The sequence below is a fragment of the Roseibium sp. TrichSKD4 genome (assembly GCF_000148725.1).
Taxonomy (GTDB): domain Bacteria; phylum Pseudomonadota; class Alphaproteobacteria; order Rhizobiales; family Stappiaceae; genus Roseibium.
In genome coordinates this window covers 156,496-212,060 of sequence record NZ_GL476304.1, presented here as the reverse complement: position 1 = coordinate 212,060, position 55,565 = coordinate 156,496, and the positions used below count along the sequence as shown (strand labels likewise).

Genomic DNA, 55,565 nt, shown 5'->3' with positions numbered 1-55,565 from the left:
TTTTAAGAGCAAAAGGCGTTTCAGAGGCCGTTGCCGAAAACGCCCTGCAAAGTGACGATACGGACGAGGTTTCAGCGGCTCGGCGGTATGCTCAGCGCCGCCGATTAGGAGCATGGCGCTCAGACCCAACGAAAAGGACTGACCGCCGCGACAAGGATGTTGCCGCGCTCTGCAGGGCTGGATTTTCTGTATCTATCGCAGTCAAAACAATCGATGGCGACGCTGATAATGAAGTGGATTGATCACGGACAAAAGCGTCATTTCATTCGCATAGCTTCGGTTTCGATAATGATGTTCACGTCATCACCGACAAGACCATTGTCTACGGCGTAAGTCATTCCAAAGTCGCTTCTTTTAAGTGTTCCGCGCGCACTGATACCCAGGACAAACCGCTTGTGGCCAAATGGATATTCGGCAGCACGGTTTAGCGTAACATCCAATGTCAGCGGGACAGAATTTCCTCTCAACTGCAGCATCCCGGAAACCGTTCCTTCTGTTTCGCTGGTTGGTGTCCCGGTATCAGCGGTAAAAATCATGACCGGATGTTTCTCTGCGTCTAAAAAGTCCTTGTTTCGCACATGGTTGTCACGCGCGGCGTTGAACGTTCCAACACTTGGCGTCTCTACGGTGACGTTAAGATCAGAAAGCTCCTGTGTTTCCATGTCATAGACAAATTCGCCTTGCACGTTGGTGAACAGCCCAAGCGTGTCTGCAAAGCCAATATGCTTCACCGTGAATGCGACGGTCGTATGCTCAGGGTCCAGTTCGTATCGATGCGGTTCCGCGCGCGCTTCAAGAGTTAAAGAGCTAGCTACTAAACCGAATGCCACAAGAGATGCCAGGATACGCATTTGAGTGCCTCCGTTAAATACTGGACAACCTTCAACATAGGGCAACCATCATCATGTTTCGAATGCGAATGCGGTGTCGTTAGCCACGATTTTGTGAGGTGGACGCACACGGACCATGAATTTGCTCGGCTGCTATCCAGCAGCATTCTCGTGTTTTGAATAATCAAATAATATTCCATAATATATATTATACGATTTATGTATGGCGTAATGGCTTGATTGATTGGGCTATGGTCAAACACCCCTTAAAGATGGAATTGCATAGCCGATACGTGGTTTGGGATTGCTTTGTGACACGCAAGAATGAAACGACAATCAGTCTGCATCCGATCAATCAAAATTCGCTGATTTGCCACGTAGTTTTTTGATAGAGCCACGTTTCTTTTTTGTTTCAAGACGTCGCTTCTTGGAAGCCAATGTTGGCCGGGTCGCTTTCCGGGGTTTGGGTTTTTTAGTTGCTTTCTTTAACAGCTCAATCAGACGCCCGAGTGCATCCTCCCGATTGCGTTCTCTGGTGCGAAAACGATCAGCCTGAATGATAATCTCGCCGGAAAGTGTAAGCTTGCTGCCTGCCAGACGCGCTGCCCGTGATTTGACATCGCCCGGCAAAGTTTCGTTTGCTTCCAGAGAAAAACGCAGCTGAACGGCAGTTGATACCTTGTTGACGTTTTGGCCACCTGGGCCCGAGGCCCGGATAAAGTCCTCGCGAAGGTCGTCTTCCAAAATAAAGAGCTTGTTTGTGACGGGAATTTTCCCGGTCATATGATCGTTATCTTTGTCACTACACATCTTGTGGTTTTAACGCTTGGGCGGCGTCAAACCAAGGCCGGCCAATATTACTCCCGAAATTGTTTTCCACGCGTCATTGAACAATTCTGGCTCGGCGAGACCCTTGCCCGTTAACGCTCTAATTTGAGGCGAAAAATCTGCGTAGTGCTGTGTGGTGGACCAGATCATGAAAAGCAGGTGGACCGGTTCAACAGGCCTTATTTTGTCCGTATCTATCCAGTGTTGAATAACGGAAGCCTTGTCATCAACCAGTTGTTTTAGGTCTGTTTCCAACACGGTTTTGATCTGTGGTGCCCCTTGCATCACTTCATTTGCAAAGAGCCGGGATGCTTCCGGTGATTTGGCGGACATCAGCAGTTTTTGGTGGATGTAGTTGTCTAACTCTTCTGCGGGATCCCCGTCCCTGTCGAGGGTTTTTAGCGGGTCCAGCCACCCATCGAGGATTTCTTCAATGACCGCCTCGTAAATCGCGTCCTTGGAAGAAAAGTAATAGAGGAGATTAGACTTCGACATTCCGGCAGATTTGGAAATGCGCTCGATGGTTGCCCCAGCATGCCCTAGACGAGAAAACTCTTTAAGAGCGGCGTCCAAAATACGCCCTCTGTTTTTCTCCTGAATACGACTCATGCTGGAGGTGTCGGTTTGCGCTGCCACGCAGGACCCTTTCTTATTATTATCCCTTTGCTGCTTATTGGTAACTTGGAAAATGGCGCTACGGCAAGCGTATGCATCCGCCAAATCCAGTAAAAAACGGATAAAGAAAAAGCCACTGAAACGTGTTCAGTGGCATCTTGTTCCATGTTGGGAGCGGTTTAATTGCCTCAATTGGCACCCTTCCCGGTCCTACCAGAGCTTTTTGGAGACCAGACCTCCAAGTAGGCCACCCTTTGCGCCCAATAAGCCACTGATTAGACCCAGCTTTGCCTTTAAAAGTCCGCCGAACAAACCGCCCAGAAAATCGTGCTTTCCGCCTTCGTGTTTGTTTTCAGTCTTGTGTTCGGCTTTATGTTCGCTCTTGTGGTCGGTTTTTGGCTTTTTCGTATGAGTTCCGCCGTGCGCATGCTGAGATCCGTGAACCTTTGTTCCGCAGGTTATTTTTGCTGCTGGTTGTGTGTGGCCATGTGCAGCCACTTGGGTCTTTTCCGTCTTTGCGGTCTCAACCTGAGGCTTTTCAATATGTTTTGCCTGCGTGAGATGTTGTTTAAAAAGGCTGGCGTGTCCAAGGGACGCCTTGCTCTTGTGATGGCCTAGAATTCCAGAAAGAAGTGCAAGTGTCATTTTATCCCCCAAACGCCTTTGAACCCGTTCCGTTATGGTTAACGCGCAATTAATAATAGGATATATGTGGTGGTTACGTAAGACGCCTACGTAGTTCTGAAATCGCTCTCACGAGGGCGTTCCATCCTCCCCTTGGTAATTTCCGCCTTGACCACTCATTCGAGTCTTCCTAACCTCGATTTGACCAAATGGTCAGTTTTCAAATGTTAGAAAGTTTCAAGGACGTTTGAGACAGACCTATATAAAGAGCCAACAAGGCCAAGCGCTGGATTAAATGTCCGGCGCACTCCAGAGAGCGAGTATCACCAAAAGGGTTTCACAAAACCCGCTCAGTGATGCGACAGTGGGAACAAGCTGTGTGAGGTGAGTCTGCCGAAAAGTGGCAAGCATTCAGCCTTTCACCGCGATAACAACGGGATAACGCGGCTTATGGTGAGATGGCCGCGAGGGAGGACGCATGTCGATTTCGGCATCAACCACGAATAATCTAGACGCTTTCTGGATGCCATTTACGGCAAACCGTCAATTCAAACAGTCGCCGCGCATGTTCGTTGGTGCAAAAGACATGCACTACACGACGTCAGACGGTCGGCATGTTCTTGATGGTACAGCTGGGCTTTGGTGCTGCAATGCCGGTCATAGTCGTCCGCGCATTGTGGAAGCGGTACAAAAGCAAGTCGCAGAACTGGACTATGCACCCGCCTTCCAAATGGGACATCCCAAAGCATTTGAGCTGGCAGCCCGCTTGGCTGCGTTGCTCCCCTCGCCTATGGATCATGTCTTTTTTACCAACTCAGGCTCGGAAAGTGTCGATACAGCACTGAAGATTGCGCTCGCGTATCAACGCACGATTGGTCACGGAACCCGAACCCGTTTGATTGGCCGGGAACGTGGCTACCACGGTGTTGGGTTTGGGGGCATTTCCGTTGGCGGCATCGTCAACAACCGTAAAAACTTCGGCACCCTGCTGACCGGCGTGGATCATATGCGCCACACACATGATCCGGAGCGAAATGCCTTTTCCCGCGGGATGCCGGAAAGCGGCGCTGAATATGCGGAAGATCTCATCCGGATCATTCAGCTTCATGACCCTTCGACCATTGCAGCGGTCATTGTTGAACCTGTTGCCGGTTCTACAGGAGTTCTTATTCCACCCAAGAACTATCTGGAACGGCTTCGGGCCATCTGCGATCAACACGGCATTCTGCTTATTTTTGATGAAGTCATCACCGGCTTTGGGCGTCTCGGATCACCCTTTGCGACAGATTTCTTTGATGTCATGCCGGATATCATCACCACTGCAAAAGGTCTGACGAGCGGTGTGGTGCCCATGGGAGCCGTGTTCTGCACCAAATCGATCTACGAGGCCTTTATGACCGGCCCGGACCACATGATCGAGCTGTTCCACGGCTATACGTATTCAGCCCATCCGATCGCCTGCGCAGCAGCACTTGCAACGCTCGACACCTATGATGAAGAAGGCCTTCTGACGCGCGCTGCTGACCTTGCCCAATACTGGGAAGACGGCCTGCATTCGCTGAAAGATTGCCCGCATGTCATCGACATCCGGAACCTTGGTTTAATTGGTGCAGTTGAGCTGGAAGGGATTGTTGGCGAACCCACAAAACGGGCGTTTTCGGCTTTCCTAAAGGCCTATGACGACGGCATCTTGATACGGACTACCGGCGACATCATTGCCTTGTCACCGCCGTTGATCATCTCCAAGGAACAGATCGATGAGTTGTTCGACAAGCTTCGAACGGTTCTGAACGCAATCGACTGACCTGCGTGCTCCTTCGGGAGCAAAGGGAGACGCAATCAAAGGACGGCGGTTTCGCCGTCCGATCATAAATTTTGGTTTTGGGAGAATATCATGGCCGCTCCGGGAGAGAATCTTCGCATCAATGCTGACCGACTTTGGGACAGCCTCATGGAGATGGCCAAAATCGGGCCGGGGGTCGCTGGAGGTAACAATCGTCAGACTCTAACGGACGAAGATTCCGAGGGGCGCAAACTCTTCCAGAAATGGTGCGAAGATGCAGGCATGGCCATGGGCGTCGACACTATGGGCAACATGTTCATGACCCGGCCAGGCACCGACCCGGATGCCCTCCCCGTCTATGTCGGCTCTCACCTCGATACTCAGCCAACCGGCGGCAAATACGACGGCGTTCTCGGCGTTCTTGGCGGACTGGAAGTCGTACGCAGCATGAACGACCTTGGTATCAAGACCAAACATCCGATCGTCGTGACCAACTGGACCAACGAGGAAGGCACCCGCTTTGCCCCTGCTATGCTGGCCTCTGGCGTCTTTGCGGGCGTTCACGAGCAAGATTGGGCCTACGCCAAGGAAGATGCCGAAGGCCTTAAGTTTGGTGATGAATTGAAGCGCATCGGCTGGGTTGGCGATGAAGAAGTTGGTGCCCGCAAGGACAAGATGCACGCCTTCTTCGAGTTGCATATCGAGCAAGGCCCAATCCTGGAGGCCGAAAACAAGGATATCGGCGTTGTTACACACGGTCAGGGGCTTTCCTGGACGCAAGTGACCATCACCGGTAAGGACAGCCACACCGGGTCCACCCCAATGCCCATGCGCAAGAACGCGGGTCTCGGAATGGCGCGCATTCTGGAACTGGTGGACGAGATCGCCTGGTCCCACGCGCCGCACGCCGTTGGCGCGGCGGGGCATATCGATGTTTACCCGAATTCCAGAAACGTGATCCCCGGCAAGACCGTTTTCACCATCGATTTCCGTTCCCCTGATCTGGCGGTCATCAAGGACATGGAAGATCGGCTTAAGGTCGGAGGCAAGAAGATCTGCGACGAGATGGGCTTGACCGTGGAGTTCGAAAAGGTCGGCGGTTTCGATCCGGTTGAGTTTGACAAGAATTGTGTGTCGGCGATCCGCAATGCGGCCGAACGCTTGGGCTATTCCCACCGCGACATCATTTCCGGTGCGGGTCATGATGCCTGCTGGATCAACCGCGTCGCCCCAACGGCGATGGTCATGTGCCCCTGTGTTGACGGCCTCTCTCACAATGAAGCGGAAGAGATCTCCAAGGATTGGGCGAAGGCCGGTGCCGACGTATTGTTCCACGCGGTGATTGAGACTGCGGAGATTGTGGAGTGAACCTAACGGGTGACCACAATGCCGTCCCGGCCTTGAGCCGGGACCTCTCTACCAGAAGGGAATATGGCGTTCTTCGTGTATATTTTGGCCAATAAACCACACGGAGTAATCTACATCGGCTCAGCGCGTGATTTGCGTAAAAGACTAGAGCAACATCGTGCAGGCACAAGTGGAAGCCATACTCACAAATACAACATCAAGACTTTGGTTTATTTCGAAGTTTTTGATGAAGTCATTGATGCAGTTCATCGCGAGAAACGGTTTAAGCGATGGCGTAGGAGTTGGAAGGAAGATTTGATCGCAGATGTGAACCCGGATTGGCGAGACATTAGCGATCAAATCCCGTTTTGAGAAACAGGTCCCGGATCAGGTCCGGGACGGCACCGAGACTTGTGGTTGGCACGTGCTTGCATGTTGCCAACTCAGTCTTGAGCCGGGAGCCAAGCTGAAGAAATTTGAGTGGGAGGAGATAAAATGGCGAGCACAGTGATCAAAAGCGGGACGGTTGTTACTGCTGATCTCAGCTACGACGCGGATGTGAAGATTGAAAACGGCGCGATCATCGAGATTGGGCCGAACCTTTCCGGTGATGCAACGCTGGATGCGTCCGGGTGCTATATCATGCCGGGCGGGATAGATCCGCACACCCACCTCGAAATGCCCTTCATGGGCACCTATTCCTCCGACAACTTTGACAGCGGCACGCGGGCAGCGCTCGCCGGTGGAACCACCATGGTTGTCGACTTTGCCCTGCCGTCGCCGGATCAGTCCCTACTGGAAGCGCTGCAAATGTGGGACAACAAATCGACCATGGCCCACTGCGACTACTCATTCCACATGGCGATCACCTGGTGGGGAGAACAGGTCTTCAACGAAATGGAGACAGTGGTTCGTGAACGCGGCATCAACACCTTCAAGCACTTCATGGCCTATAAGGGCGCTTTGATGGTGAATGACGACGAGATGTTCGCCTCCTTCCAGCGCTGCGCGGAACTGGGCTCCCTCCCCCTAGTTCATGCGGAAAACGGCGATGTGGTTGCAACGCTCCAGCAAAAGCTCCTGTCTGAAGGCAATAACGGGCCAGAGGCCCACGCTTATTCCCGCCCTCCGGAAGTGGAAGGTGAAGCCACCAATCGCGCCATTATGATTGCCGACATGGCAGGCGTTCCGCTTTATGTAGTGCACACATCTTCAGAGCAGGCGCACGAAGCCATTCGCAGGGCGCGGCAAAACGGCATTCGTGTTTACGGTGAGCCCCTCATCCAGCACCTGACGCTTGATGACAGCGAATACAAGCACGCCGACTGGGATCACGCGGCACGACGTGTCATGTCTCCGCCGTTCCGGGACAAGAAACATCAAGATAGCCTCTGGGCTGGTCTTGCCTCTGGCTCCTTGCAAGTCGTCGCGACAGACCATTGTGCCTTCACCACGGACCAAAAGCGCACGGGCGTTAGCGACTTCACCAAAATCCCGAACGGCACCGGAGGACTGGAAGATCGCATGCCGATGCTGTGGACCTATGGCGTGAACACGGGACGATTGACCCCGAATGAGTTTGTGGCAGTCACCTCCACCAACATTGCCAAGATCCTGAACGTTTATCCAAAAAAGGGTGCGGTGCTTGTTGGCGCGGATGCGGACCTTGTTGTCTGGGATCCGAACAAGGAGAAAACCATCTCCGCCGCCTCGCAGGAATCGGCCATCGACTACAACGTCTTTGAAGGTAAGCATGTCAAAGGCCTGCCACGTTACACCTTGTCGCGCGGTCGGGTTGCTGTGGATGATGGCAAGGTCGTGCCGCAACAGGGCCACGGCAAATTTGTCAACGCGAACCATTCCAAGCCGTCAACAAGGCGCTGTCGACCTGGAAGGAACTGACCGCTCCGCGCAAGGTGGAGCGGACGGGTATTCCTGTCAGCGGTGTTTGATCACCCTCACCGAATGAATAACCCGTCGCTTGGCAACCGGCGGCCGGCCACCGCTAGGGCAGCGATAGTGTAAACGTGGTGACTAATACGAAATCGTCATTCGCGAGAACGCACAAGAATCGAGAGCGGTTGCTTGAAGCGCAGTATCGGATAAGGCCAAGGCGCTCAGGGATTAATCGGACGATGGAGATTGAACCTTGCAGGTAGACATGGCTGAAACAATGGAAAGACTTCTTCCACGTGATGGGGATGGCGGGACAAAAATGACTAACAATGTGGTGGAAGCCAAAAACCTGTCTCTGACATTTCAGACCAATGACGGTCCGGTTCATGCGCTCTCCGAGATTGATCTGACGATTGAGGAAGGTGACTTTGTTTCCTTCATTGGCCCGTCGGGGTGCGGAAAAACCACGCTCTTGCGTGTGATCGCCGACCTTGAACAACCGACCGGCGGCTCCATCACCGTCAATGGAGTTTCCCCGCATCAAGCGCGGCTCAATCGGGCCTATGGCTATGTGTTTCAAGCAGCCGCGCTCTACCCGTGGCGAACCATTGCCAAAAACGTTGCCCTGCCGCTGGAAATCATGGGGCTTCCTGCCAGTGAGCAACAACAGCGCATTTCGAAAAACCTTGATCTCGTCAATCTCTCCGGTTTTGAAAAAAAGTACCCGTGGCAGCTTTCAGGTGGCATGCAGCAACGCGCCTCCATTGCCCGCGCCTTGGCGGTGGAACCCGATCTTCTCTTGATGGACGAACCCTTCGGCGCTCTCGATGAAATCGTGCGCGATCATCTCAACGAACAGCTTTTGCAGTTGTGGGCCAAGACCAACAAAACTGTTGTGTTCGTCACCCACTCCATTCCCGAAGCAGTATTCCTCTCCAGCAAGATCGTGGTGCTTTGCCCTCGCCCGGGTCGGATCTATGACGTCATTGAAAGCAACCTACCCCGAGACCGCAGTCTGGATATCCGCGAAACCTCAGAATTCCTCGAAATCGCCCACCGCGTCCGCGAAGGGTTGAAAGCGGGACATGCGTATGATGACTGAGCGGGCAGATTTTAGAAAAGTCCAGCTGGGTGACATGCCCGCTTGCGCCAAGATCTTCAACGATTGGGTTGACGCTACGCCATGGATGCCTCGGGTGCACACCCGAGACAATGTAATCTCCTATTACCAAAATACTGTCGGGCCCAATCAAATGGTTTGGGTGACAGAAGACGCTTCCGGCATTCAGGGGTTTCTGTCCAGCACTGAGAACTTTGTAACGGCGGTGTATGTGTCACCAGAAGCCAGAGGCAGAGGCGTCGGCAAGACGCTTCTGGATGAAGCCAAGATGGCTAGCCCTTCAGGTCTGTCACTTTGGACATTTGCAGAAAATATGCGTGCGCAAAAGTTATATGAGCGCGAAGGCTTCAAGGAAGTTCGGCGAACGAATGGTGACAATGAAGAAGGTCTACCGGACATCTTTTATTCTTGGCCGGAAGCGGAGGCTCCAGCATGATCAACACCGCCCTCGCCTCACCTCGCTCCACCAACCCCTTCGCCGGCCTCATGTCCGGCACCACGGGTCCCGTGATTGTTGTCGTCTGTGCGATCCTGGCGATCTGGTACATCTCTGCGGTTATTCTCAACACGCCATTTCAGAAGGAAATGTATGAAAGGGCAAACCGTGGTGACGTACCGGTTTCCCAGCTGGTGACGGACACGCTGGCGCAAGAGCGTCCGGTTCTGCCCGCCCCCCATCAGGTGGCGCAAGAAATCTGGAAGACGACCGTTGAGAAGAAGGTGACCTCCAAGCGGTCTCTGGTCTATCACACCGGGATCACCCTCTCATCAACGCTGCTCGGCTTTCTGATCGGGACGACACTGGGCATTTTACTGGCGGTTGGGATCGTGCATAGCCGCGTGCTCGACAAATCCATGATGCCTTGGGTGATATCCTCTCAAACCATACCTATCCTTGCCATCGCGCCCATGATTATCGTGGTCTTGAACGCGGTTGGTATTTCGGGCCTTTTGCCAAAGGCGATGATTTCAACCTATCTATCGTTTTTCCCCGTCACGGTGGGCATGGTTAAGGGGCTGAGGTCGCCTGAAGTCATTCACATGGACTTGATGCACACCTATTCGGCGACCCGGTGGCAGACTTTCTGGAAACTCCGCCTGCCCTATGCTGTGCCGTATCTCTTCACCTCCATGAAGATCGGTATGGCCGCATCCTTGGTAGGGGCCATTGTCGGCGAACTCCCAACGGGCGCTGTCGCGGGTCTTGGGGCGCGGTTGCTTGCCGGGTCTTACTATGGCCAGACAGTACAAATTTGGTCAGCACTTCTCATGGCGGCATTTTTGGCCGGTGCCCTGGTTGCGTTGATCGGCGTCATGGAAAAGGTTGTCTTGAAGAAAATGGGGATGGCGCAATGAGTTCATTATCTGACCGCCGTGTCCGTTTTGATACGGCCTCTCTTTTGGCAGCGGGCGTCATCTTGTGTGTGGTTGTTGCGTTGGCCACCACGGCCTTTCTTCCGGACCGCTATGTGTTCAACACGCCATCATTGGCCATCCAGTTCGGGTTTCTGGCCATTTTGGGTGTGCGGTATAGCCTTGGGTTTGCGCATAATATGGCCGGTGACATCGCGCTCGGTATCGTCAGCGTCACATCTGCCTGGTTGTTGATTGCTGTCGCTCATTCTTATCCGGGAGATGCAACGACGGGCTTTTGGGCGCTTGTAGTTGCGCTATGGTTGTCGTTTTGGCTGTTTGTGGAACGGCTTGCGGCATGGTCATTGCCCAATCCGACGCTGGCCCGTCTAGTCAATCTGGCGATCCCGGTCCTTTTTGGGGCCACATTTCTCATTCTTTGGGAACTGGGCGTGACGGGCGCGGGTGTTCCCAGGGTTCTCCTGCCAGCCCCTTCGGAAATCTGGATTCGTCTAACCACCTCCGTTCCAACCCTTTGGGCGGATTTTCAGCAGACATTCTTGAAAGCAGTGCTCATAGGTTATGCCATTGGCTGTGGTTCGGCATTTGTCGTGGCCATTTTAGTTGACCGTGTGCCGTTTTTGCGCCGTGGGCTTTTGCCGATCGGAAATCTTGTGTCAGCCCTGCCAATTATCGGCGTGGCACCGATCATGGTCATGTGGTTCGGGTTTGACTGGCCGTCCAAGGCGGCTGTTGTCATCATCATGACCTTCTTTCCAATGCTGGTGAACACCGTGTCCGGGCTGGCAGAAACTGATGCCATGCAGCGCGACCTAATGCGCACCTATGCCTCGAATTATTGGCAAACCCTGTTCAAGCTTCGGCTTCCAATGGCGATGCCGTTTATTTTTAACGCGCTGAAAATCAACTCAACTCTTGCGTTAATCGGGGCCATCGTTGCGGAATTCTTCGGAACGCCAATTGTCGGCATGGGCTTTCGGATTTCAACAGAAGTGGGCCGAATGAACGTAGATATGGTCTGGGCAGAGATCGCCGTGGCGGCTTTGGCTGGTTCGCTGTTTTACGGGTTCGTTGCCTTGCTGGAGCGGGCTGTCACCTTTTGGCATCCATCCATGCGCGCGAAAATGTGATCGGCTTCAAGAGACTTTCAAAAACATGCCACGGTTTTGCCAAAGCTCCGGTAGAGTGTGCGCCAAGGTTCACACTCTAGGATTCGGATCATGGCGAAGTTTTTGAAAACTTTTTGCGCGGCGGCTGTTGTTAGTTTGGTCGCAACATCTACCTTTGCTGCAGACAAGTCTCTGACGCCGGACAACAAACCGGCTCCTGCCTCTCCACATGCCAAACCCGGTTCTCAGGCTGCAGAAGATGCGCTCAAGGCGGCCGTGACGCCATACGAAACTGTCGAAGAGGTATTTTCCGGCAGCGAGACCGTTGCTGGCGAGAAACTGGCCTTTCCCAAGGATAGCGCATCCGTCCAGTCTTTTGTTGTCACCCTTTCGCCTGGTGAGAAAACGGCTTGGCACCAGCACCATGCGCCGCATTTTGCGTATGTTTTGGAAGGTGAAGTGACCGTGACCTATGACGGTATTGGCAAAAAGATTTTCCGCGAGGGCGACGGAATTTTGCAGGCCATGAAGGTTACCCAGCAGGGAGCCAATACGGGGGATGCTCCTGCAAAAGTGCTTGCGGTTTATTTGCTCGGTGACGGTGGCAAGCCAACTGTTCTGGAACAAGCACCAGGCGAGAATAAACCGGCGATCCAGTAAGCACAGCCCTGTTGGCATCCCATACCGATTTCAGCTAGGAAGGCACGATGATTTTCCATCGTGCCAATAGCAGGTCCTTTCATGAAACCCAGCCGTGATGTATCCCGCCTTGTCGAAATCATGGCAGCTCTTCGCACACCGGGAACCGGGTGCCCGTGGGATCTGGAGCAGGATTTTGCATCCATTATTCCCTATACGCTGGAAGAGGCTTATGAGGTCGCTGACGCGATCCACAAAGGCGATAATGACGATCTGCGGGAAGAACTTGGCGACTTGCTTCTTCAGGTCGTCTACCACGCGCGAATGGCAGAAGAAGAAAGCTCTTTTGATTTTGGTGATGTGGTGGACGGCATCACGCGCAAGATGATCCGTCGGCACCCGCATGTCTTTGGCGACGAGAAAGCCCGTTCTTCCGGCATGGCCAAGGGCATGTGGGAGAAGATCAAGGCCGAAGAAAAGGCTGAACGCCGCGCCCGGCGCGAAGAATTAGGCCTGACAACGGAAGAAACGCGACGCTTTCTGGATGAGGTGCCAACTGCCTTCCCTGCCCTTCAGGAGGCGGATAAACTTCAGCGCAAGGCGTCCAAGGTCGGGTTTGACTGGAACGACCCGCGTTTGGTTCTGGCAAAAATCCGTGAGGAAGCGGATGAGTTGGAGGAAGAATTGTCCGCCACCGAGCCGGACAAGGCCCGCATCGAAGATGAGTTGGGCGATACGCTCTTTGCGCTCGCCAATCTCGCGCGGCACCTCGATATAGATCCCGAAAAGGCCTTGCGCAAAACCAACCGGAAATTCCGCAGCCGGTTTGCTGCCATAGAAGATCAAGCTGATAAGGTGGGCACGACACTAACCGCCATGAGCCTTGATGAAATGGAGGCGGCTTGGCAGGCTGCCAAAAAAACCTGATGGCGGTGAAATCGCTCAGGGGCCGTTGATCACACGGGCAATGTCCTGACCGCGATTTATCGCATTATAAACTGGAAAAGGCGTGCGGGCGGTCGTGATCACCTCTCGCCGGATCCAGTCTTGGTGTTCCAGTTTCTGCAGTGTTCCTGACAACGCGCGATCCGTGATTGGTAGAAGTTTCATTCTGAGATCTGAAAACCTTTGAGGAGCCCCTGTGAGCGCCAAAACCGGAACAGTCCAGCTGCGTCGGAGCAGCGCAAATTCCTGATCACTCGGAACAATTGAAACGATCCTGTGTGCGATCTGCCCTATGACTACCCCTTGTTCGGTTAGGCGGAACTCCGGCCGAAGCGGATGCCCGTGGCCCGGGTTTTTCTCAACTACCCCCAGTTCAATCAAATGATCCAGACTGGCAGCAAATGCAGTTCTGCCGGCGTTTGTCGCAGCCAACAGCGATGCTTGACGCCCCGGTGTACCACGGTGCAGCAGTGCAAGAATATTCAATGACCAGGCTCTGGATGTGAGCTTGACAAGCAAATTTATGTCCATAAAGTATAGTTACTATATTTTGACTATGAAGGAAAGTGGCATGACATTGGTTTCGTTGGACGACACAATCACGTTGGCTATTTCGGTGCGTGATCGGCACGCAAGCGCGGCTTGGTATTTGGAGAAACTCGGGTTTGAACTGGTTCATCACATTGATGAAGCAGGATGGAGTGAACTCCAGACAAAAACACCGGGTGTCACTTTGGGCTTGGGCGAGCAATCAGAACCCAATCCGGGTAACAGCGTTCCGGTTTTTGGCGTTTCTGACATTTCTGAAGCAAGATCAGCCCTAGAAGGCGCGGGCGTTGAGTTTGATGGAGAGACCGTGACGGTCGACGGAATGGTTAGTCTCGCGACTTTTTATGATCCTGATCGCAACGCTTTGATGTTGGCGCAGGATTTGACCCGCACTCCCTGAACATATCTGGCAACGCATTTAAAAAAGACAAAGGAGCGACCATGGATTCATGGCGCTCCTCAATTTCTTTTATGTTCTTTTATTTACTCAGACAAATAGGTCGCAAAGGTGTCACGGAACGGTCCGCGTTGTTTGTCTGTCACACGTACTTCAGCCGTGATGAACTCTTCTCCATCCTCCCGCTCCATCACTTCTGAGAGCTGATAGAGCTGGGCCAGCAGCGCCCCTTCGAATACGGGTAATTTGACGGTGAAGAGATCGTCATGCTGCGCCATAAATGCATCAATGCGACCATAGAGACTTGTTACCCCTTCCCCTGTCAAAGCCGATAGGGAAACTGGCCCTTCTTCTGCAGCATCCTCTAGAAGCTTCTCTCTATAGGCAGGGTCCAGAGCGTCGATCTTGTTCCAGACCTCGATCACTGGGGCTGCGTGACTGCCGTCCACACCAAGGTCGACCAGCGTCTTCTTGACATCTTCGCACTGCGCTTCAGAGTCAGGATGGCTGATATCGCGCACATGAAGGATTAAGTCGGCTTCAAGCACTTCTTCCAGCGTGGCGCGGAAGGCGGCGACCAGATGGGTCGGCAGATCGGAAATAAATCCAACCGTGTCTGACAATATGATCTCTCGGCCATGGGGCAACCGGATCTTGCGCAGGGTCGGATCAAGCGTTGCAAAGAGCAAATCCTTTGCAAACACATTGCTTTCCGTCATCCGATTGAATAGCGTTGACTTTCCGGCGTTGGTGTAACCGACCAAGGCAACAACGGGCTGCGGGATCTTCTTGCGTTTTTTGCGATGGAGATCACGGGTGCGCCGGACTTGCTCCAACTGCTTTTGAAGAGCTGTGATCCGATCCTGAATCTGTCGGCGGTCAGATTCAATTTGGGTTTCCCCGGGACCGCCCATAAAACCGGTGCCGCCCCGCTGACGCTCAAGGTGGGTCCAAGATCGCACCAAACGGCTTTTTTGCCAGGTTAGATGGGCAAGATCGACCTGCAACTTGCCCTCTTTGGTCCGGGCGCGATCACCAAAGATCTCAAGGATCAGACCCGTTCGGTCAATCACCTTGGTCTTCAGGTGTTTCTCGAGGTTTCTCTGTTGGATAGGTGTCAGCGGATGGTCAATAACGACCAAGTCCGCTTCCTGCGCGGCGACGATGCCAGTAAGTTCCGAAACCTTGCCTTCTCCGAACAGCGTCGCAGGTTTGGGATTGTTGACCTTCACAATGCCGGACATGGCGATTTGCAGGTTGATCGCTGCGCTCAGACCAACGGCTTCTTCAAGCCGCGCTTCCGGACTACGATTTCCACGCAATTCACCATCCTCACCGCTTGATCGCGTGGCAAGGACAGGCTCAAGAATGATGGCTGTGTAAGGTTGTGGACGCCGATCAATTCCGCCTTTTTCGGCCTGATGATGGTCTGCGTCCTTAACTTTCGAGATGTCTTCTTCGCGAGACTTCGGTTTCAATCAGCTTCCCGCCTTTTCAGGGTTTTCTTCCGCCGGTTCGAACAACTGAACCGGACCATTTGGCATAATGGTAGATATGGCGTGCTTATAAACCAATTGCGAGTGTCCGTCACGGCGCAGGAGAACACAAAAGTTATCAAACCAAGTAACAACACCCTGCAGCTTTACGCCGTTTATGAGGAAAATTGTGAGGGGTACTTTTTGTTTGCGAACGTGATTGAGAAAGGTGTCTTGCAGGTTTTGCGCGCGCTCAGCCATCTGTTTTTTATCCTGTTTGTCCCGAGTGCGGCCGGGCACCCGAAGTTTCAATCCTTTTCGCTGCCATGGAAGGATAGTTCAGTTTTCCCCTCCCCCAGCTAGCCCACTTTCCGTGCGCCTTGCGTAATTGTCCATATGGTCAAGCGCACATATGGACAATTATGACCATCTTTGTATGACAACAGCGTCATTCGCCCCAACGCTGGCCCGGTTCGGTCAAACCACCTGCAAATCAGTAGCAGTATGGAATCGATCGCGCAATGCGGTTGCAATTGATCCGGGATGTCCATTGCCAATAATCGCATGATCTATTTTAACTACAGGCATCACAAGTGTCGATGCTGCCGTCACAAATGCCTCTCGGGCAACAAGCGCTTCTTCCAGTGAAAACGCCCGTTCTTCAAACTTCAGTCCTTCACGTTCGACCAAATCCAGTACCACTGCACGTGTGATTCCTCGCAAAATGCCCGATTCTGCCGGTCGTGTGACGAGAACGCCGTCCTTAGTTACTATCCACGCGTTGGTTGAGCCGCCCTCGGTAACATAGCCATCTGCGTCAACATACCAAGCTTCCTTGCCGCCGTTCTCCTTGGCGTTTTGTTTTGCCAGCACGTTTGGAAGCAGCGCAACCGTTTTGATATCGACCCGTGGCCAGCGGTTTTCAGGGTAGCTAACCACAGAGATACCTGTTTCCGCTTGTCGGTCAGACGCGGACCGGGAAGTGTTACGGGCGGTCACGACAATCGATGGCATGACATCGTTTGACGGGAAAAAGTGATCACGCCGCGCAACACCGCGCGTAACCTGAATGTACACCAGCCCGTCAGTCACCTTATTGCGGCGGATTGTTTCAAGCAGGACGAACTCCACTGCCTTGCGTGCCATGGGCCAGGCAATCTTCAGCTCTGACAAGGAATGACCTAATCGGTCCATATGACGGGGCATGTCTACGATTTTACGATCCCATACCTCGCACACTTCATAGACACCGTCGGCGAACTGATAGCCCCGATCTTCAATGTGAACAGCAGCATCCTTATGCGGCACATATTGTCCATTCACATAGGCTATTCTGCTCATTCAATGTCTCCCGTTAAACGGCGGATTTGTCGTTAAACATCAGGTCATTGGCCTAGAAGAAATCAAGGCTTACCCGGAACATTTGTTCCACCTGTCGCACCCGATTGGCAATAGCAAAAATAACAATCCGATCTTGCGGCTGGATCTGTAAATCGCCATTGGGTGTCAAAACCTCGCCATTTCTGAAAACGGCCCCGACCCGAATGCCGGATGGCAAGTCGATTTCCCGCAACGGGCGCCCTACCAGTGGGGACGTATCCAGCGCTTCTGCTTCCACGATTTCAGCCGCGCCATTTTGCAGGGAATGAACCCCGCGAATACGCCCGCGCCGCACGTGCTGCAGAATTCGGGAAATGGTGACAGCTCGCGGATTGATGAAGGCGTCAATACCAAGCGCGTTGGCAAAAGCCGGGTAGCTCGGATTGTTCAAAAGCGAGAGATTTCTGCGGCAACCGAGCTTCTTCGCCATTACTGCCGTCAGAATGTTGACCTCGTCTTCATTGGTGAGAGCAACCAATGTGTCCGCGTCTCCTACATCGGCTTCTTCGAGAATTTTCTGATCCAGAGCACTGCCGTGCAAAATGACGGTGCGACGCAGTTCGTCGGCGATAGAAACCGCCCGCTCTCGAGAGGCTTCGAGCAGTTTGATCTTGGTGTTTTGCTGCCGTTTTTCCAGCGCACGCGCCACGTAAAGACCAATGTTGCCACCGCCAGCAATCACAACACGGCTGGCTTCCGGTTCTTCATGACCAAAAATCCCAAGCGTTCGACGCACTTGATCCCGCCGGGCAACAACATAGGCAAGGTCACCCTCAAGAATGGAATCAGTGCTCTTGGGCACAAATAGATTGTTGTTTCGGTGAATGCCAACCACGACGGACCCGAGATCGGGAAAGAGTTCTGTCAATTGGCGTAGCGGTGTATCGACGACTGGGCAGTCTTCTTCACACATGATGCCAACAACAACAACCTGATCATCAGCAAAGCGGACAGTTTCCACAGCACCTGGAAGCGCGAGGCGGCGGAGGACCATTTCACCGACTTCCACTTCCGGCGAAATGATGACATCAATCGGCATGTTTTCGCGCGAAAACAGGTTTTGCCACCGCCCCTGCAGGTAACTCTGCGCGCGAATACGAGCAACTTTGGTTGGGACATTGAACAGAGAATGGGCAACCTGACACGCCACCATGTTCACTTCGTCATAGAGCGTGACAGCGACAATCATGTCTGCTTCTTCTGCCCCGGCCTGAGCCAGAACATCCGGGTGCGCGCCGTGCCCTACGAAGCCTCGAACATCCAGTTGATCGCCAATCGCTTGAATAAGATGTGGCGAGGAATCAATTACGGAGACGTCATTTTCCTCGGCAGCCAATCGTTCCGCGATGCCGTACCCAACCTGGCCCGCTCCGCAAATCACGACTTTCATTGAAAATGTCCTTTGCGCATTCTAGCTGCGATACTTTTCACAATGGATGACGGGTTGCAGACACAAGGTCAAGACAGACCGAGGGATTTCAGCTTCCGATGAAGGGCGGACCTTTCCATCCCGACGAATTCAGCCGTTCGGGAAATATTGCTATCAAACCGTTTGATCTGGGCTTGTAAATAGTCGCGTTCAAACATTTCGCGCGCTTCGCGCAGAGGCATGGACATCAACTGCTCGCCCCCTCCATTTGAGGGCAGGTTAGGGATCGTTGACCCCACTTCGGCAGGGAGAAGGTCCGCGGTAATGATGCTATCTGGTTCGCCGCGGGACAGGATAAGCAAGCGTTCCACATTGTTGCGCAGCTGACGAACGTTGCCCGGCCAATCATGAGTTTGCAGCACAGCCATGGCATCGTCCGCGATTGGACGCAGTGGTATGCCGGACGCGGTCGAAATTTGTTCCATGAAGTGTTTGACCAAGACCGGAATATCTTCGCGACGCTCAGACAAGCCCGGAACACGTAAAGGCACCACGCTCAAACGATGGTAGAGGTCTTGTCTGAAAGTCCCTGATGCAATATTGCTTTCCAGATTTCTGGATGTTGACGAAAGGATCCGGATATCCACCTGAACTCTTGTATTTCCACCAACTCGGGTAAAGCTTTGATCGACCAGAACACGGAGGATCTTGCCTTGCGTTTCGCTTGGCATATCCGCAATTTCATCAAGATAGAGTGTCCCACCGTGGGCCTCTTCAAGGGCTCCGACCTTCTTTAAAGACCCGTCACTCTCCTCTATGCCGAATAGCTCTTCTTCCATCCGTTCCGGCGTGATTGTTGCAGCATTCAGCACAACAAACGGGCTGGCCGCGCGCGGCGAGGTGTGGTGGATCATTCGTGCGCTGAGTTCTTTGCCCGTACCAGACGGGCCTGTAATCAAAATGCGGCTGTTGGTTCCCGCGATTTTCTGAATGGTCTGGCGCAGTTGCTGGGTCGCGCTCGAATTGCCGATAATATCAAACGTATCGACACTTCTTTGTTTCAGGTCCCGAATTTCACGTTTCAGGCTGGAGGCTTCCAGCGCGCGCTCGGTGATATGGATCAACCGGTCCGCCTTGAACGGTTTCTCGATATAGTCATAAGCGCCACGCTTGATAGCAGAGACAGCGGTTTCGACATTTCCGTGGCCGGAAATAATCACCACGGGTAGGTCCGCATCGGTCTCTTTAATGACGTCCAAAAGGGCTAGTCCGTCCAACCGGCTGCCCTGTAGCCAGATATCGAGAACCACCAGTGACGGTCGCCGGGACTTAATTGCCTCAATGGCGGTGTCGGAGTTGCTAGCTGTTCGCGTTTCAAATCCCTCGTCATCCAGGATGCCGGCGATCATGTCGCGAATATCTGCTTCGTCATCAACGACTAGAATGTCATGTGCCATAGGGTGTCAGCTTACTCAGTTTCAGTGTTCTGTTCGTTTTCCGGCTCTTCGGCGGGCTTTGCTGCCAAAGTGAGACGCACCATCGTGCCGGTTTGCTTGTTTTCGACTGCCAGGGCGTCCATCAGTTCAATTCCGCCGCCATGGTCTTCCATGATCTTGCGAACGATTGCGAGGCCGAGACCGGTGCCCTTTTCCCGTGTTGTCATATACGGCTCCAGCAATCGGTGGCGGTGTTCATCCGGCAGACCTATGCCGTTGTCGATGACGTCAATAACAAGAATTCCGTCGTCGCGTTTGGCAAGCGTGACGCTGATCTTGCCGTCTTGAAGGTCCTTTCCCTCCCGCGCTGACACGGCCTCGGTTGCGTTCTTGATAACATTGGTCAGCGCTTGGCCAAGTAGGCGGGGATCAAATGTGGCCTCAACATCTTCGTCCGGGAACTGTGTTGTAATCGAGATATCCGGATTTGCGACTGTTTGCATAAACGCAGCCTCACGAACGGCGTTACGCAAATCGGATTTCACCTTTGTCGGTTTTCGCATGCGGGCAAACGACGAAAATTCGTCCACCATCTGCCCAATGTCGCCCACTTGTCGGATGATCGTGTCGATACACTGATCGAAAACAGTCCGGTCTTCTTCAATCTTCTTACCGTATCGTCTGCGAATGCGCTCAGCAGACAGTTGAATTGGGGTCAAAGGGTTCTTGATCTCATGAGCAATACGACGGGCGACATCTGCCCACGCCGAGTTTCTTTGTGCCGAGACCAAATCGGTGATGTCATCTATCGTGACTACGTGCCCATGTTCTTGCCGCGTCGATTTTTCGCTTGTGATACGGACATTGAAGGTTCGGGTCCGACCACCCCGCTTGATCGAAATCTGTTTTTCATGCGCTCGGCTTTCACCAGTCGTGACAACTTCTGAAATAAGCTCGGTCAACTCGGGTACGACTTCAACCAAGGGTTTGTTCAGGATCGCCACTTCAGCATTTTCGAGGAGGTTTTCCGCTGAACGATTGGCAAGACGAATAGATCCCTCATCATCGATGCCAATTACGCCTGTTGAGACGCCGGACAGAACAGCCTCGTTGAACCGCCGCCGCCGATCAATCTGTTCGTTGGCGGCCATAAGGGCATCCCGTTGCCCAAGCAGCTGGCCCGTCATCTTGTTGAACGTGTCTCCAAGATTGGCAAGGTCTCCAGATGCTCTCGAGGTTTCGACCTTTACATCCAGATTGCCCTTGGAAACCGCGTCAGCTGCGGAGATCAAATTTCGGATGGGTGACACAAGGCGGTTGGCAAAACCGAACCCGATCCAGATCGAAGAAAGCAACAAAACAAGCGCAACACCAAGATAGACAAGCGCAAATGCGACCTGTACGCCAAAACGACTTTTCTCGAGTTCTGCGTATTCGGAAGCACCTGCCTGCGCGAGGTTCATGTATTCGATCACTCTGGGGTCGATAACGCGCGTCGTGTAAAGAAAGAAATCATCAAACGCGTTGAGTTTCATGATCCCGCCAACAAGGTTGGATCGGCCTGGTGCAATCATGATCGGATCGCCTGACCGAGCCTGAGCAATACTCCATTTTGGAGGAATTAGGATGTTGGCCCGCGGATCTGTCACGACGCGTGTGATTACTTCCCCACCGGAGTTGATGATGTACGCTCCTAACATGCCACGGATCTGAGTTTGTGCCCGGAAGAAGCTGTCGAAACGCGTGGGTTCGAATTCATAGATCGACTTGGAGCGATCGACGTCGTTCGCCATTGCAATCAAATCAGCCCGCAGGACACTGCCGTGCTCGTTCAAGTAAGCATTTGCAACAGTCAACGCGTTATCGATGATGTTACGTGTCCGGTCTTCAAACCAGCGATCCAATCCCTGATCAAGTGTGACCGCTGCCAAGATTGCCATCAATACGGCTGGAATAGCAGCCACCACGCTGAACAGCGTAACAATTCGTACATGGAGGCGTGCTGCCGCCCTGCCCTTACGCCGTGCAGAGATCAGCTTGCCGATCTCCCAGCCGATTGCGAGGACGAGCAATAAAGCAAGGCCGCCATTGACGGCCATAGCTATCCAAATAACTTGTTGCGTTGGCGCAATCGGGGTCAAACCCATCAAAATGGCGAACGTCACCCCAATCGCCAATAGTGCGAGAACCATGACCGCAAGACCGATGCGCCTTGCTGCCCGACCGCTGTTCACTTGTTTGAAAACTGCGCTTTGGGGCGTTTCTAAAATCATTCTGCTTTCATCTTGCCATTGATCCCGAACGCAACTGAGGCAGACATATCACACAATGTTGCGAAATTACGACATTGGGACTTTTTAAACCACTAAGGCTGTTGATGACTTTTACGGGCAGACTCGCCTCTAGCCCTCAGCCAAGTCCACCTACTTTGATGTGCGCATCACCTGTACATCCAGATCACGGATTTTCTTTCGAAGCGTATTCCGGTTCACGCCCAGCAGTTCAGCAGCCTTGATCTGATTCCCGCGTGTAGCCGTTAATGCAGCACTGATGAGCGGGTGTTCAACGTCCCGTAAAATCCGATGATAGAGGCCTGGTGGGGGCAAAGCTTCGCCAAAATTGGCAAAATAGCCTCCAAGATATCGCTCGACAGCCCCGCGCAAATCGGTCACTTGCCCGAGGTCATCTACCGTTTCGCTAAACTCCGGTTGGCTGAGCTCATGCTCGAGCAATGCCTCTCCAATGACGTCTTGCGGATAAAGAGCTGCCAAACGCCTGATGAGATTCTCAAGTTCGCGAATATTCCCGGGCCAACGATACCGCCTAAGCAGCGCCAAGGCCGCCTGATCAATCTGCTTTGGTGGTAGCCCTTCTTGCTCTGCCAGTGAAAAGAAGTGACGCACAAGGTCAGGAATATCGTCAACGCGTTCTCTCAGAGGTGGGAGGCGAATTGGGACAACATTCAAACGGAAATAGAGGTCTTCCCGGAACAGCCCTTGATTGATCAGATGTCTGAGGTCTTTGTTGGTTGCCGCCACAATCCGAACATCGGTTTTCAGAGGTGTCCGACCACCAACGGTCGTATACTCTCCCTGTTGCAGTACCCGTAAAAGCCGCGTTTGAGCCTCCATTGGCATGTCGCCAATTTCGTCAAGAAAGAGAGTCCCTCCTTCTGCTTGTTCAAAGCGGCCAGTGGAGCGATGTTGTGCACCTGTAAACGCCCCTTTCTCGTGTCCGAAAAGTTCTGCCTCAATGAGGTCTTTCGGGATTGCGGCCATGTTGATGGCAACAAATGGACCGTTTCGACGCTTGCCATAGTCATGGAGCGCCCGCGCAACCAATTCCTTGCCGGTTCCCGACTCCCCGTTGATCATCACAGTCAAGTCGGTTTGCATGAGACGAGCGAGAACGCGATAGATCTCCTGCATGGCTGGTGAGCGGCCAACAAGCGGCATATGCTCACCAAGGTCTTCGGCCACGTGAGGCCGAGACGCCTTCGGCTCTTCCAAAGCGCGCCCAACGATATTGATCATTTCTTTCAGATCAAAAGGCTTTGGTAGATAATCATATGCGCCTTTTTCAGAGGCCTTGATGGCGGTCATGAAAGTGTTTTGTGCACTCATGACAAGGATTGGGAGATCGGGACGTGCCTTCTTCATTCGTGGCAGAACGTCAAAGATGTTCTCGTCGGGCATAACCACATCCGTAATGACGAGATCACCGTCACCAGAACTCACCCATCGCCACAATGTGGTGGCATTGGAGGTCACCCGAACCGTGTAGCCAGCGCGGGATAAAGCCTGGTTCAAGACGGTGCGGATCGCAGCATCATCATCGGCAACAAGAATGGTACCTGTTGGCATGTTACAGACCTCGTGGAGATGGCTGGGCGGAATTCTCTGATGCGGCATCCGAGTAGGCCGGCATCAGGATGCGGAACACGGTGTCTCTTGGCTTGCTGTCACATTCAATAACGCCGCCATGGTCACCAATAATTTTAGCCACCAGCGCCAATCCGAGACCGGATCCGTTTGTCTTGGTGGTGATAAACGGTTCAAACATGTGAGAGACAAGGTCTTCAGGCACGCCGGGGCCATTGTCTTCAATGCAAAATTCAAGCGGCAACGTCACACGATTGTCGGTACCTGGCACAGACAGCCGGACACCGGGCCGGAACGATGTACGCATTTTGATTTCACCATCATGCCGATCACCAATCGCCTCGCTGGCATTCTTCAGGAGGTTCAGGAACACCTGGATCAATTGATCCTTGTTCGCGTACATGTCCGGCAAGGACGGGTCATATTCTTCGGTGATCTTCAGATGACGTGCGAACCCGTTTTCAGCCAAGCGTTTCACATGATCGAGCACGATATGAATGTTGACCGGTTCGCGCTCAATCGGACGTTCATCTGAAAACACTTCCATCCGATCAACGAGTTTTACGATCCTATCGGTTTCGTCGGTGATCAGCTGGGTCAAGGCCCGGTCTTCTTCCTCGACAGATTGTTCAAGAAGTTGCGCTGCACCTCGAATGCCGGACAAAGGATTCTTGATCTCGTGGGCCAGCATGGCTGCCAGCCCCGTGACAGTTCGTGCCGCCCCCCTAGACGTTAGTTGGCGGTCGATTTTCTCTGCCATTGTGCGTTCCTGAAACATCAGGACAACAGCACCTGGACGTTGAGCAACCGGGGACGCGTTGATGTCGACGATCTTTGGGCTCCCAATACGCGGAGAGCCTATATCCACCTTGTATTCGTTGACAGGCGCCCCGCGCTCACGAACCTGCTCAATAAGAGTCAAAAGCGGGCTTCCAAAGGGGATGAACGCGCTGATGGGGTGACGGCGCAAGACAGAAACACTGCTGCGCATGAATATCTCGGCAGCCATATTAGCCGACTCAATGACCCCGTCGGGCGCAACCAGCAACACCGGATGTGGCAGCGCATCCAAGATGGTTGGTCCATCGCTGGTCAGGGTTTCAGCGCGTTGGGCGTCTGTATCCACAAGGCTCACGCAACAGCCCTTTCTTCTGGAATGTCCGGATTGTCATCTGGTGTCCAATCTCGCAGTGCCGATTGCACAAAGGCGGTGTCGTCCGCAGTCATGATTTTGCGCTTAAGTTCGGATGGGAGATTGTCTGGCGTGGCTGCTAGATCGAAATACCAGCCAAGATGTTTACGTGCAATGCGATTGCCGGCCCGCTCTCCATAGTGAATGAGCAGTGCATCATAATGTTCGCGCGCCAGATCTGCGAATTCGTTGGCATCGGGTTGCGGCGTTCTAATTCCGGATTTCAAATAGGTCCCGATGTGACCCGGGAGCCAAGGCCTCCCGTATGCGCCCCTGCCAATCATGACGGCATCAGCACCAGAGCGCGCCAACATCTCGCTGGCATCGTCATAGCTCTGACAATCGCCATTTGCGATCAGAGGAACTGAAATTTCCTGTTTTACCGCGGCGATCGCCGACCAATCAGCGGTCCCTTTGTAAAACTGATTGCGTGTGCGCCCGTGAACTGTGATCAGCTGGATCCCCGCATTTTCGGCACGGCGCGCGAGTTCAGGGGCGTTGATACTGTCATGATCCCAGCCAAGGCGCATTTTTAGCGTTACCGGGACATCCACAGCCTCAACAGTCGCCTCAATCAATGTCAGGGCATGATCAAGGTCACGCATCAAGGCGGAGCCGGAATACCCACTGGTGACCTTCTTTGCAGGGCATCCCATATTGATATCGATGATATCTGCCCCAAGGTCCGCGATCGTTTTGGCCGCCTCGCCCATCCAACGAGCCTCGCGACCCGCAAGCTGAACAACGTGAAGCCCGTTGTTCTGAGCCTCTGCGCGCATTTGAGTTTCTGCGTCGCCTTTGACAAAGGATTCGCTGGCGACCATTTCACTGACGACCATCCCGGCGCCGTACCTCGCCGCAAAGCGCCGGAACGGTAAGTCAGTCACACCAGACATGGGCGCGAGCACCGCCGGCACATCAAGGATGTGTCGACCGATACGTACTTCGCTGCGTCTGTTTTCTTCCGCGGCCTGCGTCATTGATTGCTCTTTTTTTGCGCACATTTACTTCATGCCTATATATTGGACATTTTTGATCATTCAGCAAGCGGAAACCTGTGTGAAGGCAACACGCCAGTTGCACTCCCCCGGTCCATTTGCCAGAACCACACGGACCAAAGGTTCGGAGAGTTTCATGACAGATCGGGTAGCGGCTCTTGTGGTGGCAGCAGGTCAAGGCACGCGTCTGTCTTCATCACCTGATGATTTGCCCAAACAATATCGGCATATTGGCTCCGCAAGCGTGTTGTCCCATACACTGAATGCACTGGCGCGTCACCCAGATATCGATGAGATCGCGGCCGTCATCGGCGAGGATGATCATGAGTTATTTCAGGCCAGCCTTCAGGAGTTACCATCCAGCCATCGGGACAAGTGCCAAGGCCCGATCATCGGTGGTGATACGCGTCAGCAATCTGTGCGAAGTGGATTGGAGGCATTAAATGGCCTTGGAGTGAAATATGTGCTGATCCACGATGGCGCGCGTCCCTTTGTGTCTCAGGATATTATTTCTGGCAATCTGGATCTTTTGCAAAGTGGCTCAAAAGCAGTTCTAACGGCAATTCCTGTCGTCGACACGATTAAGCGCGCGACTGATAATGGTCTTGAGACGGTTGATCGTTCCGGCCTTTGGGCTGCGCAGACCCCACAGTCTTTTCCGCTCAATGACATTCTTCAATGGCACAGACTGGCTGATGGTGAAGACACCCGCACCTTTACCGATGATATTGGATTGGCGGAATGGCAGGGAGCCGATATTTCAATTTGCGAAGGTTCTCCGGACAATTTCAAGATAACCACACCTGTCGATCTTCAAAAAGCAGAAAGACAAGCCGAGCAAATGACAAGCGAACCACTTTCACAATCCAACTCTCTGGCAGACCTTGGTGATATTCGTGTCGGTCAGGGATACGATGTGCACGCATTTGAAGATGGAGAAGCTGTCATTTTGGGTGGGGTGAGCATCCCTCACACACAGAAGCTTAAAGGCCATTCAGATGCCGATGTGGTGCTGCATGCAATTACAGATGCCATTTTGGGGGGGCTGGCAGATGGCGATATTGGCAGCCATTTTCCACCTTCCGACCCGCAATGGAAAGGTGCCGCTTCTGATCAATTCCTGGTCCATGCCCTTAATCTGGTCCGCAAGCGCGGCGGTCGTGTAGCGCATGTTGATGTGACAGTGGTTTGCGAAGCTCCGAAGATTGGACATCATAGGGACGCGCTGCGTCAATCGGTGGCCCAAATCTGCGGCCTGCCAATTGGACGCGTTTCGGTGAAGGCTACAACGTCGGAACGACTTGGTTTTACTGGTCGCAAAGAAGGGATAGCTTGTCTGGCCACAGCGACGCTCCGCCTTCCCTTTAATGACACCGATGAGTGAAGCAGATGCCAAAAGCAGCTTCCGCACCGACCCTAGAGAGCCTGATTGCGCAGGCGCAAAAGGTGATTGAAAGCTACAGCGCCGCTGGCCAAATGGTTGCAACAGCTGAATCCTGTACAGGTGGATTGATTGCCAGCCTTTTGACTGAAATTGCGGGGTCTTCTGCAGTCGTCGACCGGGGTTTTGTCACCTATTCCAATGAAGCGAAAAGGGAAATGCTTGGCGTTTCCGAGCAAGACTTGATCAATCATGGCGCTGTCAGTGAAGAAGTTGCAGCAGCCATGGCTCTAGGCGCTCTTCAACATTCAAATGCATCGGCTGCTGTTTCTGTCACAGGCATTGCCGGACCGGGCGGGGGCACGGCTGCAAAACCCGTCGGAACTGTTTGCTTCGGGTTCGCGCTTTCAAATAGCCCCACGCGCACTGAAAAGATCGTATTTCCCGACACCGGGAGATCGGGGATCCGGTGCGTAACTGCCGCTCATGCACTGCAACTTCTGCTAAGTCGATAGTTCTGCCTATTATATTGTTTTTGTTGACTTATTTGAAGCAATCGCCTTTTGTTTGGTAGCTTTTTGTACAGAAAGTCCGGCTAGTATGCATACGGCAATGAACTTGGTGCCGAGATGATTTTTAAAACCCTTACTGTCAGTTTCGCCTGTCTGACCATTTCTGTTGGAAGCCCGATCGCTGCCCCAAATTCCGAAATCTATATTGTGTCGAGAACTCCTCATCATGATTTTTTGGGGAGCCACCAGATTTTCAAACGCCCGGGTGAAGGACTGCATCCGGTTCACTATTGCGGACACAAATATTGGCTCCGGCCTTACACCGTCGTCTGGACCCAAAGGGAAGCTGAAAACGGCAGCAGCGTTCGCGTTGAGCGCCATCAAGGACGAGGCTTCCGACCCATTTGTGATAACCCTGCGGGACAAGTTTCACTCTCAGATTTGGACATCGAGAAAAACTCAAAAGAAGTCACTCAAGAGGCTGATCAGCAGTTCCGTATGGAGAACCGATTTGGCGCGATTAAGGAATCGTTTCAACATTGATGGTCGGGTCCAAGCAGCTCAACTCGGCTGTCTGGCTCTGTAGTTCTAGCAGGTCTTCTTTATATAAAATTCTAATCAAAGTTACGGCTAAGGCTAAGGCCTTCCTAGAAACTCGGCTGCTAGGTATACGCAGATCTTTTGTTTCAAACCTTATGCGAGCCAGCCCTATGACCCGTTTTATCGTAATGACGATAGCTTGCCTGATGCTGTCACCGGCACTCGCAAGTGAGGAACGGCTAAGGGTCGGGGACTACTACCTAATCTCGCGCGGTGATGACGGGAAGTTCCGCGGAAGCCACAAACTTTTCAAGGAAGACTCCCGCGGCCTCTATGAGGTTGCCTACTGCGGAAAGACCTATTGGGTGCGTGCCAAAACCGTTGCATGGACACAAGTTGAAAAAGAAAAACAACGCAGCATCAACATCGAATTCAACAAGGGGCGTGGCTGGCTGCCGATCTGCGCGAAGCCAGAAGAATATGTAAAATTGGAAGACATTGGGGTTTCGATGGACCCGAATGAAATGCTGCAACTGAGTGATCGTGAGTTCAAGCGCATCAACCGGTTCGCTGCGATCAGCCAATCTTTCAAATCACTCGGAAATTCCGAGGCGAAAGCCTCATTTCACGCGCGTTGAATCTATATATTTAAAACTATCTTAATTGCCGCTAGGGAATACTTCCTCTGCTGGTTTGCGTCTGCACTCTTTTGGTAGACAACTAGCCCTTGGAGGAAAACATGAGCCGCGTATCGCTGAAATCCATATTCGCAGTTACTTTGGTGTGCGCTTTAGGACCGCTCAGCATCGGGTCCGCGATCGCGGAAACCGGTGATTATTACATGCGCTCCTCCATCGGCAGCGGCAAATTCAACGGTTCACACGAAGTGTCTACCGTTCCACTTGACGGTTATTACAAAACCAGCTTCTGCAACATCAGGTTCTGGATGCGCGGGACGACTGTCGCATGGAGCGAAGAGGAAGTTGCCGCGGGTCGGCAATTGATCATCATTCAAGAAACAGAAAATGGTCGCCGTACCGTATGCCGGAATGCGGGGCAATATGTTGCCGCCAACATGAAGCGGTTGCCTGAAAAGTTTAAACGCGGCTCCATCGAAGGTCCAAAACGGTCGCGCCTGAACGTGATTGGGGAAGCCTTCAAAGGTTTCAAATAGGCAGAGCTATTGGCCGTAGACCACATTCGCCCGCTCTTCGAAGGCGCTTGAAAACTTTCGAAACGCACGATCAAACATGGCGCCCATCATGGATCCAAGTGTTCGACTCTTAAACTCGTAAGAGATGAAAAAGCCGACATCACAGCCACCGTCCTCGGTGTCCTGAAAGGTCCATCTGTTCTCAAGATGTTGGAACGGCCCATCAAGATAGGCCACAAGAATAGTGTTTTCATCGGGTCTCAACTCGACTCGGCTGGTGAAGGTTTCCTTGAACACCTTGTAGGCGACCGTCATGTCGGCGACCAACACTTCCCTGCCCTCGCCCAGATCTTTCCGTCCGCGCACCTGCAAGCCATGACACAGTGGAACAAACTGCGGGTATTGCTCCACATCGGCTACAAGGGCGAACATGTCCGCCGCCCTATGTTTCACATGATGTGTTGACGAGAAACTAGGCATTCCAATTCCAACCGCCGGCTCTACTAGTGCCCAAGTTTGGCCAGACGCGCTGCGCGCAGGTCAGCAAAGTCTTCGCCCGCATGGTGCGAAGAACGCGTTAAAGGGCTGGCAGAGACCTTTAGAAAGCCCTTGGCGTAGGCAATCTTCTCATAGGCCTGAAACTCTTCCGGGGTCACAAACGACATGACCGGATGGTGCTTCTTGGACGGCTGCAGATATTGCCCGATGGTCATGAAGTCTACATCAGCAGACCGTAGATCATCCATCAGCTGAAGCACCTCGTTGCGCACCTCGCCAAGCCCAACCATGATGCCGGATTTGGTGAACATGGCCGGATCGAGTTCCTTCACGCGCTGAAGAAGGCGAATGGAATGGAAGTAACGCGCACCAGGCCGAACCTTGAGATATTTGGACGGCACCGTTTCCATGTTGTGGTTGAAGACATCAGGCTTTGCTTCCACCACGATTTCCAAAGCGCCATCTTTGCGCAGGAAGTCGGGTGTCAAAACCTCTACGGTCGTCTTCGGTGAGCCTTTTCGGATGGCCTTGATGACATTGGCAAAATGCGTCGCGCCACCATCATCCAAATCGTCACGGTCAACGGATGTGATGACGACGTGCTCAAGCCCCATTGTGGCAACGGCTTCAGCGATGCCCTCAGGCTCTTTCTCATCAATCGGTCCCGGCATGCCGGTGCGCACGTTGCAGAAGGCGCAGGCGCGGGTGCAGGTATCCCCTAGGATCATGAAACTTGCGTGACGCTTGGACCAGCACTCGCCCATATTCGGGCAGCCTGCTTCTTCACAAACAGTGACCAGGCCATTCTTGCGAACAGTGTCCAATGTCTCGCGATATACTGGAGATGTTGGCGCCTTGACGCGGATCCACTTCGGCTTGCGCATCACCGGATTATCCGGACGGTGCGCCTTTTCAGGATGCCTTGGGCGGGCTTCTGTGCCTTTGTCTCGACCAACGGTCGCGGGAGTGAGTGTGTCGACGATTGTAACCATGGCGATTAACTGTCGTTTGAAGGTGAAAAGGTCAAGCAGAAACTCCGGTTTCCGCTATGCGTATCATGCAGAACTCAACAGGTCATTGAGCCGTTTTACCGCATCATCGGTTAGTGGGCTCGATTTTCGGCTCGTTTCATCCATTTGAACGATGACGGTCTTTGCCCGTGCCACCAGCTTATCAGCTTGAAATACGCCTTGGTCCAGAGTGAAGGAACTTGTGCCAACCTTCGCAACTGCCGTTCCGATCTCCACTTCGCCGGGCCAGGTGATTTCGTTGATGAAATCAAGCTCCAGTCGGGCGATAACAAAGGCACAGCCGGTTGCTGCGAGTGGCGTTTCCTCGTCATGCAGGATTTCCACCCGGCCCGTTTCCAGAAAGGTTGCAAAAACAGCATTGTTGACGTGACCCTGCCGATCCGTATCCGCATAGCGGAGTTTGTCGGTCGTGCGCTTCGGGTAATCGCTCAGGCTGGGATGGTTCATATCAGTCAACGATCTCAGGTTTTGCTGAACAGCTTGCGCCAGAGATATAGGAAGAGCACCGCGCCGCCAGTTGAGATCACCAACTGGTCGATAATGCTTCCCGTGACATTCAAGTTGAACAGATGTGCAAGCTCACCGCCAACGAGTGCGCCAACGAGGCCGACAACAAGGCTACCCAAAAAGCCGCCGCGACTGTTTAATACCCGATGTGCGACAGCACCAGAGACAAGCCCGATAATGATCCAGAGAATGAAATTCATGCGTTTCCTTTAACCCGGCACTATCCGCAATTTGTAGCCGCTGGTGTCAGGCGAGAATACGAGCAACGAGCACCACAACAATAGCGCCAGCCGCCGCGACCACAATTTCGTTTACGAGCGGATGCCCGAGATTGAGTTTGATACCGGCGGCGTTGAACAGGAACCCGCCAACAAAAGCGCCAATGAGACCTGTAAGTAGGTACCGGATCAGTCCGCCGCCACCCACGATGACACTTGCGAGCCAACCAGCGGCAATCCCGATCAATATCCAGACAATAATTGATTTTGCTTGCATGAGGTCCCCCATCTCATGAAGAAACCCGCCGAAGGAGACTTCGGCGGGTTTGAATTTAAGCGTTCAATGCACGCCCGTAGGCGTCCAGTACACTTTCTTTCATCATCTCCGACAAAGTCGGATGCGGAAAGATGGTGTGCATCAAGTCTTCCTCAGTGGTTTCGAGGTTCATGGCGACCACGAAGCCTTGGATCAGCTCGGTCACTTCTGTACCGACCATATGAGCACCGAGGAGTTCACCCGTTTTCTTATCGAAGATGGTTTTGATCAGACCGTTGTCTTCGCCAAGGGCAATCGCCTTGCCGTTTGCACCGAAAGAGAAACGGCCAACACGGATATCGCGGCCGGCTTCCTTGGCTGCTGCTTCGGTCAAACCAACAGAGGCGACTTGCGGGTTACAATAGGTGCAGCCCGGGATCTTGCCCTTGTCCATCGGATGAACGTTCGGTAGGCCCGCAATCTTCTCGATACAGACGACACCCTCATGCTCGGCCTTGTGGGCAAGCATGGGCGGTCCGGCAACATCGCCGATGGCATAAAGCCCCGGAACGTTGGTCTTGCCGTAACCATCAATCATGACGCAGCCATGGTCTGTCTTCACACCAAGAGCCTCAAGGCCGAGGTTCTCGATATTGCCGACGACACCGACAGCCGAGATCAAGCGGTCAGCGGTGATCGTTTGAACCTTGCCATCCTTTGTCTCAACATGAGCGGTGATGGAGTTTGCGCCCTTTTCAACCTTGGCCACCTTGGCTTCGGTCAGGATTTTCATACCGCGTTTTTCCAGCGCCTTGCGGGCAATGCCGGAAATCTCCGCATCTTCCACCGGCATAACGTTTTTCATGACTTCAACGACAGTCACGTCGACGCCCATGGAGCGGTAGAAAGAAGCGAACTCGATGCCAATTGCACCTGACCCCATCACAACCAGAGACTTTGGCATGAAGTCAGGCTTCATGGCCTCGAAGTAAGTCCAGATCAGCTTTCCATCTGGCTCGATGCCCGGCAAAGCACGCGGACGTGCACCGGTGGCCACAATGATGTGCTTTGCGGTGTAAGTGCCCTCGCCCTTTACGCCTTTTGGCACAGGGTGTTGTGGCTCAACGGCTGGTTTGGTGGATTTGCCAACAACAACTTCACCCGGTTTGGTGAGCTTGGCTTCGCCCCAGATCACGTCGATCTTGTTCTTTTTCATTAGGAAGCCGACACCGCCATTAAGGCGGGCCGATACGCCGCGTGAGCGCGCAACAACGTCCTTGACGTCCGCACTCATCTTGCCTTCCAGTTTCAAGCCGTAATGCTTGGCATGGTTGGCGTGGTCCATCATTTCAGCAGAACGCAGCAACGCCTTGGTCGGGATACAGCCCCAGTTCAGGCAGATGCCACCGAGATGTTCGCGCTCTACAATAGCAGTCTTCAAGCCCAGTTGCGCTGAGCGAATAGCAGTCACATAACCACCGGGTCCGGACCCGATGATGATGACGTCATAAGCAGTGTCGGCCATAATCCAATCCCTGCAAAATTCACGAGAAATGAGAGCGGCGCGACCAGAACAGCCGCGCCGGAGAAGGCTCTGCCCTTAGACGAGCATCGACATCGGGTTCTGGATGTAGCCCTTGAAAGCAGCCAGAAGCTCCGCGCCAAGCGCACCATCCACGCAGCGGTGGTCGGTGGAGAGGGTCACGGTCATGACCGTTGCAATCGCCAGCGCGCCGTCCTTGACAACCGGGCGCTGTTCACCCGCGCCAACGGCCAGAATGGTGGCATGCGGCGGGTTTACGACGGCTGAGAAGTCTTTCACGTCCATCATGCCCATGTTGGACACGGCGGTGGTTCCACCCTGATACTCTTCTGGCTTCAGCTTGCGCTCTTTCGCCCGCTTGCCGAGGTCCTTCATTTCGTTGGAAATGACAGATAGCGGCTTCATTTCAGCTTGGCGAACAATCGGCGTGATCAGGCCACCGGGGATGGACACGGCCACACCAACATCCGCATGCTTGTGCTTGACCATGTTGTCATCGGTCCACGACACGTTCGCATCCGGAACATCCCGAAGTGCCAGAGCCAGCGCCTTGATGGTCATGTCATTGACCGACAGCTTGTAAGCAGGCTTTCCGTCCTTGTCGGTTGGGGCCGCACCATTGAGCTGCGAACGCAAAGCAAGCAGCGCATCAAGCTCACAGTCAACCGACACATAGAAGTGCGGAATGGTCTGCTTGGATTCGGTGAGGCGCTTGGCAATGGTCTTGCGCATGCCATCATGCGGAACCAACTCGTAGCTGTCATCGTCAAACAGTTTGAGAACCTGATCGGATGACATACCAGATGGAGCCGCAGCAGCGGCTGGAGCGGCGCTGGCTGGCGCAGATGCGGAAGCCGACGTAGCAGCTTTGCCCACGCCTTTTTCAAGTGCCGCTTCGATATCCTTCTTGACGATCCGGCCATGTGGGCCGGTGCCAGAAATCTGAGCCAGGTCCAGTCCGTTCAGCTTGGCGAGACGACGTGCCAAAGGCGACGAGAAGATACGTGTTCCGTCAGATGTGGCCGGAGCCGGACCGGCTGGAGCGCTCGGTGCAGCAGCAGGAGCTGCTTCAGCAACTGCTGGCGCAGGAGTTGAAGCCGGAGCCGCAGTACGGGAGCTGGTGCAGCGCCGCCAGCGTCAATAGCACTGGCGTCTTCGCCATCTTCCAGAACGACAGCAATCAGCTCATTGACCTTGACCGCGTCTGTTCCTTCCGGATCACGATCTTGCCATGGTGCTCGTCACGCTCACTCATGGTGCTTGTCGGTTTCGATCTCGGCAATGACGTCACCAGCAGAGATGGTGTCGCCTTCGTTGACCAGCCACTTGGCCAGCTTGCCCTCTTCCATGGTCGGAGAGAGCGCAGGCATGGTGATATTAATCGGCATAAGTGCCTCCCTTGCTCTCTTTAGGCCGTGTAGGTGACGGCTTTGACCGCTTCGATGACTTCGCCGACATTTGGCAAGGCCAGTTTTTCTAGGTTCGCCGCGTATGGCATCGGGACATCCTTGCCGGTGACACGCAGGACCGGGGCATCGAGATAATCGAAGGCCTTTTCCTGAACCTGATAAGCGATTTCAGAGGAGACCGAACACATCGGGTAAGCTTCCTCAACGGTCACGATCCGTCCTGTCTTGCGTACCGATGCCAGAACGGTATCGATATCCAGCGGACGGATGGTGCGCAGGTTGATCACTTCAGCTGAAATGCCCTGAGCGGCCAACTCGTCAGCGGCCTTGGTGGCATAAGTCATGCCAATGCCCCAGGAAACGATGGTGACATCTGCTCCAGCCCGCTCGATCTTGGCCTTGCCGATTGGCAGAACGAAATCTTCCATATCCGGGATTTCGAAAGATTGCCCGTAAAGAATCTCGTTTTCCAGGAAGATGACCGGGTTCGGGTCACGGATGGCTGCCTTCAGAAGACCTTTTGCATCTGCTGCCGAATAAGGTTGAACAACCTTAAGACCCGGAACATGAGCGTACCAAGAGGCGTAATCCTGAGAGTGCTGGGCACCGACGCGGGCAGCTGCACCATTGGGACCACGGAACACGATTGGAGCGCCCATCTGACCGCCGGACATATAAAGTGTCTTGGCAGCAGAGTTGATGATGTGGTCAATCGCCTGCATGGCGAAGTTAAAGGTCATGAACTCTATGATTGGCTTTAGACCAGACATTGCTGCGCCAACACCAAGACCGGCAAAGCCATGCTCGGTGATTGGGGTATCAATGACCCGTTTTTCGCCAAATTCAGCCAAAAGGCCCTGAGTGATCTTGTAAGCGCCCTGATATTCGGCCACTTCCTCACCCATCACAAAGACATCGCCGTCCTTGCGCATTTCCTCTGCCATCGCGTCGCGCAACGCTTCGCGCACGGTGGAGGTTTTCATGGCAGTTCCAGCCGGAATTTCCGGGTCTTCGGCAGGCTCTGAAACAACTGGAGCTGCAGCAACCGGGGCCGGAGCAGCCGGTGCCTCTGCCGCAGCTGGTGCAGGCGCTGCAGCTGGAGCAGCAGCAGCGGCATCAAGGGCGCTGGCGTCTTCGCCTTCGCCCAGAAGGATTGCGATCTTTTCGTTGACCTTGACGGCATCAGTGCCCTCAGCAATTAAAATCTTGCCAAGCGTACCTTCGTCAACGGCTTCCACTTCCATGGTTGCCTTGTCGGTTTCAATTTCGGCAATCACATCGCCAGCGGAAACGGTGTCGCCCTCGGCCTTGAGCCACTTGGCGAGCTTTCCCTCTTCCATTGTCGGCGATAGAGCCGGCATCAGAATATCAATCGGCATGGTGTCCCCCCGCCTTAAAGCAGAATATCGGTGTAAAGTTCAGATACGTCCGGTTCCGGATCGTTCTGGGCAAATTCGGCCGCTTCAGCGCAGATTGCGCGAACGTCCTTGTCGATGGCTTTCAGCTCATCTTCGGTTGCCCATTTGTTTTCCAGAATCCGCGCTTTGACCTGTTCAATCGGGTCATGCTCGTTGCGCATCTTTTGCACTTCATCTTTGGACCGGTATTTGGCCGGGTCGGACATGGAGTGCCCGCGATAGCGGTAGGTAATCATTTCAAGAATATACGGACCTTTGCCCGAGCGGCACCATTCCAGCGCTTTCTCGGAAGCTGCCATTACAGCCCGTACGTCCATGCCGTCGACCTGTTCGCCCGGAATGCCAAATGAGGCTCCGCGCTGGGAAAGGTCGGTCGTCGCAGAAGAGCGTTCAACGCTAGTGCCCATGCCATACTTGTTGTTTTCAATGACGTAGACAACCGGCAGCTTCCACAGCTCGGCCATGTTGAAGCTCTCGTAGACCTGTCCCTGATTGGACGCACCATCACCGAAGAAGGCCATGCAGACATTGCCGTTCTCGCGATATTTGTTTGCAAACCCAAGGCCGGTTCCAAGCGATACTTGAGCACCCACGATGCCATGTCCGCCATAGAAATGCTTTTCTTTGGAGAACATGTGCATGGAGCCGCCCTTGCCTTTCGACAAACCGCCGCGGCGACCGGTCAATTCGGCCATGACGCCTTTCGGGTCGAGATCCATGGCAAGCATATGGCCGTGATCACGATAGCCGGTGATCATCTGATCACCATCAACCTTGGCCATTTGCATGCCGACCACGACAGCTTCTTGACCAATGTAGAGGTGACAGAACCCGCCGATAAAGCCCATGCCATAAAGCTGGCCGGCTTTTTCTTCAAAGCGGCGGATAAGGAGCATTTCGCGATATGCGTGAAGTTCCTGATCCTTGTCGAATTCGGCGATCGCAGGCGCGGCTTTTTTGGCGGCGCTGCGGGAACGGCTAGCGGATTTACTAGCAGACGTCGTTTTCTTAGCTGTGACCATAACCCTCTTCTCGGCTTGGCGTTTCCCTTAAGACAGGTGCGAGCAAGGTATCCTGCACGGCCTGACAAACCAATCCCGCACGAAATGCGAGTATGCGGCTCTATATTGTTGTTTTTCAGGAGAGTTTCGGGATTAACTGGAAAGTAGTTAAGGACCGCAAATCAACCGATTATTCGTTAATTAATGAAGCCTGCTTTGACGGACGCAGTATAATCAGATCTTTGGGATGAACCAAGTTAAGATTTCTCCGCGCGCTTTCATCGAGCATATCCGGATCAAGACTTTCCGGGCGCAACAAACTGACACGCGAAACAAGATATTGGCGTTCTTCGACGAGCTTGTCGAGTTCTGCCTGAAGGCGCTCAACATCCCGCTCAATCTTTGCCCGCCCCACGAGACCCAGTTCGCCATTGAGCGCGTGAAAGCCGAAATAGGCAAGCGCTGACAAGGCGAGGGTCGGAACGACAAGATGGCGAAGAAACGACTGTTTCCGCTGACGGGTTTGAGCAGGCACGAATGAGACCTTAACGCGAATACAACTTGGTCACTTGGTAGGCAAATCATGCCTGCTCAGGCTTAACAGACCGTTTCCCATAATGGTAAATTCCTGTTCATTTATCGTCGCTTACGCTGCGGCTGCTAATTTTGCCAGCTTTGTCAAAACCGTTGCCGTGCCTTTCAGGCGCGCATCGGTTTTCTCCCAGTCCCTGGACAAAACGATCTTCTGATCTGGCCGGATTTTGGCCAAGACACCCTGTTCAGAGATGTAGCTGACCAGCGCTGCCGGGTTGGCGAACTCATTGTTTCGGAAGGTGATCACGATACCTTTCGGACCTGCATCAACCTTTTCGATATTGGCCTTTCTGCACAGCCCTTTGATATAAACAATCTTCAAGAGGTGTTGCACCTCGTTTGGCAATGCACCAAATCGGTCGATCATCTCCGCACCGAACGAATCAATTTCGTCAGCCTCAGTCAAATCACCCAGACGCCGATAGAGATTGAGGCGGAGCTGGAGGTCCGGAACATAGTCCTCGGGAATCAGGACAGGCGTTCCAATGTTGATCTGCGGCGACCACTGTTCTTCACCAAAGCCCTCGCCGCCATCTTTCAACTGCGCAACGGCCTCTTCCAGCATTTGCTGGTAAAGCTCAAAGCCGACTTCCTTGACATGGCCAGACTGTTCTTCGCCCAAAAGGTTACCTGCCCCACGAATATCCAGATCGTGGCTGGCCAGCTGGAACCCTGCGCCAAGTGTTTCGAGCGACTGCAACACTTTCAAACGTCGTTCGGCGGTTACAGTCAGCTTCTTGTTTGCAGGCACCGTGAACAGTGCATAGGCCCGCGTCTTGGACCGCCCTACGCGTCCACGCAACTGATAGAGCTGGGACAGCCCGAACATGTCAGCCCGGTGAACGATGAGGGTGTTGGCGGTAGGAATATCCAACCCGGATTCCACAATGGTGGTTGAAAGCAGGACGTTGTACTTGCCCTCATAGAAGGCATTCATGACGTCTTCCAGTTCGCTGGGCGGCATTTGTCCGTGTGCGACTGCCACCTTCAGCTCCGGCACCTGCTCTTCCAGAAACTGTTTTCGATCCGCAAGATCTGCCAGGCGCGGGCAAACATAGAAGCTCTGCCCGCCGCGATAATGCTCACGCAGGAGCGCTTCGCGCACCACCAGCGGATCAAACGGGGACACAAAGGTTCGAACAGCCAATCGGTCAACTGGCGGCGTTGCGATCAGCGACAGTTCGCGCACCCCGGTTAGCGCCAGTTGGAGGGTCCGCGGGATTGGGGTCGCTGACAGCGTCAGAACGTGAACATCGGATTTCAGTTCTTTCAGACGCTCCTTGTGCTTTACGCCGAAATGCTGCTCCTCATCGATGATCAGAAGCCCGAGATCCCGGAACTGGACCGTTTTGCCTAATAGCGCGTGCGTTCCAACGACAATATCAACTGTTCCGTCGGCCACACCCTTCTTCGTTTTGGTCAGCTCCCGCGTTGGCACGAGGCGCGATGCATGCGCGACATTGATCGGTAGTCCGTGGAAACGTTCGGAGAAGGTCTTGAAATGCTGACGAGATAGAAGCGTCGTTGGCACGACAACAGCCACCTGACGGCCTGACATGGCCGCGATAAAGGCAGCGCGCAAGGCAACTTCGGTTTTCCCGAATCCGACATCGCCACAAACGAGACGCTCCATTGGACGCCCTGAGGCCAAATCGTCAAAAACAGAATCGATGGCCGTTAGCTGATCGTCTGTTTCATCATAGGGAAACCGGCTGGCAAACTCGTCGTAGACACCTTCCGGTGTTTCAACCACAGGAGCAGTTTTGAGAGCACGGGCCGCTGCCGTCTTGATCAAGCCATCCGCGATTTCGAGGATGCGCTTCTTGAGCTTTGCTTTTCTCGCCTGCCATGCGCCGCCGCCCAGCTTATCCAGCTGGCTGTCACTGTCCTCAGAGCCATACCGTGACAAGAGTTCAATGTTTTCAACCGGCAAATAGAGTTTTGCCCCATCGGCATATTGAAGCTCCATACAGTCATGAGGAGCCCCGACCGCTTCAATTGTCTTCAGGCCAGTAAACCTGCCGATGCCATGCTCAACATGAACAACAAGATCGCCTTCGGACAAACCGGAAGCTTCGGTGATGACATCTGCGCCTTTTGCCTTCCGGCGGCTCTTGCGGACCAGACGGTCGCCCAGAATGTCCTGTTCGCCGACAAAGGCAATCTCGGACAGCTCAAATCCATGCTCAATGCCGAGAACACATAAAGCCGTGGTCTTTTTGGGAAGCTCTAGGACCCCTTCAAGCGTTTCAACCTCTGCAGCATTGTCCAGCCCATGATCTGAGAGGATTTGTCCCAATCGGTCACGAGAACCTTCCGACCAGCAGGCAATAACAGTTCGCTTGCCGCTCTCTTGCAGGCTTTTGACGTGCTTGGTCAGGGCGTCGAAGATGTTGACATCGCCTGCGGTCCGCTCCGCTGCAAAACTGCGCCCCTGACGCCCCTCCAGATCAATGACTGTCTTTCCGGACCCAGGCGGCGGTGTAAAAGCGTCGAGGGACGCCGTGCCCATATCCGCAAGCTGCGTCGTCCAGTCATCTGCCGGAAGATAAAGAAGGTCCGGCTCAACCGGCATGTAGGGAACCGACCCTGCAACGCTGCCCTGATGGCGTGCTTCTTCACGCGCGGAGTAATGTTCCTTGATTTGATCAGAGCGCTCGCGCACCACATCGCTTACAGACGTGTCGAGGACGATAGGTGTGCCCTCAATGTAATCGAACAGCGTTTCAAGTTTGTCGTGAAAGAGTGGCAGCCAGTGCTCCATGCCTGCATACCGCCGTCCATCACTGATCGACTGATAGAGCACGTCTTCTCGGCTGGCCGCACCAAAGCTTGCCAAATAAGAGCGGCGGAAGCGGGAAACAGCCCCTTCTGACAGAACGACTTCGCTCATAGGCACCAGATCCAGGCGCTTGAGCTGCTTCACCGTGCGTTGAGTGGCCGGATCGAATGAACGAATGGATTCCAGCGTATCACCAAAAAAATCGAGACGTACCGGTTCGCTATCGCCGGGTGCAAACAGATCCACAATCCCGCCACGGACGGCGTATTCGCCGGTTTCGCGCACGGTCGGAGTTCGCGAAAAGCCATTGCTTTCCAGCCAATTGGAGATCGCAGACATATCGATCTGGTTGCCCGGCGCCATGGTCAGCGTTTGGTTGGTCATCCATTGGCGATCGGGCACACGCTGAAGCGCTGCGTTCACGGTTGTCATCAGGACTGTCTTGCGCCCGGATTTTACTCCATGAGCCAAAGTGCCGAGCGCCAACAATCGCCGCGCACTGATTGCCGGATTCGGTGAAACGCGGTCATATGGTAAGCAGTCCCACGCGGGCAGTTGCAAGACCTCCACGTCAGGACTGAAAAAGGACAACGCTTCAGTGATCATCTGCATACGCGTTGCGTCGCGCGCGATAAACACAAGCGCAAGGCCGGTGCTGTCGCTTTCGCTGAGCAATTTCGATAAGGCATAGCTTTCAGCGCCATCCGGCACGCTGGACAGCGTGACGTTGGCCTGGTCGTTCAGCAGGCGTTCAAACACCGGTCAATCCTGAGTCGTTCGGTTTATCAGTTAGCGGGCAAATCCGCGTGATAGGCAATAATGCGGCGATAGAGCGGCCCATCCCATTCTTCAGGCAATGGTTTACGGCCTGTCATCCAGGCATAAAGGTCCTGATCATGGGCGGTAAGGATATGCTCAAGTTCGGCAAGTTCTTCTTCATTGAGCAGATCAATATGATCCTTCGCGAAGCCTCCCAGAAGGAGATCCATTTCCTTTATCCCGCGGTGCCAGCACCGAAACAGGATTTTCTTGCGACGCGGGTCGCGGTCTTCCGGTGAAACTGTGGATGAACCGGTGTCCTGTGTCGTCATTGCGCAATCCAGATATGAGATGGGAAACGATGTCTTGCGCCGCTATATAGCGCTTCGTTCGACAATTGTCAGGTCCATGGTGGTTCAGCTCGTGGATTGCTGTTCATCTCAGCCCGTGTCAGAAGTAACACTTGGTTTTCCCGCTCGTCCCAACTGTGTTCTTCCTGCATGCGTCCACCCGTTCTTGATCCGCTTTTTGCGCCTGTATCGTCCCTACCCGGTATTGGACCGAAGATCGCTAAACTGCTGACTGGCTTTTTAACCCAGAATCCGGACCGGGAAGCGACGGTTGCTGACCTTTTATTTCACTTACCGCATTCGGTGATAGATCGTCGGCACAAGCCGGGAATTGCCTATTCAGAGAACGGCGACATTGTCACGCTGGATGTAATGATTGACCGGCATCAAGCCCCTCCTCGCGGATCAAAAGCGCCTTACAAAATCACCGCGTTTGATGATACGGGCCAAATTACATTTGTCTTCTTTCATCCGCGCCGCGACTGGCTGGAAAAGATGTTCCCGGCAGGCGAACGGCGGATCGTGTCGGGCAAGGTCGAATGGTTTAACAGCCAGCCTCAAATGGTTCATCCAGATTATGTGGTTTCACCGGAAGAAGCCGATAGTTTGCCAACTCTTGAGCCCGTCTATCCGTTGACAGCCGGTCTTGCGTCCAAGACCCTTCAAAAGGGATTGGGAGCCGCAATTGATCGTATCCCTCATCTGCCCGAATGGCTCGATGCCGCCCATCAAAGACGAAATCACTGGCAGTCTTTTTCCGAGGCTCTGGTCCAAGTCCACAAACCGGACGAACGGCAGGATCTGGATCCCGAATCTCCTTGCGTCCAACGTTTGGCCTATGACGAATTGCTGGCAAGTCAGTTGGCCTTGGCCCTTGTGCGCGCACAAATGCGCCAGCTGGGAGGAATTGCCCGCGCTACAACGGGCACTCTTCAAAAGGAGGTGATCGCCGCCCTACCCTTTGAGCTCACGGCCAGTCAGCAAACGTCGATTAGCGAGATCAACGATGACTTGGCAAAACCGGTTCGGATGCTGCGACTTTTGCAAGGGGATGTAGGCTCCGGAAAAACCGTTGTCGCACTCTCAGCCCTTGCGCAGGTTATTGAAACCGGCGCGCAAGGTGCTCTTATGGCACCGACAGAAATCCTCGCCCGCCAGCATTACGCGTCCATGCTGACGCTTTGCGAAAAAGCAGGCATTCGGCTTGCCCTCTTGACCGGGAAGGACAGCGCCAAAACCCGACGGGACGTCCAGGAAAAATTGCTCTCCGGCGAGATTGACCTTGCCGTTGGAACACATGCCCTGTTTCAGGGATCGGTTGCGTTCCGCGACCTCGGGCTTGTTGTCGTCGACGAGCAACACCGTTTCGGTGTCCATCAACGCCTCGCCCTGTCTGCCAAAGGACGCGGGGTTGATGTGCTTGTAATGACGGCCACTCCGATCCCGCGCACGTTGGTGCTGACCAGTTTTGGCGATATGGACGTTTCTAGGCTAACGGATAAACCGGCAGGCCGAAAACCAATTACCACTGTCTCCGCCTCGCTAGACCGGCTCGAAGAGATTATTAGCCGTGTCGGCAATGCAATCCAGAGTGGACAAAAAGTCTACTGGATTTGCCCTCTCGTAGAAGAAAGCGAGAAAATCGATCTTGCTGCTGTAGGAGATCGGCACCGTGTTCTTGAACAGGCCCTAGGACAACCCGTCTCACTCGTTCATGGGCGCATGACAGCGGATGAGAAAGAAGCTGGCATGCAAGCCTTCAAGGGTGGAGACACACGGGTATTGGTTGCGACAACCGTCATCGAAGTTGGTGTCGATGTTCCGGACGCCACGATCATTGTGATCGAACATGCGGAAAGGTTTGGATTGGCTCAGCTGCACCAGCTGCGTGGTCGTGTTGGCCGCGGCGACAAGCCCTCCACATGCGTTTTGCTTTTTAAAGGGCCTTTGGGTGAAACTGCGTCTTCACGCTTGAACATCATGCGTCAGACCAATGACGGATTTTTGATTGCCGAAGAAGATTTGAAATTACGCGGTGGTGGTGAGATTTTGGGCACCCGTCAATCAGGCATGCCAGGTTTTCGGATAGCTGATGCGGAAAGCCATGCAGATCTTATGGAAACTGCCCGCGATGATGCACGTCTTATTCTGGACAAAGACCCGCAACTGAAATCAGAACGCGGCGAAGCGTTACGTGCTTTGCTCTATTTGTTTGGACGCGATGAAGCCATCGCCTTGTTGCGCGCCGGGTGACGCGGATCAGGCGTCTTCGTTTTCTTTCTGAAGTCGTTTGATCTGGTCATCGGACGTGGTCTTGGCCTTGCCTTCGTCGTCCATATATTCTTCCAGCATCTCCGGATAACTTGGATTTACCAAGCCAGCTGAAATGACCAGCTTAGCGGCATCTTCGACACCCATAGAAAGTTCGATGACATCGTCCTTGGGCACAAAGAGCAGAAAGCCGGAGGTTGGATTTGGCGTTGTGGGCAGGAACACCGAGACCATATCTGCCTTTTTTGCAAGGTGATGGGCAACTTCGCCCTTGGTTTCGGTTGAAATGAAGACAATCGCCCACAAGCCCCGACGCGGATATTCAAGCAAAGCCGCCTTGGTGAAGGTGCTGCCCCGCTCATCCAAAACGGTTTCGAAAATCTGCTTCAAGCCGCTGTATAGGTTTCTGACCAATGGCATGCGGCCAACGAGGGACTCGCCAAAGGAAATCAGGCTCCGGCCAGCGAAATTTGCAGCGATAAACCCAACGATTGTGAGCAGCAGGATCGCGACGATCAGGCCAAATCCGGGAATAGAAAAAGGCAGATAGGTTTCCGGATTATAGGCGCGCGGGACAAGCGGTGTTACCCATCCGTCGACCCAGTGAATGAAGGTCCAGGTCAACCAAAGGGTGATCCCGATAGGGCCTGTGATAACAAGACCCGTCAGGAAGTAGTTTCGCAGCCGCGTAAAAAAATGAATTTTGTGCGGCGCCACGGCTTCCTGCGGCTTGTTGTCTTTTCCAGTCATTCATATCGCCTGTTTTCAATGATTGACCGTCGCCAATCATCCTGTCACCACTTACATAGGAACCTATAATAGAATCCGGTATCCTTTGTGTGATTAAATTTTTCGCCATTGGTGAACAATTTAGGCCATTTGGTCTGACTTTTTAGGAGACGGTTTTTGCAACGCACCACATTCTTCGTGCTCGGGGTAGCCAACGTCGCTATAGGCGTTGTCGGTGCTGTCTTGCCACTTCTGCCGTCCACCATCTTTTTTATCATGGCTGCGGCCTGTTTTGCCCGTTCCTCTCCAGCTCTCGAAAAGAAGATCCTCGATCATCCAACCGTTGGACCCTCCGTGAAAGCATGGCGAGACCATGGGGTTATTACCCGCAAAGCAAAGGCATTTGCGGTTGGTGGAATGGCAGTTGGTTTCGGTTTGTTTTTATGGCGTGTCGAACCAGAACTCTGGCTTCTAGCGCTTGTTGCTTTGGTGTTAATGGGCTGCGCGATCTTTGTGCTCTCCCGGCCATCGGACTATGCGACAGCCGGGGAGCAAAGCTAATTTATTCTACGGTTACGGATTTTGCGAGATTGCGCGGCTGGTCTACATCTGTCCCCATAAAAACAGCGGTATGATAGGCCAGCATCTGGATCGGGAATGCGTACAAAATTGGTGCTGCGATCTCATGTGTATCCGGCATGACCAACTTGTTTTCGGCAGCATCTGTTTCTGCACCCGCCCCTTTTTCGTCTGTAATCAAAACAATGCGACCGCCACGCGCGGCGACTTCCTGCATGTTTGAAACGGTCTTTTCAAAAATTCCGTCATGTGGTGCGATGACAAAAACGGTCATGTTTTCGTCAATAAGAGCGATTGGACCGTGCTTGAGTTCCCCTGCCGCGTAACCTTCAGCATGGATGTAGGACAGCTCTTTCAGTTTCAGAGCTCCTTCAAGGGCCAAGGGGAAGTTTGTCCCACGGCCCAGATAAAGCGCATCAGAAGCCTGAGAAAGCGGGTGGGCAAGTTTTTCTATTTGCGGCTCAAGTTTCAGCACGGCGAGCGCAAGATTTGGAACGGAAGCCAAGGCTTCAACCAGCTCCCGCTCCTGTTCAGCCCCGATAACGCCACGGGCTTTTCCTGCATGCACTGCCAGAGCGGCTAGGACCGCCAATTGGCATGTAAAAGCTTTCGTGGAGGCCACACCAATTTCAGGTCCGGCAATGGTCGGGAAAACAACATCAGCCTCACGGGCTATCGTGCTTTCCGGGACATTGACCACAGCACCAATCGCCGCACCGTTTTCCTTGCAGTATCTCAAGGAGGCGAGTGTGTCTGCGGTCTCTCCAGACTGAGAGATGAAAATAGCGCAATCGGTCTCGGAAACAGGTGTTTCCCGATATCGAAACTCCGAGGCGACGTCGATTTCAACCGGCAGCCGGGCGTATTTTTCAAACCAATATTTCGCGACAAGCCCGGCGTAATAGGCTGTGCCGCAAGCTGACAAAACGATCCGATTGAGCTTGGTGAAGTCGATCGTATCCGCATTCGGAACACGGATCGCACCCGCTCCCATGTCCATGTAATGAGACAAAGTATGGCCCAGAACTTCTGGCTGCTCGTGGATTTCCTTGGCCATGAAATGGCGATAGTTGCCTTTGTCGATCATATTGGAACTGACCGACGATTGCGCCTCGGGGCGATCAACCGGCGAGTTGGCTTCGTTGAAAATCGCCAGAGAATTTCGCGTCACGACAGCCCAGTCGCCCTCTTCCAGATACGTGATCCGATCCGTGAAGGGGGATAGTGCAATGGCATCTGAACCCAGGAACATTTCGCCTTCGCCATGGCCTATTGCGAGTGGTGATCCTTTACGGGCTCCGATTAAAAGATCGTCTTCGCCTTCAAACAGGATAGCAAGTGCGAATGCGCCGGTCAGGCGTGGGAGCACATTGGCGACCGCAGATTGTGGCGACTGCCCCTTGGAGAGCTCCAGATTGATGAGATGTGCGACCACTTCGGTGTCTGTATCAGATTGGAGCGTTTCACCAGCGGCCTCGATTTCTTCGCGCAATTCGCGGAAGTTTTCGATGATGCCGTTGTGAACGATTGCCACTTTCCCGGCCGTATGCGGGTGTGCGTTGCGAACGCTGGGCGCACCATGGGTTGCCCACCGTGTGTGGCCGATACCAATCGTGCCCTCAACCGGACCTTGTTGAAGCGCAGTGTCAAGATTGCGAAGCTTGCCTTCTGCGCGCTTCCGCATGATTGCGCCATTGTTGAGTGTCGCAACACCGGCTGAATCATAGCCGCGGTATTCCAAGCGTTTCAGGGCATCCACCAAAAGAGGTGCAACCGGCTCACGCCCCAAAATTCCAACAATACCGCACATGCGCTTCTACCTTCATAGAATTTCATCAATGACAGCATCCCTTAAACGGTCGTCTTGCCGTTTAGAAATCAAACCCTGTTGCAAAAAATGACAGGACTGCTGTTCTAATTATCGCGTTGGCGAAAGGCCGAGCTATTTGCTTTGCTTTTGGGCCTTGAAGCGCGACCGAAGGACGTTGGCGCGGCCCTCCAGTTCGCTTTGGCGGCTTCGACCGACTGCCAAAGCGTTTTCAGAGACCGCTTTGGTAATGGTGCTGCCGGCTGCGATGAAAGCCCCATCTCCCAGTGTGACCGGAGCAACCAATGTGCTATTGGATCCAACGAAACAATCGCTGCCAATCTCCGTTTTGTGTTTGTTGAAGCCGTCGTAATTGCAGGTGATTGTGCCAGCACCAATATTTGTGCGAGCACCGACACTGGCATCGCCGACATAGGACAAGTGATTGACTTTTGCCCCTTTCTCCACGGCAGCGTTTTTCATTTCTACAAAATTGCCGACACGGTTATTGCCTTCCAGATTTGTCCCCGGTCGCAAACGAGCATAAGGACCAATTTGGCTTTCTGCGCCAACAACTGCGCCTTCAAGGTGGCTGAACGCACGTATCCGGCTCCCGGTTTCAATTCGAACACCCGGCCCGAAAACTACATTTGGCTCAACAACGACGTCCTGAGCAATCCGGGTGTCATGGGAAAAATAGACGCTGGCGGGGTCCTGAAGGGTGACCCCACGAGCCATCGCCTCCAGACGTTTTCGCTGCTGGAAAACCGCCTCACAGTCGCTGAGCTGCGCGCGAGTGTTGATGCCTTGCAGGTCTTCTTCCGGTGCGTTGACTGCGACGACCTTAAGACCAGAAGCGTTTGCCAGTTCCACTGCATCAGTCAGGTAATACTCACCATTCGCAGTGTCATTTCCGATTTGATCCAGAAGCGCAAGAACCTTTGACCCCGCAAATCCCATGATGCCCGAATTGCAAAATGTGACTTCACGTTCTTCGTCACTTGCATCTTTTTCCTCTCGGATCGCGAGAAGCTGTTCACCCTTCATCAAAAGACGCCCATAGCCAAATGGATTGGCGGTTTCAAAGCCGACGACAACCAGATCCGCACCTGCTGCCAAAGCTCCAAGAACTTCACTGATCATGTCGGTTGTTATGAGAGGAGTATCGCCGAAGAGGATGAGAACATCATCATGTTCTTCTTCAAGCACTTCGCGAGCGGCAAGCGCGGCATGGGCCGTCCCGAGACGGTCGACCTGTGTAAAGCACTGAGCGCCTTCTGAAAGGTTAGCGACGGTCTTCTCAAGCTCCGGCATATCCGGCCCAACCACAACTGCGGTTTCTTTCACGCCGGACGCTGAAAGGGCTTTTAGAACATGCCCCACAAGCGGCAGGTTCCCAATTTCATGCATGACTTTCGGCATTGAGGACCGCATCCGCGTGCCAAGGCCAGCAGCAAGAACGATGGAGAGGCAGGAGCGATCAGACATTCAGAAGGTCCCGATTAGTGTGGAATTTGCGGATGGTATGCCCTGATTTTTGATTTAGTGAAAGTTCTCAGGGGGCATCTTCCTAACGTTCGTTGTTCATTAACCCTAAATGGGATGAAATGCAGCTTGGTTCGTAAGAGATTCGTTTTAGTTGACCGGGAAGCCGTTCATTGCAGGACCCAAAGGGCAAAAAGTCCAAACGAGAGGAAGTTCGAGAAACGTTCACGCCGCAGCGCCTTTCTGTGGCGAGTTGGGCTGTGGCTGCGATTCTGTTTGGCACAGTTGGAATGGCCTCTTTCAAGTTTTCGCATGATCCGTCGAATTTTGATCAACGGTTCATGGCCGGTGGTGGCGGCCTGCCACTGCCTGCAGCGGGTCCTGTATCAACAACTGCATCGGTTTCAAATGCCTACAATATCGAAGTGGCTGATCCTCAAACTGATGCTGTGACCAGTATTGGACAAAAGGAAATCGACAGCCATCTGGAGACTTTGCAGCTGCAAATCGCTGCGATGCGTCGGCGCATCGAAACATTAAGCGAGCAAAACCGGGTCTACTCTACACGAATAGCAGCGTTGGAACGCGACTTGCGGCCCGGCGAAGCGATGATGACAGGCTCAGCCCCTAAGCCATCAGAAAGCATGACGATTGGAACTGCCGTCCAAGAGGACGCGACGAAAACCACTGGCCGTGAGACTGCGCATGCCAAGCCCATTTCTCCCGACAAACTTGAAACAAATTTGAAAGCAGCGAATACCGATACGGAATTCAAGCTTCCTCAGCAGCCTGTAAGATTGGTCAAACTGCCAGACGCGACAGGCACTCCTCAGGCGACGGGTTCCATTCCATCGGAAGCCGTTGTGACAACACCGCCTGAGAGCAAGCCGCAGATTGTACAGCCGTCCAAACCAGTTGGGCGGTTTGGGGGGGCTGGCGCTTCAGGATTGAACAGTTCAACCTTTGGCGCGGCAGTCGGTACCTATGAGAGCCGTGAAGGCGCTATGGTTGCTTGGTCTGAGTTCAAGTACCAAAACGAAGAACGCATGCGTGATCTTGAAGCCATGGTTGCACCGGGGCGTGATGGTGGCGAAAGTGTGACCCTGCTTGTCGGTCCATTCGGAAACGCCGCGGACGCAGCCGTTGCGTGTTTGCGCCTTCTTGAAGTCAGCGACAAATGCCACCCGGCGTTGTTTACTGGAGAACCGCTGGGCGAGATCCCAACAAACACGGCGCAGAACTAGGTTTTACGGCCAATCTGCGCCGTATTTTCTAGCCGATATTCTGGAAGACCGGGAACGTCTCCAAGAGCCAGTAGGACAAAACAGCCATTTGACCGGTCAAGAACATGACACCGGTGAGAACCAGTACCACGCCCATTCCCTTTTCCACTGTTCCCATATGTTTCCGGAACTTCTTCATGAAGTTGAGAAACGGTCCGGCAAATAGTGCGGCCAAGAGAAACGGTATGCCAAGCCCCAGCGCGTAGGCGCTCAACAATATCGCCCCCTGCCCCGTTGTTTCTTCTGAACCTGCAACGAAAAGGATGGTGGCGAGGATCGGGCCAACACACGGTGTCCAGCCAAAAGCAAAGGCAAGACCCATCAGATAAGCGCCGACATGTCCTGCGGGCTTGCGCTCCACTTGCACGCGCGCTTCCTGATACAGAAATCCGATTTTGAAAACACCTAGGAAGTGCAAGCCCATGACGATGATAAGTGCGCCTGCGATATAGCTCAGATACTGAAGATATTGACTGACAAACTGGCCAATCAAGCTGGCGCTGGCCCCCAGAATAACGAAGACGGTTGAGAACCCGGCCACAAAAGCCAAGGCAGTGAAAAAGACCTTGCGGGTCGCGGCCTGATCAACGTCTTCTCCAGACAATTCCTCCAAGGACACGCCAGCCAGATATCCAAGATACGGCGGAACCAACGGCAAGACGCAGGGCGAAATGAATGACAATACGCCTGCGAGCAGAGCGCCCAATAGGGTAACTTCCTGCAACATGTTGGTTTTTCATCCTCTCACTATTCAGTCTTACAGCTGGGTTTAGTGCATTTTGGTGCTGTCAAAAAGACACAGGCCCCTCACCATTGCGAGAGGCCTGTTTGACGCAGGTTGGCCAAAATGTCGTTTGCGCTGTTAAGTGCGCACCACCATGACCGACTGATTGGCATGGCGCACAACCCGCGCAGCATTTGGACCAAGCAAATAGTCCTTCAGCTCCGGGCGAGGCGATGACAGTACGATGAGGTCGCTATTCAGCTTGTCCGCCGTCTTAGCTATCTCCTCATAGATCGTGCCATGGGCAATATGACCCTTGATCGTCTGATTATGCGGATTGTGCTCTTCCAGAAACGCCTTGAGCATCTCCCCTGCTTTTTCCAACGCCTGAGCTTCATAGTCCTTGGAAAAGAAGCTTCCAACAATGGATTTACCAAAGTCTGGCACCACGGTGACAACGTGCAGCTCTGCCCCGAAGGTCAGAGCCAGTTTTTCTGCTGTGGGCAGCGCCTTGTTCCAGGAACTTTCTTCACCCAGATCAATCGGGACAAGTATCGATTTATACATGGATCAGCTCCTTAAAACGCAGGTACATCTGTCCGCCGCCGTTGCAGGGCGACGATCAGGATCAGGAGAAGAACAGCAGGAATATAGAAGACTTCCTTCGCCATCCGCTCAGCTGGTGTTTGAACCGTCAGTACTTCCACCGGGTTATCGGCGTAGAAGTCGAAGTCCTGCATTTTTTCAAACATCAATGTACCCGGGAACGGCTCTTCCAGGATCGCTTTGCCATCTTCGTCCATATAGCTGACGCCCAGCTTTTTCAGACGTGCTTCCCCGTCAGCCTCTTCGCCCAAAGGCAAAACAAGCGTCAAGTCCACGATCTTATCCGTGTCATCGAAGTCAGGCCCTCGAACAATGAACCGAAGATTTCCGTCGGCCGGTTCAGCACCTGCAATTTGGGCAATTTCCGTACCCGGCTGATTGACGAATGGCGCTTCGACATAATCCAGCCAGAAACCTGGACGGAACAGCGTGAAGGCGATCAGGAGCAAAGCGACACTTTCCCATATCTTGCTGCGCGCAAAGAAATATCCTTGCGTTGCCGCAGCAAATAACATCATCGCCACCACCGCGACGACGAAGATGAACACTGCCTTTGCAGGTCCAACGTCAATCAGGAGAAGTTCGGTGTTGAAGATGAAGAGGAATGGCAACAGCGCGGTCCGGATGTCATAGGCAAAGCCTTGAATACCAGTCTTGATTGGATCACCGCCCGATATCGCTGCGGCCGCGAAGGCCGCAAGACCCACCGGTGGAGTGTCATCTGCCAAGATACCGAAATAGAACACGAACAGGTGCACTGCCACGAGTGGCACAATCAGTCCCGACTGAGCACCGACGGTGACAATCACTGGCGCCATCAGAGACGAAACAACCATGTAATTGGCAGTCGTTGGAAGGCCCATCCCGAGGATAAGGCTCATCACGGCGACCAACAGCAGCATGATCATCAGGTTGCCGCCGGATAGGAACTCAACGAGCTCGCCAACCACCTGGTGAGCACCAGTCAGAGAAACCGTACCAACAATCACGCCGGCAGCCCCTGTTGCGACACTGATCCCGATCATGTTCCGGGACCCGGCAATCATGCCGTCAAAGAGATCCTGACCACCCCGTTTAAAGCCCTCAGCCAATGATCCGCTTTTACGGAAGAGAGACTTCAACGGATGTTGGGTCAGCAAGATTGTGATCATCGCAACCGTGGCCCAGTATGCCGATAGGGTTGGCGACAGACGCTCAATGAGGATGCACCAGAGCAGGATCACAATCGGCAATAAGAAGTGAAAGCCCGTAACGGCAACATCCCATGGACGCGGCAGAACTTTCATCGGTGCGTTCGGATCGTCAACTTCCAGATCAGGGCGCTGAGAGGCCACGTAAACCAGAAACAGATATGCCGCGCCAAACAGCAGGACCGCCGTTGCGAATGTCAGATTCGGGAAAGCTACCTTGATCCAGCCGAGGCCGAAGTAAACGGCTGCTGCCAGAACGGCCATTGCGATGAAACCGAACAACACACCTGACAGCCGCTGTGCTATGCCAACGAGTGCTGGCGGGCGTTCCATGCCTTTCAGGCCGAGTTTCAGGGCCTCAAGGTGAACGATATAGACCAACGCGATGTAGGAGATCACCGCAGGCAACAATGCGTGCTTGAGAAGCGTCGGATAAGCAACGCCGGTGAATTCGGCGATCAGGAAGGCTGCTGCCCCCATCACCGGTGGAGTCAGCTGGCCGTTTGTCGAGGACGCAACCTCAACGGCACCAGCTTTTTCTGGCTTGAAGCCGGTCCGTTTCATCAACGGGATTGTAAAGGTTCCGGTGGTCACCACATTGGCGATGGAAGATCCAGAGTACAGACCCGACAAGGCGGATGCCACAACGGCGGCTTTTGCAGGTCCGCCGCGTAGATGGCCGAGAAGTGCAAAGGCTAACTTGATGAAGTAGTTGCCAGCTCCAGCACGTTCCAAGAGCGAACCGAAAAGAACAAACAGGAAGATCATCGACGCAGAAACACCGAGAGCAACGCCAAAGACACCTTCTGTTTGCATCCAGAAGTGCCAGAGCGCTTTTCCGAAAGAGGCCCCCTTCCACTGCACGGCATCCGGCAGGAAGGAATAGTGGCCAAAGAACACGTAGCAAACGAAAACCGATGCCACGATCACCAGCGGCAGCCCCAAAGTGCGGTAGACCGCAATACCAAGGCTGATCATGCCAATCGTCGAGAACACCAAATCAGAAGTTGTCGGCAATCCGGCACGCCCAGAGATGTCTTCCTTAAAAACAAGAAGATAAAGGCAGGACGAGGCAGCAATCAGCGCCAATGCCCAGTCATAGACGGGAACGGAATTTCGCGCACTTCCCTTGAAGAGCGGATAAGCCTGCATGGCGAGCGCCAGACCGAAGGCCAAGTGAATTTGTCGGGTCTCCTGATTGTTGAAGACCACGTTCACCCCGAGCCATTCCGTCAGGACAAAAGGTATTGTCGAAGTGACATAGAGCTGAAAGATCGCCCAAACCAGGGCCAGGCCCAAAATGAACTTACCGGCAAAACCGGCTGCATTGCGCGAGCCGCTTTCCACTTCTGCGACCATCATATCGACGTCGACTTTGGAATCCTTGTTGGCCTCTTCCGCCATTATATCCCCCGGACGAGTTAATCGTTCAGTTTTTTATGAGTTGCACAGGTCATGTCAGCGCTGGGAGCAGCTGGATGCAGGTTGCTTTAAGTCGAGCCCTGCTTTTCTTCGTTTTTTGTGAGAAAACAGGTCAGGCGATGTCTCGCCTGACCTGCATGAACGGGCTTACTGCCAGCCGCGCTCAGCGTAGTATTTCGCCGCACCTGCATGGACTGGAGCAGAAAGACCGTCCTTGGCCATTTCCTCTTCCTTCAGGTTTGCGAATGCCGGGTGCAGACCTTTGAAGTCGCTGAAGTTTTCGAAGACACCCTTAACAACGGTGTAGACAACTTCATCCGGAACCTTTGCAGAAGTCACGAAAGTTGCGCCAACGCCGAAGGTTGTGACGTCGTTATCGGTGCCCTTGTACATGCCACCTGGAACAGTAGCAGAGCGGTAGTAAGGGTTGTCTGCGATCAGCTTTTCGATTGGCTCACCAGCAACAGAAACGAGCTCAACGTCACATGTCGTAGCTGCTTCGGTCACAGCTGCTGCCGGGTGACCGATGGTGTAGATCATTGCGTCGATCTTGCCGTCGCAAAGAGCCTGAGCCATTTCAGAACCCTTCAGCTCGGACGCAAGAGCAAAGTCGTCCATGGCGATGCCGAATGCATCCATGACAACTTCCATTGTGGCGCGCTGTCCGGAACCCGGGTTACCAACGTTGACCTTTTTGCCTTTCAGGTCAGCAAAACCTTCGATGCCGGTGCCCTTGCGAACGATGAGGGTGAACGGCTCTGGGTGAACTGAGAAAACCGCACGAAGGTCTTCGAATTTGCCCTGATCTTCAAACTTGGAAGTGCCGTTATAGGCATGGAACTGCCAGTCAGACTGAGCGACACCGAATTCCAGTTCGCCAGCGCGAATGGTGTTGATGTTGTAAACGGAGCCACCAGTCGACTCGACTGAACAACGAATGCCATGCTCCTTGCGGTTCTTGTTCACAAGACGGCAAATCGCACCACCGGTTGGGTAGTAAACGCCTGTGACACCGCCGGTGCCGATGGAAATGAACTGCTGCTCTGCAGCATTTGCTGCGCCAAAGGTGCCTGCGATCATAGCGGCGCCAAGGGCAAGGCTAGCAAATTTCATGAGATAACCTCCGATTATTGTTATGGCCAATTTGACCAACCGACGAAAGTCGGATGCGGAAGCTAACCAAAAACGCCGCCTATATAAAACCCTTAGGGTCAGGACCCATGGCTCCGTTGTTTGGTTGGAACAACATGTGCGCATGATTTCATGGAACGGCGAAGAAGCCTTCTACGCTACTGTCCTCGACATCACAGACCGTAAGCGTCAGGAGCAACAAATCGCCCTCAATGCAAACTATGACTCTGTGACTGGCTTGCCCAACCGCTATCTGTTTCTTGATCGACTTAAGCAGGCAATCGGCAGAGCCCAATCCAAGCATGAGAAATGCACTCTCTTGTTTCTGGATGTAGATCGCTTCAAGTCCATCAACGAAACCCTTGGTCATGAAGCTGGAGATCAACTCCTGGCCAACATCGCGTGGCGGGTGCAACAGATATTGGGACCGAGCGAATCAGCAGCCCGCCTTGGCGGCGATCAAATCGGGGTCTTGCTCAACACGGTTAAAGATAGCTGGGATGCAGAACAAAAGCACTTGGTCTTTTGGAAGCCGTTTCCGCTGCCCGACCCGGTGACGTTGAAACCAATCACCTAGCGACAGCAAGCGTTGGCATTGC

51 protein-coding genes and 3 pseudogenes are annotated in these 55,565 nt (G+C 53.5%); 21 read left to right on the top strand and 33 right to left on the bottom strand.

Annotated elements, in window-relative coordinates; all coding sequences use genetic code 11:
* Window positions 1-242 (top strand): annotated as a pseudogene (locus tag TRICHSKD4_RS03890) (regulatory protein RecX); the annotation flags it as partial.
* Between the two features lie 15 nt (window positions 243-257).
* On the opposite strand, the gene TRICHSKD4_RS03885 reads toward TRICHSKD4_RS03890, so the two are convergent.
* The 4 genes from TRICHSKD4_RS03885 to TRICHSKD4_RS03870 form a co-directional block, all read right to left on the bottom strand.
* On the bottom strand, window positions 258-851 hold the full coding sequence (locus TRICHSKD4_RS03885) for a YceI family protein (protein ID WP_009466111.1): 594 nt from the start codon (window positions 849-851) through the stop codon (window positions 258-260).
* Between the two features lie 330 nt (window positions 852-1,181).
* A complete protein-coding gene (arfB, locus tag TRICHSKD4_RS03880; protein ID WP_009466110.1) occupies window positions 1,182-1,613 on the bottom strand; it encodes an alternative ribosome rescue aminoacyl-tRNA hydrolase ArfB in 432 nt (143 codons plus the stop codon).
* 36 nt (window positions 1,614-1,649) lie between these two features.
* On the bottom strand, window positions 1,650-2,294 hold the full coding sequence (locus TRICHSKD4_RS03875) for a TetR family transcriptional regulator C-terminal domain-containing protein (RefSeq protein ID WP_009466109.1): 645 nt from the start codon (window positions 2,292-2,294) through the stop codon (window positions 1,650-1,652).
* A 189-nt stretch (window positions 2,295-2,483) separates the two neighbouring features.
* On the bottom strand, window positions 2,484-2,918 hold the full coding sequence (locus TRICHSKD4_RS03870; RefSeq protein WP_009466107.1) for a hypothetical protein: 435 nt from the start codon (window positions 2,916-2,918) through the stop codon (window positions 2,484-2,486).
* A gap of 457 nt (window positions 2,919-3,375) precedes the next feature.
* Between TRICHSKD4_RS03870 and TRICHSKD4_RS03865 the strand changes: the two genes are divergently transcribed.
* The 10 genes and pseudogenes from TRICHSKD4_RS03865 (at window position 3,376) to mazG (ending at window position 13,092) form a co-directional block, all read left to right on the top strand.
* Window positions 3,376-4,701 (top strand): aspartate aminotransferase family protein, encoded by a 1,326-nt coding sequence (locus tag TRICHSKD4_RS03865; protein ID WP_009466105.1) that lies wholly within the window; start codon window positions 3,376-3,378, stop codon window positions 4,699-4,701.
* 90 nt (window positions 4,702-4,791) lie between these two features.
* Window positions 4,792-6,048, top strand: a complete 1,257-nt coding sequence (locus TRICHSKD4_RS03860) for a Zn-dependent hydrolase (protein ID WP_009466104.1) — start codon at window positions 4,792-4,794, stop codon at window positions 6,046-6,048.
* Window positions 6,049-6,111: 63 nt separating this feature from the next.
* Window positions 6,112-6,399 carry a GIY-YIG nuclease family protein gene (locus TRICHSKD4_RS03855; protein ID WP_040616141.1) on the top strand — a complete coding sequence of 96 codons (288 nt, stop codon included), beginning with the start codon at window positions 6,112-6,114 and terminating at the stop codon, window positions 6,397-6,399.
* 123 nt (window positions 6,400-6,522) lie between these two features.
* Window positions 6,523-7,979: pseudogene (gene hydA / locus TRICHSKD4_RS03850) on the top strand (dihydropyrimidinase).
* Window positions 7,980-8,242: 263 nt separating this feature from the next.
* Complete coding sequence (locus TRICHSKD4_RS03845) at window positions 8,243-9,025, top strand: ABC transporter ATP-binding protein (protein ID WP_040616260.1); 783 nt, start codon at window positions 8,243-8,245, stop codon at window positions 9,023-9,025.
* Window positions 9,009-9,479 carry a GNAT family N-acetyltransferase gene (locus tag TRICHSKD4_RS03840; protein ID WP_009466101.1) on the top strand — a complete coding sequence of 157 codons (471 nt, stop codon included), beginning with the start codon at window positions 9,009-9,011 and terminating at the stop codon, window positions 9,477-9,479. Before TRICHSKD4_RS03845 ends, TRICHSKD4_RS03840 begins: the two co-directional genes overlap by 17 nt.
* The gene (locus TRICHSKD4_RS03835; protein ID WP_009466100.1) at window positions 9,476-10,399 is read left to right on the top strand and encodes an ABC transporter permease; all 924 of its coding nucleotides are present in this window, start codon (window positions 9,476-9,478) and stop codon (window positions 10,397-10,399) included. Before TRICHSKD4_RS03840 ends, TRICHSKD4_RS03835 begins: the two co-directional genes overlap by 4 nt.
* On the top strand, window positions 10,396-11,547 hold the full coding sequence (locus tag TRICHSKD4_RS03830; RefSeq protein ID WP_009466099.1) for an ABC transporter permease: 1,152 nt from the start codon (window positions 10,396-10,398) through the stop codon (window positions 11,545-11,547). Before TRICHSKD4_RS03835 ends, TRICHSKD4_RS03830 begins: the two co-directional genes overlap by 4 nt.
* Window positions 11,548-11,637: 90 nt before the next feature.
* On the top strand, window positions 11,638-12,186 hold the full coding sequence (locus TRICHSKD4_RS03825) for a cupin domain-containing protein (protein ID WP_009466098.1): 549 nt from the start codon (window positions 11,638-11,640) through the stop codon (window positions 12,184-12,186).
* 81 nt (window positions 12,187-12,267) lie between these two features.
* Complete coding sequence (gene mazG / locus TRICHSKD4_RS03820) at window positions 12,268-13,092, top strand: nucleoside triphosphate pyrophosphohydrolase (protein WP_009466097.1); 825 nt, start codon at window positions 12,268-12,270, stop codon at window positions 13,090-13,092.
* Window positions 13,093-13,107: 15 nt separating this feature from the next.
* Here mazG and TRICHSKD4_RS03815 read toward each other — a convergent pair whose 3' ends face one another.
* The gene (locus TRICHSKD4_RS03815; RefSeq protein WP_208992988.1) at window positions 13,108-13,596 is read right to left on the bottom strand and encodes a winged helix-turn-helix transcriptional regulator; all 489 of its coding nucleotides are present in this window, start codon (window positions 13,594-13,596) and stop codon (window positions 13,108-13,110) included.
* An 85-nt stretch (window positions 13,597-13,681) separates the two neighbouring features.
* On the opposite strand from TRICHSKD4_RS03815, the gene TRICHSKD4_RS03810 reads away from it, so the two are divergent.
* Entirely contained in the window at window positions 13,682-14,059 is a 378-nt protein-coding gene (locus TRICHSKD4_RS03810; protein WP_009466095.1) for a VOC family protein, read from the top strand.
* Between the two features lie 83 nt (window positions 14,060-14,142).
* On the opposite strand, the gene hflX is transcribed toward TRICHSKD4_RS03810, so the two are convergent.
* The 9 genes from hflX to dusB form a co-directional block, all read right to left on the bottom strand.
* A complete protein-coding gene (hflX, locus tag TRICHSKD4_RS03805) occupies window positions 14,143-15,534 on the bottom strand; it encodes a GTPase HflX (protein ID WP_009466094.1) in 1,392 nt (463 codons plus the stop codon).
* Window positions 15,535-15,792 carry an RNA chaperone Hfq gene (gene hfq, locus TRICHSKD4_RS03800; protein WP_009466093.1) on the bottom strand — a complete coding sequence of 86 codons (258 nt, stop codon included), beginning with the start codon at window positions 15,790-15,792 and terminating at the stop codon, window positions 15,535-15,537.
* Window positions 15,793-16,008: 216 nt separating this feature from the next.
* Window positions 16,009-16,872: a D-amino-acid transaminase gene (locus TRICHSKD4_RS03795; RefSeq protein WP_009466092.1), complete on the bottom strand. Its 864-nt coding sequence runs from the start codon at window positions 16,870-16,872 to the stop codon at window positions 16,009-16,011.
* Window positions 16,873-16,924: 52 nt separating this feature from the next.
* Window positions 16,925-18,301, bottom strand: coding sequence for a Trk system potassium transporter TrkA (gene trkA / locus TRICHSKD4_RS03790; RefSeq protein ID WP_009466091.1), 1,377 nt, complete (start codon window positions 18,299-18,301; stop codon window positions 16,925-16,927).
* 68 nt (window positions 18,302-18,369) lie between these two features.
* Window positions 18,370-19,737, bottom strand: a complete 1,368-nt coding sequence (locus tag TRICHSKD4_RS03785) for a sigma-54 dependent transcriptional regulator (protein ID WP_009466090.1) — start codon at window positions 19,735-19,737, stop codon at window positions 18,370-18,372.
* Between the two features lie 11 nt (window positions 19,738-19,748).
* On the bottom strand, window positions 19,749-21,989 hold the full coding sequence (locus TRICHSKD4_RS03780) for a PAS domain-containing sensor histidine kinase (protein ID WP_009466089.1): 2,241 nt from the start codon (window positions 21,987-21,989) through the stop codon (window positions 19,749-19,751).
* 150 nt (window positions 21,990-22,139) lie between these two features.
* Window positions 22,140-23,579: a nitrogen regulation protein NR(I) gene (gene ntrC / locus TRICHSKD4_RS03775; RefSeq protein WP_009466088.1), complete on the bottom strand. Its 1,440-nt coding sequence runs from the start codon at window positions 23,577-23,579 to the stop codon at window positions 22,140-22,142.
* A 1-nt stretch (window position 23,580) separates the two neighbouring features.
* Window positions 23,581-24,732, bottom strand: coding sequence for a nitrogen regulation protein NR(II) (locus tag TRICHSKD4_RS03770; protein WP_009466087.1), 1,152 nt, complete (start codon window positions 24,730-24,732; stop codon window positions 23,581-23,583).
* Complete coding sequence (gene dusB / locus TRICHSKD4_RS03765) at window positions 24,729-25,685, bottom strand: tRNA dihydrouridine synthase DusB (RefSeq protein ID WP_050763337.1); 957 nt, start codon at window positions 25,683-25,685, stop codon at window positions 24,729-24,731. The genes TRICHSKD4_RS03770 and dusB overlap by 4 nt, the downstream gene beginning before the upstream one ends.
* A gap of 238 nt (window positions 25,686-25,923) precedes the next feature.
* On the opposite strand from dusB, the gene TRICHSKD4_RS03760 reads away from it, so the two are divergent.
* The 5 genes from TRICHSKD4_RS03760 (at window position 25,924) to TRICHSKD4_RS03740 (ending at window position 29,394) form a co-directional block, all read left to right on the top strand.
* Window positions 25,924-27,171, top strand: coding sequence for a bifunctional 2-C-methyl-D-erythritol 4-phosphate cytidylyltransferase/2-C-methyl-D-erythritol 2,4-cyclodiphosphate synthase (locus tag TRICHSKD4_RS03760; RefSeq protein WP_083782725.1), 1,248 nt, complete (start codon window positions 25,924-25,926; stop codon window positions 27,169-27,171).
* Window positions 27,172-27,176: 5 nt separating this feature from the next.
* Window positions 27,177-27,683: a CinA family protein gene (locus TRICHSKD4_RS03755; RefSeq protein ID WP_009466084.1), complete on the top strand. Its 507-nt coding sequence runs from the start codon at window positions 27,177-27,179 to the stop codon at window positions 27,681-27,683.
* Window positions 27,684-27,797: 114 nt separating this feature from the next.
* A complete protein-coding gene (locus TRICHSKD4_RS03750; RefSeq protein WP_009466083.1) occupies window positions 27,798-28,223 on the top strand; it encodes a hypothetical protein in 426 nt (141 codons plus the stop codon).
* Between the two features lie 167 nt (window positions 28,224-28,390).
* Window positions 28,391-28,858, top strand: coding sequence for a hypothetical protein (locus TRICHSKD4_RS03745; RefSeq protein ID WP_009466082.1), 468 nt, complete (start codon window positions 28,391-28,393; stop codon window positions 28,856-28,858).
* 101 nt (window positions 28,859-28,959) lie between these two features.
* Window positions 28,960-29,394, top strand: coding sequence for a hypothetical protein (locus TRICHSKD4_RS03740; RefSeq protein WP_009466081.1), 435 nt, complete (start codon window positions 28,960-28,962; stop codon window positions 29,392-29,394).
* A 6-nt stretch (window positions 29,395-29,400) separates the two neighbouring features.
* On the opposite strand, the gene TRICHSKD4_RS03735 is transcribed toward TRICHSKD4_RS03740, so the two are convergent.
* The 12 genes and pseudogenes from TRICHSKD4_RS03735 to TRICHSKD4_RS03680 all read right to left on the bottom strand — a co-directional run bounded on the left by TRICHSKD4_RS03735 (window position 29,401) and on the right by TRICHSKD4_RS03680 (window position 41,721).
* The gene (locus TRICHSKD4_RS03735; protein ID WP_009466080.1) at window positions 29,401-29,853 is read right to left on the bottom strand and encodes a type II toxin-antitoxin system RatA family toxin; all 453 of its coding nucleotides are present in this window, start codon (window positions 29,851-29,853) and stop codon (window positions 29,401-29,403) included.
* 23 nt (window positions 29,854-29,876) lie between these two features.
* Window positions 29,877-30,863 carry a lipoyl synthase gene (gene lipA, locus TRICHSKD4_RS03730; RefSeq protein ID WP_009466079.1) on the bottom strand — a complete coding sequence of 329 codons (987 nt, stop codon included), beginning with the start codon at window positions 30,861-30,863 and terminating at the stop codon, window positions 29,877-29,879.
* 63 nt (window positions 30,864-30,926) lie between these two features.
* Entirely contained in the window at window positions 30,927-31,349 is a 423-nt protein-coding gene (locus TRICHSKD4_RS03725; protein WP_009466078.1) for a thioesterase family protein, read from the bottom strand.
* Window positions 31,350-31,363: 14 nt separating this feature from the next.
* Window positions 31,364-31,609, bottom strand: a complete 246-nt coding sequence (locus TRICHSKD4_RS03720; RefSeq protein WP_009466077.1) for a GlsB/YeaQ/YmgE family stress response membrane protein — start codon at window positions 31,607-31,609, stop codon at window positions 31,364-31,366.
* 46 nt (window positions 31,610-31,655) lie between these two features.
* Window positions 31,656-31,904 carry a GlsB/YeaQ/YmgE family stress response membrane protein gene (locus TRICHSKD4_RS03715; protein ID WP_009466076.1) on the bottom strand — a complete coding sequence of 83 codons (249 nt, stop codon included), beginning with the start codon at window positions 31,902-31,904 and terminating at the stop codon, window positions 31,656-31,658.
* Between the two features lie 55 nt (window positions 31,905-31,959).
* Window positions 31,960-33,408, bottom strand: a complete 1,449-nt coding sequence (gene lpdA, locus TRICHSKD4_RS03710; protein WP_009466075.1) for a dihydrolipoyl dehydrogenase — start codon at window positions 33,406-33,408, stop codon at window positions 31,960-31,962.
* A gap of 75 nt (window positions 33,409-33,483) precedes the next feature.
* Window positions 33,484-34,814: pseudogene (locus tag TRICHSKD4_RS03705) on the bottom strand (pyruvate dehydrogenase complex dihydrolipoamide acetyltransferase).
* 20 nt (window positions 34,815-34,834) lie between these two features.
* Window positions 34,835-36,214, bottom strand: a complete 1,380-nt coding sequence (locus tag TRICHSKD4_RS03700; protein ID WP_009466072.1) for a pyruvate dehydrogenase complex E1 component subunit beta — start codon at window positions 36,212-36,214, stop codon at window positions 34,835-34,837.
* Window positions 36,215-36,228: 14 nt separating this feature from the next.
* The gene (gene pdhA, locus TRICHSKD4_RS03695) at window positions 36,229-37,275 is read right to left on the bottom strand and encodes a pyruvate dehydrogenase (acetyl-transferring) E1 component subunit alpha (RefSeq protein WP_009466071.1); all 1,047 of its coding nucleotides are present in this window, start codon (window positions 37,273-37,275) and stop codon (window positions 36,229-36,231) included.
* A gap of 169 nt (window positions 37,276-37,444) precedes the next feature.
* A complete protein-coding gene (locus TRICHSKD4_RS03690; protein ID WP_009466070.1) occupies window positions 37,445-37,789 on the bottom strand; it encodes a septum formation initiator family protein in 345 nt (114 codons plus the stop codon).
* 111 nt (window positions 37,790-37,900) lie between these two features.
* On the bottom strand, window positions 37,901-41,389 hold the full coding sequence (gene mfd, locus TRICHSKD4_RS03685; RefSeq protein WP_009466069.1) for a transcription-repair coupling factor: 3,489 nt from the start codon (window positions 41,387-41,389) through the stop codon (window positions 37,901-37,903).
* 26 nt (window positions 41,390-41,415) lie between these two features.
* A complete protein-coding gene (locus tag TRICHSKD4_RS03680; protein ID WP_009466068.1) occupies window positions 41,416-41,721 on the bottom strand; it encodes a succinate dehydrogenase assembly factor 2 in 306 nt (101 codons plus the stop codon).
* A 168-nt stretch (window positions 41,722-41,889) separates the two neighbouring features.
* On the opposite strand from TRICHSKD4_RS03680, the gene recG reads away from it, so the two are divergent.
* Window positions 41,890-43,992: an ATP-dependent DNA helicase RecG gene (gene recG, locus TRICHSKD4_RS03675; RefSeq protein ID WP_009466067.1), complete on the top strand. Its 2,103-nt coding sequence runs from the start codon at window positions 41,890-41,892 to the stop codon at window positions 43,990-43,992.
* Between the two features lie 6 nt (window positions 43,993-43,998).
* Here the strand turns inward: recG and TRICHSKD4_RS03670 are convergent, their stop codons facing one another.
* A complete protein-coding gene (locus TRICHSKD4_RS03670) occupies window positions 43,999-44,760 on the bottom strand; it encodes a DUF502 domain-containing protein (RefSeq protein WP_009466066.1) in 762 nt (253 codons plus the stop codon).
* 156 nt (window positions 44,761-44,916) lie between these two features.
* Between TRICHSKD4_RS03670 and TRICHSKD4_RS03665 the strand changes: the two genes are divergently transcribed.
* Window positions 44,917-45,300: a YbaN family protein gene (locus tag TRICHSKD4_RS03665; RefSeq protein WP_009466065.1), complete on the top strand. Its 384-nt coding sequence runs from the start codon at window positions 44,917-44,919 to the stop codon at window positions 45,298-45,300.
* A 1-nt stretch (window position 45,301) separates the two neighbouring features.
* Here TRICHSKD4_RS03665 and glmS read toward each other — a convergent pair whose 3' ends face one another.
* A complete protein-coding gene (gene glmS / locus TRICHSKD4_RS03660; RefSeq protein ID WP_009466064.1) occupies window positions 45,302-47,128 on the bottom strand; it encodes a glutamine--fructose-6-phosphate transaminase (isomerizing) in 1,827 nt (608 codons plus the stop codon).
* Window positions 47,129-47,260: 132 nt separating this feature from the next.
* The gene (gene glmU, locus TRICHSKD4_RS03655) at window positions 47,261-48,613 is read right to left on the bottom strand and encodes a bifunctional UDP-N-acetylglucosamine diphosphorylase/glucosamine-1-phosphate N-acetyltransferase GlmU (RefSeq protein WP_009466063.1); all 1,353 of its coding nucleotides are present in this window, start codon (window positions 48,611-48,613) and stop codon (window positions 47,261-47,263) included.
* 170 nt (window positions 48,614-48,783) lie between these two features.
* Between glmU and TRICHSKD4_RS03650 the strand changes: the two genes are divergently transcribed.
* Complete coding sequence (locus TRICHSKD4_RS03650) at window positions 48,784-49,854, top strand: hypothetical protein (RefSeq protein ID WP_009466062.1); 1,071 nt, start codon at window positions 48,784-48,786, stop codon at window positions 49,852-49,854.
* Between the two features lie 28 nt (window positions 49,855-49,882).
* Here TRICHSKD4_RS03650 and TRICHSKD4_RS03645 read toward each other — a convergent pair whose 3' ends face one another.
* The 4 genes from TRICHSKD4_RS03645 to TRICHSKD4_RS03630 form a co-directional block, all read right to left on the bottom strand.
* Window positions 49,883-50,620, bottom strand: coding sequence for a cytochrome c biogenesis CcdA family protein (locus TRICHSKD4_RS03645; protein WP_009466061.1), 738 nt, complete (start codon window positions 50,618-50,620; stop codon window positions 49,883-49,885).
* A 135-nt stretch (window positions 50,621-50,755) separates the two neighbouring features.
* Window positions 50,756-51,184, bottom strand: a complete 429-nt coding sequence (locus TRICHSKD4_RS03640) for a universal stress protein (RefSeq protein WP_009466060.1) — start codon at window positions 51,182-51,184, stop codon at window positions 50,756-50,758.
* A gap of 11 nt (window positions 51,185-51,195) precedes the next feature.
* Window positions 51,196-53,817, bottom strand: coding sequence for a TRAP transporter permease (locus TRICHSKD4_RS03635; RefSeq protein WP_009466059.1), 2,622 nt, complete (start codon window positions 53,815-53,817; stop codon window positions 51,196-51,198).
* Window positions 53,818-53,982: 165 nt separating this feature from the next.
* Window positions 53,983-54,948, bottom strand: a complete 966-nt coding sequence (locus TRICHSKD4_RS03630) for a TAXI family TRAP transporter solute-binding subunit (protein ID WP_009466058.1) — start codon at window positions 54,946-54,948, stop codon at window positions 53,983-53,985.
* Between the two features lie 22 nt (window positions 54,949-54,970).
* Between TRICHSKD4_RS03630 and TRICHSKD4_RS03625 the strand changes: the two genes are divergently transcribed.
* The gene (locus tag TRICHSKD4_RS03625; RefSeq protein WP_009466057.1) at window positions 54,971-55,543 is read left to right on the top strand and encodes a diguanylate cyclase domain-containing protein; all 573 of its coding nucleotides are present in this window, start codon (window positions 54,971-54,973) and stop codon (window positions 55,541-55,543) included.
* Window positions 55,544-55,565 lie beyond the last annotated feature (22 nt).

Bases quoted from the DNA above. Each gene is read 5' to 3' on its own strand.
- TRICHSKD4_RS03860 (WP_009466104.1), top strand. From the start codon at position 4,792: ATGGCCGCTCCGGGAGAGAATCTTCGCATCAATGCTGACCGACTTTGG.
- glmS (WP_009466064.1), bottom strand. From the start codon at position 47,128: ATGTGCGGTATTGTTGGAATTTTGGGGCGTGAGCCGGTTGCACCTCTT.
- TRICHSKD4_RS03780 (WP_009466089.1), bottom strand. From the start codon at position 21,989: ATGATTTTAGAAACGCCCCAAAGCGCAGTTTTCAAACAAGTGAACAGC.
- TRICHSKD4_RS03810 (WP_009466095.1), top strand. From the start codon at position 13,682: ATGACATTGGTTTCGTTGGACGACACAATCACGTTGGCTATTTCGGTG.
- TRICHSKD4_RS03715 (WP_009466076.1), bottom strand. From the start codon at position 31,904: ATGCAAGCAAAATCAATTATTGTCTGGATATTGATCGGGATTGCCGCT.
- TRICHSKD4_RS03625 (WP_009466057.1), top strand. From the start codon at position 54,971: ATGGCCAATTTGACCAACCGACGAAAGTCGGATGCGGAAGCTAACCAA.
- TRICHSKD4_RS03865 (WP_009466105.1), top strand. From the start codon at position 3,376: ATGTCGATTTCGGCATCAACCACGAATAATCTAGACGCTTTCTGGATG.
- mazG (WP_009466097.1), top strand. From the start codon at position 12,268: ATGAAACCCAGCCGTGATGTATCCCGCCTTGTCGAAATCATGGCAGCT.
- TRICHSKD4_RS03700 (WP_009466072.1), bottom strand. From the start codon at position 36,214: ATGCCGATTGATATTCTGATGCCGGCTCTATCGCCGACAATGGAAGAG.
- ntrC (WP_009466088.1), bottom strand. From the start codon at position 23,579: ATGCCAACAGGTACCATTCTTGTTGCCGATGATGATGCTGCGATCCGC.
- TRICHSKD4_RS03740 (WP_009466081.1), top strand. From the start codon at position 28,960: ATGAGCCGCGTATCGCTGAAATCCATATTCGCAGTTACTTTGGTGTGC.
- TRICHSKD4_RS03635 (WP_009466059.1), bottom strand. From the start codon at position 53,817: ATGGCGGAAGAGGCCAACAAGGATTCCAAAGTCGACGTCGATATGATG.
- TRICHSKD4_RS03830 (WP_009466099.1), top strand. From the start codon at position 10,396: ATGAGTTCATTATCTGACCGCCGTGTCCGTTTTGATACGGCCTCTCTT.
- TRICHSKD4_RS03845 (WP_040616260.1), top strand. From the start codon at position 8,243: ATGACTAACAATGTGGTGGAAGCCAAAAACCTGTCTCTGACATTTCAG.
- TRICHSKD4_RS03885 (WP_009466111.1), bottom strand. From the start codon at position 851: ATGCGTATCCTGGCATCTCTTGTGGCATTCGGTTTAGTAGCTAGCTCT.
- TRICHSKD4_RS03725 (WP_009466078.1), bottom strand. From the start codon at position 31,349: ATGAACCATCCCAGCCTGAGCGATTACCCGAAGCGCACGACCGACAAA.
- TRICHSKD4_RS03755 (WP_009466084.1), top strand. From the start codon at position 27,177: ATGCCAAAAGCAGCTTCCGCACCGACCCTAGAGAGCCTGATTGCGCAG.
- TRICHSKD4_RS03670 (WP_009466066.1), bottom strand. From the start codon at position 44,760: ATGACTGGAAAAGACAACAAGCCGCAGGAAGCCGTGGCGCCGCACAAA.
- TRICHSKD4_RS03630 (WP_009466058.1), bottom strand. From the start codon at position 54,948: ATGAAATTTGCTAGCCTTGCCCTTGGCGCCGCTATGATCGCAGGCACC.
- lipA (WP_009466079.1), bottom strand. From the start codon at position 30,863: ATGGTTACAATCGTCGACACACTCACTCCCGCGACCGTTGGTCGAGAC.
- hfq (WP_009466093.1), bottom strand. From the start codon at position 15,792: ATGGCTGAGCGCGCGCAAAACCTGCAAGACACCTTTCTCAATCACGTT.
- TRICHSKD4_RS03840 (WP_009466101.1), top strand. From the start codon at position 9,009: ATGCGTATGATGACTGAGCGGGCAGATTTTAGAAAAGTCCAGCTGGGT.
- lpdA (WP_009466075.1), bottom strand. From the start codon at position 33,408: ATGGCCGACACTGCTTATGACGTCATCATCATCGGGTCCGGACCCGGT.
- TRICHSKD4_RS03785 (WP_009466090.1), bottom strand. From the start codon at position 19,737: ATGGCACATGACATTCTAGTCGTTGATGACGAAGCAGATATTCGCGAC.
- TRICHSKD4_RS03795 (WP_009466092.1), bottom strand. From the start codon at position 16,872: ATGAGCAGAATAGCCTATGTGAATGGACAATATGTGCCGCATAAGGAT.
- TRICHSKD4_RS03825 (WP_009466098.1), top strand. From the start codon at position 11,638: ATGGCGAAGTTTTTGAAAACTTTTTGCGCGGCGGCTGTTGTTAGTTTG.
- TRICHSKD4_RS03645 (WP_009466061.1), bottom strand. From the start codon at position 50,620: ATGTTGCAGGAAGTTACCCTATTGGGCGCTCTGCTCGCAGGCGTATTG.
- pdhA (WP_009466071.1), bottom strand. From the start codon at position 37,275: ATGGTCACAGCTAAGAAAACGACGTCTGCTAGTAAATCCGCTAGCCGT.
- TRICHSKD4_RS03835 (WP_009466100.1), top strand. From the start codon at position 9,476: ATGATCAACACCGCCCTCGCCTCACCTCGCTCCACCAACCCCTTCGCC.
- TRICHSKD4_RS03735 (WP_009466080.1), bottom strand. From the start codon at position 29,853: ATGCCTAGTTTCTCGTCAACACATCATGTGAAACATAGGGCGGCGGAC.
- arfB (WP_009466110.1), bottom strand. From the start codon at position 1,613: ATGACCGGGAAAATTCCCGTCACAAACAAGCTCTTTATTTTGGAAGAC.
- TRICHSKD4_RS03760 (WP_083782725.1), top strand. From the start codon at position 25,924: ATGACAGATCGGGTAGCGGCTCTTGTGGTGGCAGCAGGTCAAGGCACG.
- TRICHSKD4_RS03640 (WP_009466060.1), bottom strand. From the start codon at position 51,184: ATGTATAAATCGATACTTGTCCCGATTGATCTGGGTGAAGAAAGTTCC.
- TRICHSKD4_RS03680 (WP_009466068.1), bottom strand. From the start codon at position 41,721: ATGACGACACAGGACACCGGTTCATCCACAGTTTCACCGGAAGACCGC.
- TRICHSKD4_RS03750 (WP_009466083.1), top strand. From the start codon at position 27,798: ATGATTTTTAAAACCCTTACTGTCAGTTTCGCCTGTCTGACCATTTCT.
- trkA (WP_009466091.1), bottom strand. From the start codon at position 18,301: ATGAAAGTCGTGATTTGCGGAGCGGGCCAGGTTGGGTACGGCATCGCG.
- TRICHSKD4_RS03720 (WP_009466077.1), bottom strand. From the start codon at position 31,609: ATGAATTTCATTCTCTGGATCATTATCGGGCTTGTCTCTGGTGCTGTC.
- TRICHSKD4_RS03745 (WP_009466082.1), top strand. From the start codon at position 28,391: ATGACCCGTTTTATCGTAATGACGATAGCTTGCCTGATGCTGTCACCG.
- recG (WP_009466067.1), top strand. From the start codon at position 41,890: ATGCGTCCACCCGTTCTTGATCCGCTTTTTGCGCCTGTATCGTCCCTA.
- TRICHSKD4_RS03870 (WP_009466107.1), bottom strand. From the start codon at position 2,918: ATGACACTTGCACTTCTTTCTGGAATTCTAGGCCATCACAAGAGCAAG.
- TRICHSKD4_RS03855 (WP_040616141.1), top strand. From the start codon at position 6,112: ATGGCGTTCTTCGTGTATATTTTGGCCAATAAACCACACGGAGTAATC.
- dusB (WP_050763337.1), bottom strand. From the start codon at position 25,685: ATGTCTGGTGTGACTGACTTACCGTTCCGGCGCTTTGCGGCGAGGTAC.
- glmU (WP_009466063.1), bottom strand. From the start codon at position 48,613: ATGTCTGATCGCTCCTGCCTCTCCATCGTTCTTGCTGCTGGCCTTGGC.